Source organism: Ulvibacter sp. 2210JD10-4 (assembly GCF_058148525.1).
This window is the reverse complement of sequence record NZ_JBYVJZ010000003.1, coordinates 1-57,671: the sequence shown is the minus strand read 5'-3', so window position 1 is coordinate 57,671 and position 57,671 is coordinate 1. Positions and strand designations below refer to the sequence as shown.

Here is a 57,671-nt window from a genome sequence, read left to right as displayed (position 1 = left end):
TCTTTATTTGTTGAGGAGATAATTGGCCTGGAGTAGGCTGCTGCTGTTGAGGCTTCTCTTTTTCACCCTCGCCGTCTTTCTCCTCATCTGGTTTTCCTTTATCTTCTTTATTCTCTCCTTCTTTATTTTCATCTTTTTCGTCTCCCTTATCTTCGTTTTCTTTTTCGTCACCTTCATCGCCTTCTTGATCTTCTCCTTTATCGTCTTTATTTTGTTGGTCTTCTTTATCCTTGTTGTCCTGATTCTCATCTTCATTTTCATTATCACCTCCACCATTTTTTTGTTCTTCTTCGAGCATCTTTTTAGCAAGTGCTAAATTGTAACGTGTTTCATCATCGGTAGGGTTATTTCGCAAAGCATTCTTATAGGCCTCAACAGCTTCTTTATATTGCTTGGAATTCATAAAAGTGTTTCCCAAATTATGAAAAGCCTTGTGTTTTTCGGGCTTATTTTTTGCTATGGAAGCTGCTTGTTTATAGCGACGCATTGCCTCAGTATTTAATTCTTTATTATAGTATGCATTACCTAAATTATATTTTCCTGTTTCATCTACCGGATTTAAGGCAATGGCCTTACGATAATCTGCTTCGGCAATAGGAAAATCATTCTCCTGCAATCTTTCTGATGCTTCATTCAGATATTCGTTTGATTCTTTAAGTAGTTTTCGTTGTTCTCTATTTTGCTGTGCCATTCCATTAAAGGAAGTAAGTAAGATGAACAATAAAAAAGTGCCCCTGCGAATTGCGAAAATCTCAGAAAATAAATTCATTGTTAAGAATACTATGTTATGCTGTCCTTTCATTAAATAGATTTAATTTTTTCAACCACGCGGTTCTTCTTTCCAGTAGTAATACATCAAGAATAAGCAAAAATAGTGCCCCTCCCAAAAACCATTGAAATTGGTCTTTGAAATCTGTAAACTGTTTTGAATCAAATTCTTTTTTATCCATTCCATTTAAAATGGCAGTTACAGTTTCAACTACTTCTTTGGTATTACTTCCATCAATATATTCTCCGTCAGCTTCAGCAGCAATTTCTTTTAAAGTTCCCTCACCTAAACGTGTAATTACTTGTTGGTTATTCTCATCGCGTTTATAGTATTGAAGCGTTCCGTTGCGTTTTATTGGAATAGGTCCTCCTTCCACTGTTCCAACGCCTATTGTAAAAATACGAATCCCTTCTTCTGCTGCTGCTTCGGCAATTTCAGTTACGTTACCTTCATGGTCCTCTCCATCACTAATAATAAACAGAACACGATTAGTTTGCTCTTCATCATTGTAATAGGTCTGTGCCATTTGTATTGCTTCGTTAATAGCAGTCCCCTGAGATGAAACCATATCGGTATTCATCCCAGATAAAAACAATTTAGCCGAAGAAAAATCGGTAGTGATAGGCACCTGCGGAAAAGAACTTCCGGCATAACCAATAATTCCAATGCGGTCCCCCGCCAGACTATTGATAATTTGTGTTACCAATTGTTTAGATTTTTCTAATCGGTTGGGAGCAATATCTTCTGCCAACATACTTTTTGAAACATCTAAAGCAAATACTACATCTACTCCTTCGCGCTTCACTGTTTCGAGCTTGGTCCCTATTTTTGGATTCACTAATGCAAAACTTAAACAGCCCATAGCCAAACAAACAACCAATATTTTTAAAATGGGTTTGAAAAGTGATTTATCCGGGCTTAATTTTTTGAGTAATTGAGCATCTGCAAACCTCCCCTGTACTTTCTTTTTCCAAAGTAATACTAATAGAAAAAGTACCACTACCAGCGGTATAGCTGCCAGCAAATAAAAATATATCGGTTCTTCTAATTGATACATATCTGTTTCCCTTTTAACAGGAATCTCATTACTTATTATTATTTATACAAAACTTCTAAAAAGAGTATACCTCAATAGTATTTCCAGCCCCAGTAATCCTAACGCAAAAAGTACCAAAGGGCGGAATTTTTCATCGTAATTTCGATACTTGAACTCTTCTATATCTGTTTTTTCCAGTTTGTTTATTTCATCATAGATCTCTCCTAATTTCGAAGTACTTGTTGCCCTAAAATATTGCCCTCCGGTTGTTTTGGCAATTTCCCTTAATAAAGCTTCATCGATCTCAACTTGTACACTTCCGTATTGAAAGCTTCCATCCGGACGAATACCAATAGGAGACTGTGCCATCCCATTAGTCCCCAATCCAATAGTATATACTTTGATTCCAAATTCCACAGCCAATTCACTGGCGATCTTTGGGTCAATAAAACCACTGTTGTTTACCCCGTCCGTTAACAAAATTATTATTTTACTCTTTGCCCGGCTCTCTTTTAATCGATTCACCGAAGTAGCCAATCCCATTCCTATGGCTGTTCCCCCTTCAATAATTGTATTGTACTTTATACTATTTAGAGACGAGAGCACGATACTTTTATCACTTGTCAAAGGAGTTTTTGTAAAACTTTCTCCCGCATATTCCACCAATCCAATTCTATCGTTAGGCCGTGCGTTAATAAATCTTGCTGCTACCGTCTTTAAAGCTTCCAGTCTGTTAGGACGTAAATCCCTCGCTAACATACTTGCCGATACATCTATTGCAATCACAATGTCTATCCCTTTTGTAGTTTTAATACGGGTGGACTCATCTACGGTACGTGGGCGAGCCATAGCAATAATAATTGCAGCTAATGCAAATAACCTAAATGCAAAGAGCAACGGTCTTAATTTTGCCAACCAATTCTTCTTTGTTTTAAATCCTTTTGTACTCGAAATTTTCAATGCTGCTGTCTGTTGCTTTCGCTTCAATAAATACCATAGAATAAGCACCGGAAGTGCTAATAACAACCAGAAAAATTGCGGATTTACAAATTCAAAATTTTCAAACATTATTTTTCTGAAACTTCAAGTTCTACTGAATTAATGATTCTTTCTTTTATTTGAAATGCATATGCATCATCTTTTTTATAATAGGTCGCTAATATTTGAAGTGATTGCCCTTTTTTAAACAATAAGATTTCATATTCCAACTTATCACTTTTTTTGGCATTGGGCGAGCCGGAGTAATCAAATTCTCCATATACTTTCTCTCCTTCAATTCCTTCTTTAGTAGAAAAAGATTCTCTTTTAACGATCATATTTAATGCTCCTTCGGCCTCTAAAGACTGCAAGAGTCTTTCAGAAACCACCTCAAAATCTAACTCGACCCCTTCTACATATGTTGACACATTTAAGAGTATATAAAATTGCCCTGAAAGGCTTCCATACTGAAACATCTCATTAGAAACTGTGGTTTGTTTGGCTTCTTCAGGTAAACTTACCTGCTTGCGCACCAGAACTTTTGGAGTTTCCAAAATAATTGCCGGAATTCCATATTCACTGCGTACCCACCTTCCATCCAGTAATTCCTTAGTTGGATGCCCTATTAAACTGTCTTTTACATAGGACCAGCCATAGGTAGCTGTTAAAACTCCTCCGGAAATAAGTAAAGCAGAAACACCTGTGATTACTCCTATTATAATTCGTTTCTTACGTTTTTTTCTTCTCTGTTGCAAAAGGTATTCTTCATTTTGAAGCAGTTCTTCTTCGGAAGGTTCTGGAATAACCTCGTGAGTCTCATTGATGATTTCTTCAATAGTGTTTCTGTCTGCTTCGGTTTGTCCTACTTCCTGCCTCATTTTTGCAAATTTTACCAAATCAGCTCGTTTCAAAATTTGGTCAAGGTGCTTAATGGTTTCAACATCAAAATCGAAATGTCCGGCATCTTTATGTAATTGCAATCGTGCGATCAACTCGTCACTTGTACTTTCCAAAGCGGCGGCATCTACCTCACGGTCCAGATAGCGCTTTACAATTTCGGTAAGTGTCGAATAATATTCTTTGGATTTATTTTCTTTCAGCAGGTCTGAATCATCCAATTCTTTTAAAGCTATGATAGCTTCTTCATAAGGAGGTAATTGCTTCTCTTCGGCTTCTTTTCTTTTTTTTCTGCGAAATAAAATATATCCCAAAACTCCCAGAATCAAAAGAATGGGCACCACCCAATATAGAAGTTTTAAAAAATCAAAAGGCGGGCTTTTTACTTCAAGTGCCGTTTTGATATCAAACATTTTCTGCTTTGTAGTATCTACCGGAACATCTCGCACTTCAATCTCAACAGAGTCTGTTACGAAAGGTTTCTCATTAATAAATACCCTCTGTGTCGGAATTGTATATGAGCCGGAATCAAATTGCGTTAAACCGTATTTTTTTATAAGACGATACTTAGCCTGTTCATAGGTTGTGTCCACTTTATACGACTCGATCACTTCCATTGGGAGAAAGGTTTGCCCTTCGGGGAACACCACCAGGTCTGTGGTATCTGCCTGTACCTGGATCGTAAACCTTAGTTCTTCTCCAATAAGAATTTGGGTTGAATCAATACCAGATGTGACTTGCGAAAAGACAAAAGACGTAAAAAAGAAAGCCCCCAGAAATATAAATCCCCGGCCTCTCTTTACTAACGATTTAGTAATTTTAAAAGATTTCTTAATATTATTTTTTCTGAATCCTGTCATTTAAAGTCTAACGTCTTTTAAAATATCCCAACAACTTTTTAACATAACTCTCATCTACACGACAGCTTAATGCTCCTGCTCCACTCTTTAAAAAGGCATCTTCAAAATAGTCAACACGCTCCCGATAGTATTTATGGTACTCATTTCTAACTCCTTTTGAAGCTGTATTTACCAAAAGTAATTCTCCTGTTTCCTCATCTTCCATTTCTACCATTCCCAAATTTGGGATCTTTTCTTCATGTTTATCATAGATACGAATCCCTGTTACATCGTGTTTTTTTGAGACAATCTTCAAGGTCTCTTTGTAATCTTCTGTAATGAAGTCTGAAAGCACAAAAACAATAGCTTTTTTCTTGATTACATTCGTTAAATATTTCAAAGCTTGAGCAACATTGGTCCTTTTACTTCTGGGTTCATATTCTATTAATTCACGAATAATCCGAAGTACGTGTGACTTTCCTTTTTTAGGTGGAATAAACAGCTCTATTTCATCTGAAAATAAGATAAGTCCTATTTTATCATTGTTCTGCATTGCAGAAAAAGCCAATGTGGCAGCAATTTCTGTTACTATTTCATTTTTGAACTGTGTATCAGTTCCGAAGAATTCTGAACCACTAATATCTGCCATTAGCATCATGGTAAGTTCTCTTTCTTCTTCAAAAACTTTTACAAAAGGCTCATTATAACGGGCAGTTACATTCCAGTCGATATTTCTAACATCATCTCCAAACTGATATTGACGTACTTCACTAAAAGTCATCCCTCGTCCTTTAAAAGTACTATGGTACTCGCCACCAAACACGTGATCGCTTAAGCGCCGTGTTTTGATCTCTATTTTTCGTACTTTTTTAAGAAGTTCTTTTGTATCCATTTCTTTAATATGCAATGGTTAGTGTTCAGCAAGCAGGAGTTATTATCATATTAGTTGGAGTTAAATTATTTAAAAAGGCTAACTACCTAACTAAATCCTGCTAACCAATTAAGGGACTTCTATCTCGTTTACAATTTTATTGATGATATCTTCGGAAGTGATATTCTCGGCTTCGGCTTCATAGGTAATACCAATTCGATGGCGCAATACATCATGTACTACAGCCCGAACATCTTCAGGAATTACATATCCACGCCTTTTAATGAATGCATAGCATTTTGATGCCATTGCTAAATTGATACTTCCACGTGGAGAAGCACCGAAACTAATTAATGGTTTAAGATCTGCAAGGCGATAATTTTCCGGGGTTCGTGTAGCGAAGATGATATCGAGAATGTATTTTTCAATTTTTTCGTCCATATACACTTCCCGAACTGTAGCTTGTGCTCTTTTTATCTGATCTAAAGTAACTACAGGATTTATGGTTTCAAATCCCTCCTTTAAATTTTGACGAATAATAAGCTGTTCCTCGTTAATTTGCGGATATTTAATAACTGTTTTAAGCATAAAACGGTCTACCTGTGCTTCAGGTAATGGATAAGTTCCTTCCTGTTCTATTGGATTTTGAGTGGCCATGACCAAAAAGGGTTTATCCAAAGTGAAGGTAGTTTCTCCAATGGTTACTTGTTTTTCCTGCATTGCTTCCAGTAGTGCCGATTGTACTTTAGCAGGAGCACGGTTGATCTCATCGGCCAATACAAAGTTAGCAAAGATGGGGCCCTTTTTAATACTGAAATCGTTCAGCTTCATATTATAAATAAGCGTTCCCACAACATCTGCCGGTAATAGGTCCGGAGTAAATTGAATCCGGCTAAAATCTCCGTGAACTGCTTTAGACAATGAATTAATAGCTAATGTTTTTGCCAAACCGGGAACTCCTTCCAACAAAATATGGCCTTGTCCAAGAAGCCCAATTAGCAATCGCTCCACCATGTGTTTTTGTCCAACAATTACTTTATTAATTTCTAATGAAAGAATGTCGACAAAAGCACTTTCTTTTTCAATTTTTTCATTTAATTCACCAATATCCAAGGTGATTTTTGTTTCTTCCATGTTTTAGATTCTTTACAAGTAAACGTTTTGTTAGTAACGACGACGCAAATTGGAGATTTATACTGAAAACTCCTGTTAACAATTGGTTAAAAATTATACAAAAATAAGGACGTCTAAGATGTTTTAATGTCGCTTGTTTTTCTATTTTTAAAGAGGAGGTAAATTTATTTTATTTCAGAAAAAAAACAATAAAAATGATTCAAAAAACTGCATTAATTACCGGAGCAACTTCGGGAATAGGCAGATCAACTGCACGGCTTTTTGCTAAAAATGGAATTCGGCTCATTCTTTGCGGAAGAAGACAGGAAAGGTTAGACGATATTAGATTGGAATTACAAAGCTTTACAGAAATCCACACCCTAAATTTTGATGTACGCGACAAGGCTATGGTCTTTGAATTACTTCAAAACGTACCTGAAGAATTTTCTAAAATTGATATCCTTATCAATAACGCAGGTAATGCACATGGTCTTGACACCATACAGGATGGGAGTATCGAAGATTGGGATACTATGCTTGACATCAATGTAAAAGGGCTATTGTATGTTAGCAAAGCAATTCTCCCGAATATGATAAAAAGAAAAGCCGGACACATCATCAATATAGGTTCCACTGCCGGAAAAGAAGTTTATCCTAAAGGAAATGTATACTGTGCCAGTAAGCATGCAGTCGATGCTATTAATCAAGGCATGCGTCTTGACCTCAACGGTAAAGGAATTAAAGTAAGTGCCATAAATCCTGGATTGGTCGAAACTGAATTCAGTGATGTCCGATTTAAAGGAGATAGTGAACGTGCTGCTAAAGTATACCAAGGCTTTACTCCGCTAAAACCTGAAGATATTGCAGACATTATTTGGTTTGCAGTAACCCGCCCACCACACGTTACAATAGCAGATCTAACGGTAATGTGCTTGGATCAGGCAAGCAGTACAATTGTCAATAGGCATTAATAAATAGTATATTTTGATTAACAAGCGCCTTCTTATTAAAAACCTCTTAGCTCATAATGATGAGAGTAGTTTTTATGATAAAAAGCGAAGAATCGATCTTGGCCACAAAGAAGGAAAAGCAAAATTTCTAAAACATGTTTGCGCACTAAGTAATAGTAATCCAAATAACAACTCTTACATTGTGATTGGAGTCGAAGATGAAACCAATGAGATTCGGGGGGTGGATTTTTTTGACGATAGCAAGATTCAAAACCTTATGAATGCTTATCTCACCTATCCTCCTTTGATCATGTATGAAAATGTAGCATTTCCACATTTGCCGGAGGATAAAGTAGTAGGTTTAGTGACCATTCGCCCCAATGGAAAAATTACATCACTACGAAAGAATATTTGGAAATACTGGGGCGGTTCCATTTTTTTACGAGATGGCAGTATCTCTATGCCTAAGGACTTCGATATCGTGATCGAGGATGTGAATTCAGAAATTGTTCAGGCCATTGAAAACAAAGCAAAAAACAATATTGAACTTACATTGGATGGGGTCATTGATTTTATTAATAACCGGCACAACGACCTGGAAGCTGATTATAAAGTCTTTAAAGAATTGTTTGTGGTATGTTGGGCCGGACATACAAAAAATGTAAAAGGAGAAACTTATTATTCTCGTGTGGATATTGAACTTATTAATGAACAGGTTCGTTTGTTTTACTCTGCTCTGGACGAAGTAAGTATTTCTTATTCTGAAGACGAGTTCAAAATTATTGAATATGTTCATTTAGGGTTAAATAATCAATTTAAATACTACCCGCTGGAAGAACTTACCATTACCTTTCGGGAAAACGGGTCACATCAGATTGATTCCAAACTAATTTTTGAGCCTCCAAAATTCAATAAAAAAACATTACACCATATTTACAACGCCAATAATGCTTTAATTGAAAAGCTGAAGAAAAAAGTTCCCCTAACTCCAGCTGAAGAAAAGGACCTCATCAATTTACCGGCTACCTATCTTGTTTGTTACCTGAATGATTTTAGCAATGCAAGAGAAAAATTGTACGAGGCAAAAGATTTTTTGAAACAAACTAACGGAAATGTATACCAATCGTTTAAAGAATCTGTAAGGATTCTTCGGAAAGTGAAGTACAATTAATTGCTTCTCAAAGAATTTTTATAACTTTAAACTTCAACACTTTTAAACCTGAAACCTATGGGCATCTTTGATCAAATAAAAGAAAAATTAAGTCACGAATTTATAGATATTATTGAGTGGCTGGACTATACAGACGATACTATATGTCATCGATTTGAACGTTACCAAAATGAAATTAAAAACAATGCCAAGCTCATAGTTCGAGAAGGACAAACAGCCGTCTTTATAAATGAAGGGCAGCTGGCAGATGTCTTTGAACCTGGAACTTATACATTAAACACACAAAATCTTCCAATACTTACTACTCTAAAAGGGTGGAAGTATGGTTTTAACAGCCCTTTTAAAGCAGAGGTCTACTTTGTAAACACACATTTATTCACCGATGAAAAATGGGGTACTAAAAACCCAATTACATTAAACGATGAGCGTTTTGGGTTAGTAGAGATCCGTGCCTTTGGAACCTATGCTTTTAAAATCAATGATGCAGGAAAATTTATTATAGATATTGTAGGAACCGATAATAATTTTACCAATTTTGAGATCAACGAACACCTTAAAAGTTTGATTGCCACTCGTTTTACAGATACGGTTGGGGAAGCCAATCTACCTATTGAACTATACGCTGCAAATACTACCGAACTTTCGGAAACATGCCGGGAAGTGATGCAACCGGAATTTGGAAGTGTAGGTATTTCTCTTGAAAAATTCTTTATTGAAAATGTTTCCATGCCGGAAGATCTTAAAAAAGAGATCTTTGAATACAGCCGTATTGACAAATTAGACCTGGACAAGTTAACAAAATTCAAAACTGCAAAAGCCATTGAAGCTGCGGCTACTAACGAAGGTGGAACTGCCGGTGCCGGAATGGGAATGGGAATGGGTTTTGTTCTTGCTCAACAAATGGGTGGAATGATGCAACCACAAATGGGAGGGCAACAACAGACCCCCATGCAACAAACTGGTGCAATGCCTCCTCCTATGCCTGTTGCGGTACAATACTTTTATGCGGCAAACGGACAACAAGCCGGTCCCGTAACTTTTGAGCAGCTTAAGGCCCTGTTTGCTAACCGAACAGTAAATAAAGATACCCTTGTCTGGAAACAGGGAATGCAAAATTGGATGGCCTTAAACGAAATAGAAGAGTTAAAAGCTTTTTTAGGAGGTAGTACCCCACCACCCTTACCAGGGCAGTAATGAATTTCCATCTCAAAAAAAGGACGCCTCTTTTCTTTTAAAGAAACTATGCAAGAGACCACTCCACAAGAATCTGAACTTAAAAAACCCTGCATTAATTGTGGTGCAGAGTTATTGTATGCTCCTGGCACTACCGAATTGAAGTGCGAATACTGTAGTTACACCCAGGAAATTACTCCTTCAGAAAATGGTTTTGAAGAGTTAGAGCTAAAGCCCTATTTAGATGAATTAGGTTCGCAGTCACATAGTGAAGAGATTACCATGTTGCACTGTAAAAACTGTGGTGCTCATCAACATATTGAGGAACATTACAAATCTTTACACTGCGTCTATTGCAGTATGCCGCTTATTGTGGAAGATATGTATAAAGAGGACTGGATATTTCCGGGTGCTGTGTTACCCTTTCAGCTAGATCAAAAAAAAGCACATGAAATTTTTCAGAAGTGGGTTAGCGGACTATGGTTTGCTCCAAATAACTTAAAAAAAGCGGCTATAGACCCACAAAACACAAAAGGATTGTATTTACCTTTTTGGACATTCGATGCTCAGTTATTTGCAGCCTATACGGGCCAGCGTGGAGATTACTATTATGTGAGTGTACCTTATACCACAACCGTTAACGGCAAGACGGTTACTCGCACCCGACAAGAACGTCGTACCCGTTGGTCCCCTGCATCAGGCACAATTAATGGTTTTGTAGACGATACCCTGATCAAAGCATCTAAACAGCGATCTGGAGTGATCCCATCTAAAATTGCCCGGTGGGACCTAAAAAAATTACAGCCTTTTGATAGCAGCTATCTCGCAGGTTTTGTAACCGAAAAATACACGATTCCTCTTAAAGAAGGTCATTTGAAATCTAACAAAGAAGCTCGAAAAATAGCAGACCGTTGGGCACGAAGAGATATTGGAGGAGATACACAAAGGATTACTTCAATTACTATGAACCTAAGTAACGAAACCTTTAAGCACATTTTACTTCCGGTGTATGTAAGTGCTTATCGTTTTAAAGGAAAGCGCTATAATTTTTTTGTAAATGGGCAGTCAGGAGCACTCTCCGGGCAACGACCCTATTCATTCTGGAAAATATTTTTCCTTGTGGTATTTATTATTGCAATACTTAGTACTATAGTTTTACTTTTACAATAATGAGCGCATTTGTTATAGGAGACATTCACGGCGGCCTTCGCGCTTTAGAGCAAGTATTAGGATATTTGAAAATTACTTCGGGGGATCGCTTTATTTTTGTTGGTGATTATGTAGATGGCTGGAGTGAGTCTGCTGAAACAATTTCATTTTTAATTCATTTTTCTGAAAAATATGACTGCGTCTTTTTGCGTGGGAATCACGATGAACTACTCTATAATTTTCTGAAGTATGATGACAATAACCCCATGTGGTTACAACATGGAGGGGAATCCAGCAAAGTAAGTTATTCAAAACTTTCTGAACAAGAGAAGAAATCGCATATTTTGTTTCTGGAGAGTCTTCATAATTATTACATCGATGATGAAAATCGCTTGTTCTTGCATGCAGGTTTTACTAATATGCACGGTCCTCAATATGAATATTATCCTAACTTGGTGTATTGGGATCGTACGCTATGGGAAATGGTGTGTACTATGGATCATACGGTATCTAAAGAAGGCGATAAATATCCTAAGCGCCTCAAGCTATTTAACGAAATTTATATTGGACATACGCCCGTTACCCGAATTGGGCATACAAAACCTGTGAATTTTGCAAATGTCTGGAATATAGATACCGGTGCTGCATTTAAAGGCCCTCTTTCTGTTATGGACATTGATACAAAACAGGTTTGGCAAAGCGATGAAGTCTGGCAGTTATATCCTGATGAAAAAGGGAGAAACTAATTTGTTTGCAAAAAGAGGACATAAAAAAACCGCTTCAGTTGAAGCGGTTTTTAAGATTTATTTTAATACTATAGATCAAATTTAATTCCTTGTGCCAGAGGCAACTCTGTTGTATAATTGATCGTGTTAGTCTGGCGGCGCATATACACTTTCCATGCATCACTTCCACTCTCTCGGCCACCTCCGGTATCTTTCTCACCACCAAAAGCACCACCAATTTCTGCTCCGGAAGTTCCAATATTTACATTAGCAATCCCACAGTCACTACCTGCAACAGATAAAAATCGTTCTGCTTCACGTAAATTATTGGTCATAATAGCTGATGATAATCCTTGTGTAACTCCGTTTTGAATGTCCAAAGCATTTTCTACACCTCCACTGTATTTCAACAAATACAATACAGGTGCAAAGGTTTCATGCTGAACTATTTCAAAGTTATTGTTTGCTTCAGCTATTGCAGGTTTTACATAACATCCGCTTTCATATCCTTCTCCTTCTAAAACACCACCTTCAACAATTATGTTTCCTCCTTCTTCCACTACTTTTTCCAAAGCATTTTGATACATTCTTACGGCATCTTTGTCAATAAGAGGTCCTACATGATTGTTCTCATCTAAAGGATTTCCTATTCGTAATTGTTCATAAGCAGCAACTACGGCATCTTTTACTTTATCGTAAATGCTTTCATGGATAATAAGACGTCGTGTTGATGTACATCGTTGTCCGGCTGTCCCTACGGCACCAAATACGGCCCCTATCACAGTCATTTTAATATCGGCGTCCGGAGTTACAATGATAGCATTGTTTCCTCCTAATTCCAGTAAAGATTTTCCAAGGCGTTCTCCAACGGTTCTACCAACAATTTTTCCCATTCGGGTGGATCCTGTGGCAGAAATCAAAGGAATCCGTTTATCTGTGGTCATGTATTCTCCTACTTTATAATCTCCATTTACCAAACAAGAGATTCCTTCCGGTAAATTGTTTTCAGCAAATACTTTTGCAGCGATTTTTTGACAAGCCACTCCGCATAAAGGGGCTTTTTCAGAAGGTTTCCAAACACATACATCTCCACAAATCCAGGCTAAAGCTGTGTTCCATGCCCAAACAGCTACCGGAAAGTTAAAAGCAGAAATTATTCCAACAATCCCCAGTGGGTGGTATTGCTCATACATGCGGTGTCCGGGGCGTTCAGAATGCATGGTAAGTCCGTGTAATTGTCTTGAAAGTCCTACGGCAAAATCACATATGTCTATCATTTCCTGGACTTCACCCAGTCCTTCCTGATAACTTTTCCCCATTTCATAGGAAACTAATTTTCCAAGAGGTTCTTTTAACCTTCTAAGTTCTTCTCCAAATTGGCGCACTACTTCCCCACGCTGTGGAGCAGGTATTACACGCCAGCTCTTAAAAGCTTCGGCGGCTTTCTCTATTACTTTTTCGTAATCTTCTTTAGTAGTAGTGGTTACTTTTCCAATTAATTTTCCGTCTACGGGAGAATATGAAGCTATTTCTTCTCCATTGGAAAACCAGTTGCTTCCTGTGGATGTACCTTTATTGGTTTCTTTGATCCCAAGTTGTTCCAGTGCTTCTTCTATCCCAAAAGATGTTGCTACAGTTGACATAAATATAATGAGTTTTTATTCGCAAATTATTGAGGTGCGAAGGTACACAATAGTAAGAAGATTTTGAAATGAATATGAAGGTCTTTCAGAATAAAAATCAATCTGCTGTAAATCGGGGGTCTGTCTCCATAACTGTCCCGCAATTACTACAGGTACGAAGTTCTTCACTCCCGTAAAATTTTTCAAAATGTTTAAAGAAATCTGTCTCTACATCTTGCAATGTAAAATAAACTTCATGTAATTTTGTATTGCAGTTATCACAAAACCATAAAAGGCCGTCTTTACCTTCCAGATCATTTCTTTTACGTTCTACCACTAATCCAATGGAATTCTCTCCCCTGGCCGGTGAATGAGGAACCTTGGCCGGGTGCAGATACATATCACCGGGACCTAACTTCATAGTGCGTTTTTGCCCTTCATCTTGTACATGAACTTCTATTTCACCTTCAAGTTGGTAGAATAATTCTTCTGTTTCATTATAATGATAGTCCTTACGGGCATTAGGGCCCCCAACAATCATCACAATATAATCGCCTGCTTCTTTGTAGAGGTTCTTGTTTCCTACCGGGGGTTTAAGCAGTTCCCGGTTTTCATCAACCCATTTATTTAAATTGAAAGGTTCTTGAATAGCCATTACCGTATTTTTATTGTTTGCATAAAAATACGGTAAAAGCTTTAAAAGAAAAAGAGATGAGTAATTTTACTTTCTATAGAAAAGTTGTGTAAAATAATATTTTCCTTCAGAAGATTTCATAATTCCAAAACCGGAATGTGTGTAATCGCCTTCAATGATTTCTCTGTGGCCTTCACTATTTAACCAAGCCGTAACAACTGCTTCGGAAGTAGTATAACCAAATGCAACATTTTCACCAACAACTTTTGCTCCTCTTTGTTTTAAGGCTTTAGAGCGAATACTAAAATTATCATGGTTGATCTTTTCAATGTCGATCATATATTGGGTATGATCAACTGCATAAGCAGATGCGTATTGCTGATCTTTAATAATTTCTGAAAGACCCATTGACACTCGGTGTTCATTAATAAGAACAAGTATCTCATCAGCTATTTTCCAGTCGGTTTCCTGAGCAAGGTTAAGATCTATAGAATAATTAACTTCTTCTGAAGCAACACCTTCGTCTTTTTGACAAGATGTAACAAGGCACATAAATACCATAGCCAGTAGGCTAGTTTTTAGTAGGTTCATAATACGGGGGGCATCAAATTTGGGGCATGATGCTGAGTCAAATATAATAAATATTCTTACAAAAAATGCTTTTAATCGAATATTTATTGCTTTTAATCGATTATATAGCAAGTATTAGTCTTAATTTCCTACAATAAAAACCTTGATAACCTATAGAAAAACAGGAGATTTTGGGCTATATTAGTATGCTAATAAAAAAATATGAATAAAATTAAATTTTTAACGCTTTTCATCGGATTTTTTGTGCTTTTTAGCTGTAAAAATGATTCTAAATCATCGGAAAAGACTTACAAAAAAGACAATATTGTTAAAAACAAAGGTGAAAATTTTGGTATTGTCATTCATGGTGGGGCTGGCACTATCTTAAAAGAAAATATGAGTGATTCTTTAGAAATTGCATACAAAGCAAAATTAGAAGAAGCCATAAGAGTAGGTCATGAAATTTTAAAAAATGGGGGCACTGCTATGGAAGCAGTTACAAGAACCATTAATATAATGGAAGACTCGCCGCTATTTAATGCCGGCAAAGGCGCTGTATTTACTCATGAAGAGACAAATGAACTGGATGCTTCTGTAATGGACGGCGCTACTTTAAATGCAGGTGCTGTAGCAGGAGTGACTCGTGTTAAAAATCCTATCGACCTTGCTTTAGCAGTAATGAATGATTCGCCTCATGTGATGTTAAGTGGTAAAGGAGCCGAAACCTTTGCCGAAGAAAAAGGTTTTCAATTGATCGACCCTTCTTATTTCTATACTGAAAATCGTTTTAGATCATTACAACGTATAAAAGAAAAAGAAAAAACAGAATTGGATCACAATGGCAAAACAGCATTTGCAGATCCTTTTATTAAGGCATCGAAATTTGGAACTGTAGGTTGTGCCGCTCTTGACAAAAACGGAAACCTGGCAGCAGGAACATCTACAGGGGGAATGACCAATAAACGTTGGAATCGTATTGGTGACTCGCCAATTATTGGTGCAGGAACCTATGCAAATAATGCAACCTGTGCCGTATCTTCTACAGGTTGGGGCGAATATTTTATTCGGGCTATGGTCGCTCACGATATTTCTGCATTAATGGAATACAAAGGACTTTCTTTGCAAGAAGCAGCCAGTGAAGTGATCCAGAAAAAAGTTCCTGCATTAGGAGGTGACGGAGGCGTTGTTTCCATAGACAAAGACGGAAATGTTGCTATGGAATTCAATACTGCAGGGATGTATCGTGCACATATGAATGCAGAAGGGAAACTATTCATTGGAATTTATAAATAAAGAATACTATTGAAAACACCTTATTACGCCGTTATTTTTACCAATATGCAAACCGAAGATACCAACGGTTATGCAGAAATGGCTGAACGTATGGAACAGCTTGCAAAACAGCAACCTGGATACTTGGGGTTTGAACATGCCAGAAGCGACCTTGCAATTACTATTAGTTATTGGGAAAGCCTGGAGGCAATAAAGAACTGGAAAGCAAATCTGGATCATTTAGAAGCCCAAAAATTGGGAAAAGAACGTTGGTATCAATGGTATAAGACCCGTATTTGTAAAGTAGAACGCGAGTATGAATTTTCAAAAGAATAGTTTTTAGTAAAATACTTTTAACTTCAGCCTTTTTGTTAAACTCTTCATAAATGTTAAAATTTAATATACGAAGCAGATTCCATTCCCGTTGAAAGAAAACCACTTCCCCCTAAAAGACAGAAAAGTTACTCTTTTATTGCCTCTTTGTTGAGGTTTTAATCCTGACTTTGCTATTGCTTTACAATACTTTTACTGTACTTTTAATAATGTTTTAAAACCATCATTCATGAAAAATCTGCATCGCTTATTCGCTTTTGCCATAGTAATAATTCTTTCCTCTTGTGGCGGCAAAAATGATCCTTCAGAAACCGATAATCTTTTTAAGTTTAAGGAATATATAAGTTACAATACCTACGGAAATCAATCTATTGCAAGTCCCATTCGTATTGAGCTTTCACAGTATTTAGATGAATTTGACATCACTCAGGAACTTCCTTCAGAATATTTAAAAATAAATCCAAAAACGAAAGGAAAACTTATAATAGAAAACGGAAGCACCTTACTATTTCAACCTACAGAGTATCTAAAGCCTGATACCGAATATACTGTTACTGTCAGGTTGAGTGAGCTGTATGAGGATATTGAAAAAGAGTTTAAAAATTACACTTTCAGTTTCAAGACCATTACGCCAAACTTTAAAATAGATCTGGACAATTTACAGTCCTACAGCAAAAAATGGCAATATGTAAATGGAACATTGGAAGCTTCAGATCTAATTTCATTGGAAAAAGCAAAACAGTTGGTTTCAGTAAAACAAAACAAGGAAAAGCTAAAAGTTAAATGGGCTGCAGAAGGCGGTTATGCCCGTTTTTTTAATTTCACAATTGACAGTATTCAAAGAAAAACAGACGATTCGGAAATCGAAATAAGTTGGGATGGAAAAGCTATTAACAGTGATACAAAAGGAACTAATAATTTTGCTATTCCCGGACAGAACAATTTTACAGTTGTAGACGTAAAAAGCTCCCTTTCCCCTCAAGCTTCTCTTTCCGTTAATTTTTCTGATCCAATAAAAGAAAATCAGAATTTTGCAGGATTGGTGGCTATCGAAAATACTGCCAATCTCCGTTTTGAAGTAGATGGAAATGTCTTGCATGTTTACCCTCCTAATCGTGTCACAGGAAATGTTCGTGTCACCATTTTTAATGGAATTAAAAACACCGAAAATTTTGGGTTGAAAAAGGAGTTTTCCGAACTTGTATCTTTTGAACAGCTGAAACCAGCCATAAAGCTTATCTCCAGTGGGACTATTTTACCTAATGCAACTTCCACACCTCTTTACTTTGAAGCAGTAAATCTTTCAGCCGTAGATATTCGGGTCGTAAAGATCTTTGAAGACAATATGCTTCAGTTTTTACAATCTTCAAACCTCAACAACCCCAATTATTATGATATTCGGAAAGTAGGGCGAAGAGTTGTCAAGAAAACCATTGACCTCCAGGGAAATAGCATTGGTGATAATGGATTGTGGAAAGCATACGCGATTAATCTTTCAGAATTTTTCAATGCAGACCCCGGAGCATTATACCGGATTGAGATTAGTTTCAAAAAAGAATACAGTAATTATGATTGTGATGTTGTAAATACAGAAGTTTCACAAGATGGCGATGAATATTACGAAGACGAATACTATTATGAGGAAGATTACGGTGATATCGAAATGGGAGATGAAGATGAAAAAGAAGAGCGTTATTGGGATAATGAATTATACCGCTGGCGAAATTATACGTATAATTGGCAGCAACGGGATAATCCATGCCATGAAGCATACTATAATGAAGATCGTGTTATTAGCACAAATATTTTAGGAAGCGATCTGGGGCTAATTTTAAAAAAGGGAAGCAATCGCACCTATCATTTTGCCGCAAATAACCTACTCACCACTGAACCTGAAAACGGTGTAAAAATTAAACTTTTCAATTATCAGCAACAACTCATAGGAACGATAACAACAGAGGTTGACGGACTCACTATTTATGATAGTGACAAAACTGCTGCTTTTGCTATAGCACAAAAAGGAAACAACTATGCCTATGCAAAACTGGAAGATGGGAATGCGTTATCACTTAGTAATTTTGACGTTTCAGGGCAACAATTACAAAAAGGATTAAAAGGATTTTTGTATACGGAAAGAGGTGTACATCGCCCCGGAGACCCTATTCATTTAACTTTTGTACTTAATGACCTGGCGAATCCGTTGCCAAAAAACCACCCTGTAAAACTGGAAGTAACAGATGCCAGAGGGAAATTAGTCCTGCGAAATGTTGTAAATACCGGAGTGAATGGATTTTATTATTTCCCTGTTAAAACAGAAGCTTCTGCACCCACCGGAAATTGGAATGCAACAGTAACTGTAGGGGGGGTGCAATTCAATAAAAGTTTAAAAGTTGCTACCATTAAGCCCAACCGCCTTAAAATAAAACTTGATTTTGAAGATGAAACGCTTGATGCCAGTAAACCCGTAAAAGGTACAGTTACCGGTCTTTGGCTCCACGGAGCTCCTGCCCGTAATCTAAAAGTTGAAATGAGTGCCACGTTAAGAGCGACAAGCACTGCATTCGACAAGTTTAAAAAATACAATTTCAATGACCCTATTAGAACTTTCGATGAAGTTGAAATTCCTGTAGCAGACACAAAATTATCTGCAGAAGGAATCGCTTCTTTTTCTGAAAATTTTGAGATCAGTAATAAAGCTCCAGGGATGTTAAAAGCCACTTTTTTAACTAAAATGTTTGAAGGTGGGGGTGATTTTTCAATAGATGTTTTTTCAAAAAATTTAGCCCCTTATAGTCATTTTGTAGGCTTACGATCTCCCGAAGCACATCGGTACGGCTCTTATTTTACAGATGAAAATACTGTTTTTGATATTGCTTCTGTAGATGCCCAGGGAAAGGCTAGTGGACATAGAGAAATTGAAGTAAAGGTCTTTAGAATAGAATGGCGTTGGTGGTGGAACAGAAGCCGAGACAATCTTTCTCGCTACGAAAGCTCCAGTATACATCGCCCGGTAAAAGAATTTAAACTTACAACCAATGGCAATGGAAAGGCAAACTTCACACTCAACATTCCTGAAGATGATGGTGGTCGTTACCTCATTAGGGTGATCGATACACAATCAGGTCATGCTACCGGGCGCATCACTTATTTTTATAGAAATTGGTGGAAAGCACCTGTGGATGGCGATTCTGAAAGCTCAAAAATGTTAGTCTTCTCAGCAAACAAAGAGAAGTATACTGTAGGAGAAGAAGCGACAATTACATTTCCTTCCGGTAGTAAAGGACGTGCATTACTGAGCGTTGAAAATGGTACTGAAGTATTATCCACATATTGGATTGAAACCAATAAAGGAGAGACAAAAACAACGGTAAAGATTACAAAAGAAATGGCGCCCAATGTGTACGTAAACATTTCGCTGTTACAACCTCACGAACAAACTAAAAATGACCTTCCTATCAGATTGTATGGAGTAATTCCAATTTTAGTTGAAGACCCTGCAACAGTATTACATCCAAAATTAGAGATGCCGGAAGTTTTAAAGCCAGAAGAAAGGTTTGTCGTAAAAGTTTCAGAAAAGGACAACAAACCAATGACCTATACTATTGCAATGGTAGATGAAGGCTTGCTTGACCTTACGCGTTTCGTTACACCAAAAATTCACGAAGCATTTTATACCCGTGAAGCTTTAGGAGTTAAGACATTCGATGTTTACGATTATGTTATTGGTGCTTACTCCGGAAGTGTAAATAATATTTATGCCATTGGTGGTGGCGATGAAGCTGCAGGAGCTAAAAACCGAAAAGCGGATCGTTTTAAGCCTGTAGTAAAGTATTTAGGCCCTTTTGAATTGAAAAATGGTGAAAAAGCATCTCATGAGATTACCATGCCTAATTATATTGGTTCCGTTCGTACTATGGTGATTGCCGGAGAAAACCCTAAAGGCTCTTATGGAAAAACAGAAAAAACAACTCCGGTTCGGAAACCATTAATGGTGTTGGCCTCTCTGCCGCGTAAATTGTCTCCAGGCGAAAAAGTTACACTTCCCGTGACTGTATTTGCAATGGAGCAAAAAGTGAAAAACGCAGTTGTTTCTGTAAAGGTAAGTAATGCTCTGAGGCCTGTTAATGGAGTAACAAAAAATATTTCTTTTTCCGAGCCCGGTGAACAAATTGTCAATTTTGAATTTGAAGTGCTTCCGGCTAAAACATTGCAGACTATTGAAGTGGTTGCTTCCGGAAGTGGTGAAACTGCAAGTTACAAAGTAGAAATTGATGTGGAAAACCCAAATCCGATTTCTCAAAAAACTGTTCAGTATACGCTTTCAGAAAATGGAAAAGAGACAATCGATTTTGAAACGTTTGGTGTATCCGGAAGTAACGGTGCCCTATTAGAATTTTCCACCTTACCTCCTATGAATTTTGGAAAACGTCTGGAATATTTAATACGGTATCCACATGGTTGTGTAGAACAAACTACTTCTGCAGCATTTCCACAGTTATTTCTAGCCGATGTATTCGACATTACATTCGATAAGAAAAAAGAAATGCAAAAGAACATTGAAGCTGCAATTAAAAAACTAGGATCATTTCAGAATGGCAGTGGTGGTTTAAGCTATTGGCCGGGCGAAAGCGAATCTAACCAATGGAGTACTAACTACGTTGGGCATTTTATGTTAGAAGCCAAGCAAAAAGGGTATGCTTTACCAATTACTTTTATGAGCAATTGGTTAAGGTATCAACAAAATGCGGCACGCCAATGGAGAAATAGTAATACACGATACAATTCTAGCCTAATACAGGCGTACCGATTGTATACCTTAGCGTTATCCGGACAACCGGAACTTGCGGCAATGAATCGTCTGCGTGAATCCAAACATATGAGTAATGATGCCAAATGGCGTTTGGCAGCTGCTTATGCGCTTGCCGGTAAAAAGAATGTTGCAATGCAGATTGTACAAACAGCAAATATCGATTTTCAACCTCAGCGATATGATTATTATACCTATGGATCTCCTTTTAGAAATAAAGCTATGGCGCTGGAAACCATGGTGGCATTAGAAGATCCTAAACAACGTGAAGTAGCTATTTCTTTAGCAAAAGCACTATCATCGCAGCGATGGTATAGCACACAAGAAACCGCGTATGGATTAATGGCCATGGCAAAGATGGTCAACAAGAATGGTGGAAAAGCGATGGAGCTTTCGTTTACTCAAAACGGAAAAGTAACAACGGTGAAAACAGATCGTGCTATTGCACAGCGTGAAATTGGAATTTCGATGGGGAAAAATGCTGTGACGGTAACCAATAGTAAAGGAAATGTGGTATATGTTACTTTGGTTCAAAAAGGAAAATTACCATTAGGTAAGGAACTTACCGAGCAACGTAATATTACTGTAAAGTCACAATATTTAGATGGAGAAGGCAATCCGTTAGCTATTTCAAAATTGCGCCAGGGTACTGAAATTACTACCAAAGTAGTAGTTACAAATACTTCCGGTGATTATATTGATAATGTGGCCCTATCACAAATCTTTCCGAGTGGGTGGGAGATTGTAAATACCAGTTTTACTGAATTAAGTGGAGGTGCAAAAGGCAATGCGCGCTATACTGACATTCGTGATGACAGAGTAAATTTCTATTTTGATCTTAGTTCAAAAAAATCAAAAACCTTTACGGTAAAATTAAATGCTTCTTATTTAGGCAATTATTATTTGCCGGGTGCTCAAGTTGAAGCAATGTATGATAATGCATATTATGCCCGTAATAAAGGACAATGGATCGAGGTAGAACAATAATAACTGTCATTCAGAGCGAAGCGAAGAATCTTTTTAACAAATTGACATCTTTCGGTTTATTCTGAATGACAAAACAAGTAGCTTTTGAATAATAGCAGGCAACATATCATTTCCAAAATCAGGAAGCACAAGGTTAAGCTAATTTTGTTTTCTTTGGTATTTGTTCTATGGCTATTTTCTCTTCCCTCACCATTATTTGACGCTCCTACAGCTACTGTAGTAGAAAGTCGCGAAGGGTTTATGTTAGGTGCCCGTATAGCAGATGACGGTCAATGGCGTTTCCCAAAAATGGATTCGGTCCCAATGCGGTTTGAACAGTCCATTCTATTGTTTGAAGACGAATACTTTTACAGGCATCCGGGGTTTAATCCGGTTTCAATCGGTAAAGCCCTTTGGCAAAACCTTACAACAAATAAACGCCGTGGAGGCAGTACACTTACCCAGCAGGTAATTCGTCTTTCCAGAAAAAACAAACAACGAAGCTATGTAGAAAAGTTGGTTGAAATTTTTCAGGCTACACGTTTAGAAGCAACATATTCAAAAAAAGAGATACTAAACCTGTATGCATCTTATGCTCCATTTGGTGGAAATGTAGTAGGCCTTGAAACTGCTTCATGGCGATACTTTGGGATTCCTTCTGAAGATTTAAGCTGGGGACAATCAGCCGCTCTTGCAGTATTGCCTAATGCCCCTTCATTAATATTTCCGGGGAAAAATGAAGCCATTTTAAAAGAAAAGCGTGACCGTTTGTTGTTAAAATTGTTTCAGAAAGAAATCATTGACCAAACTACATACCAATTGGCTTTGGACGAAAAGCTTCCCGGCAAACCATTTGCACTTCCGGAAATTGCACCACATTTAACAGAAAAGGTCCGAAAAGAACATCGTGGAAAACGAATACAGTCTACAGTGGATTATTCTCTTCAACAGAAAATAAATCGAATTACAGGAGAGCATCATTACAAATTAGCTCAAAATCAAATAAATAATCTTGCTGTTCTTATTTTAGATGTCAATACCCGTGAAGTATTGGCATATGTGGGCAACGCTCCTACAACAAATGAGAATAACAATTATGTAGACATCATTGATAAATCCAGAAGTACCGGAAGTGTTCTAAAACCTTTTTTATATGCTTCAATGCTAGACAGTGGTGAGTTGCTCCCCAATACATTAGTGGCTGATGTCCCTACTACAGTTAACGGATATAGCCCGGAAAACTTTGATAAGAAATTCAACGGAGCAATTTCTGCCAGTGTCGCATTATCCCGGTCATTAAATGTTCCTGCTGTGAGAATGCTACGAAAATATGGCTTACAACGGTTTCATAAAAGATTAGAAGAATTAAACTTTAGAGGAATTGATCATCCGGCAGATTATTACGGGTTGTCACTTATTCTGGGAGGTGCTGAAAGTTCTCTTTGGGATATTACCAACGCTTATGCAGGGATGGCTTCCACTTTAAATTATTTTAATCGTTCTTCAAGTGAATATCAAAGCCACGAATTTGTAAATCCTGTTTATTTAAAAAACACATATGTTGACTTCGGAAAAAAACAAGCCAATGCACCAATATTTAACGCCGGGGCTATTTATCACACGCTTAATTCACTTCAAAAAGTGAATCGGCCGGAAGGGGAAGTAAACTGGAGTTTTTTTAGTAATTCACAACCCATTGCCTGGAAAACCGGAACGAGTTTTGGTTTTAAGGATGCCTGGGCCGTAGGTGTAACCACCAAATATGCTATTGGTGTTTGGGTTGGTAATGCCGATGGTGAAGGGCGTCCGGGATTGACAGGTGTTCAGGCTGCTGCCCCTGTTCTTTTTGATGTATTGGATGTACTGCCTAAAAATGAATGGTTTGCTGCTCCATATGATGAGTTAATTGAAACTGAAATATGTCAAAACAGTGGTCATCTGGCAAGTGTTTTTTGTGAAAAGACAAACTTAGAGTGGATTCCAAAAGAAGGGGTAAGAAGTAATTCCTGCCCTTATCATCAAAAGGTTTTTTTGAATTCTACTGAAACTCTGCAAGTAAATTCCAGTTGTTACCCTTTGGCAAATATGAAACAAAAAAGCTGGTTTGTACTGCCCCCTTTTCTGGAATATTATTATGCCCCACTACATCCCGAATATAAAACGTTACCTGCCTTTGCCAATGGTTGCCTTAAAGAGGGGGAACGAAAGATGGATTTTATTTTTCCTAAGAAAAATGAAACAATTCTATTGCCAAAGGATTTTGATGAAAATATAAATGAAGTGGTTTTCAAACTTGCACACCGAACACCAGAAACCACAGTATACTGGTATTTAGATTCGGAATATATTGGAACAACCGAGACCTTTCATGAATTGGCATTGGCTCCAAAGCCGGGGACCTATATTTTAACAGCTACAGACCAGGAGGGGAATGAGTTGAAACAGCAAGTTGAGATTAGTAAAGTGTCTCTTTAAAATGTCTATTTTAGGGGTTTAAAAAAGCTGAATGATAGTAGAAATATGTGCCAACAGTTTTAAAAGTGCTGAAGTTGCCCAAGATAGTGGCGCTGACCGAATAGAACTATGTACCGAACTCTCAGTAGGGGGATTAACCCCCAGTCACGGTATGATCGAAAAAGTGATCACTGAGTTAAACATTCCTGTTCATGTCTTGATAAGGCCCCGAAGTGGAAATTTTACGTATTCTGAAGCAGAGATCGATGTGATGCTAAAAGATATTGCTTTTTGTAAAAAGATAGGTTGTTCGGGAGTTGTAAGTGGTGCTTTGACTTTGAAAAATACCATCGATATTGAAACTACAAAATATTTAGTTGATGCTTCGGAAGAAATGGAATTTACCTTTCATCGTGCTTTTGATTGGTGTAACAACCCCTTGCAGGAAGTTAGCTCACTCATACATTTAGGGGTAGCACGTTTACTAAGCTCGGGGCAACAATCTAAAGCAATTGATGGAATCGAATTGTTAAAAAAATTGAAAGCCCTTTCCAAAGGACAACTTGAAATCATGCCTGGAAGTGGAATTAACAAAGAGAATGTACTAACTTTTAAAGAAACAGGTTTTGCCAGTGTACATCTTTCAGCAACGAAGAAAAGACAAATATTACTTCAAAAACCGACTATTTCTATGCACGATCCCTCATTTTTTGAAGAAGGAGTTGTAGCTACTTCAGATAAAGAAACTATTGGGAAAATAATTACCCTATTATCTTAACGCAAAGCCTTTAGCGGCCCACCAAGGGTGAATTTCAATCTCCAAACGGCCTGCTTGCACCATAGGGTCAATATTGGCAAGACTATCTGCTATTTGTAATGTTGGGACATTATAAATAGTTATTCCCCGGATATCACCATCATCTCCAAAAGGCCCTGAAATATCTGCATATCCCTCTTCGTACATTCGACCAAGATGTGCCATATGCAGTTCCTGAAGACTATCGGTTTCGATTTTAGACTGGGAACGGTTAGGGCCTCGTTTTAAAAAAGCAATGAAATATTGTTGCATCACAAAAGTATCTCCGGTTTTTTCATCTACATAGTCAAATATTTTAAACCCTTCTTCTGTAAGTTTCTTTTTAAGTTGAGAAATAGATTCTTTTTTAGCTTCTGAATCATTTTCAACTTTCATTTGATCATGACTATGATCCTCGTGAGATTTGTGTTCGTTTTTACAACTTATAACTACGATCAATAAAAGAAGTGAAAAAAAGCTGTTTTTAGTTTTCATATGCTCCAGGTTTTATAAGGTTGTTTGCTCAATTGTGAATTATAATATTTGACCTGCCCGGTCACTTCTTTACCAAGCCAGGCTGGTTTTTTGTAAGTTTCATTTTCTGAAGAGAGTTCCACTTCTGCAATAGTCAAGCCTGCATTATCCCCTAAAAATTCGTCTACTTCAAAAGTATGGATTTCTACTTTTACCTCATATCTATTTTTTTCAATCACGCTTTTTTCACATAATTTCAGAAGTATTTCGGCATCGGCAACAGAAATCTCTTTTTCCCATTCGGTACGAATAGTTCCGGCCTTATTAGATTTTCCTTTTATAGTTAAGAATCCTTGCTCTCCTTTTATTCGCACACGAACAGTTCTTTCAGGATGGGTATTTAGAAACCCCTGAACGATTCGTGATATTTTAAAAGCTTCCGATTGATACTCTTCGGAGGTAACTAAAAATTTTCTTTCTATTTCAAGCACTTATTTTAATCTTTAATTCTCCAGGGAGGATTTTTTCTTTTATCCCCGGCATGAAAAATTATGATTTGATTTCCGTCAGGGTCCTTCAATCTGGCTTCTTCCCAAAGCCAGGATTTCATCGAAGGCATTTCTTCAAAATGAACACCTTTATCTGTGAGTTCTTTTACTTTTTGTGAAACATTTTCCACTTCAAAATATACATATGCCCCATTTCCATTTGGCAAAGTATCTACATGATGGATTGAAAAAGTGGCATCCCCTGTAGGGCATTCAAACCTTGCATATCCGGAATGTGTCATTACAATTAATTCTAATCCTAACATTTTATAAAATTGTACTGCCTTTTCGACATCTATTGATGGTACCGTAACCTGATTTAAATTCATATCTGTTAGAATTGTAACTAAGATATTATAATTTTATGGGATGGAGATCCAATTACCCATCCGAAAAATAATTCACGTAGATATGGACGCTTTTTATGCCAGTGTAGAACAGCTGGACAATCCGGATTTACGTGGAAAGCCAATTGCTGTGGGTGGGAGTTCTAAAAGAGGTGTGGTAAGTGCGGCAAGCTATGAAGCACGAAAATTTGGTGTAAGAAGTGCTATGAGCAGCGTCCTGGCAAAAAAGCTTTGTCCGGACCTTATTTTTGTAAAATCTCATTTTGATCGCTATCATGAAGTTTCAAAAAAAATACGCGAGATCTTTTTTGAGTATACAGATCTGGTGGAGCCATTATCCCTTGATGAAGCGTATCTGGATGTTACTCAAAATAAAAAAGGAAACCCAAGTGCTACCCTTATTGCACAAGAAATACGACACAAAATAAAAGAAAAGACCGGGTTGAATGCTTCGGCCGGTATCTCTATTAATAAATTTATCGCAAAAGTAGCTAGTGATATAAATAAGCCCAATGGGCAAAAAACAATTCCTCCGGAAGAAGTGATCCAATTTTTAGAGGAATTAGATGTAAAAAAGTTCTATGGGGTGGGAAAAGTAACAAAAGAAAAGCTATATCGCTTAGGGATTTTTACCGGAAAAGACCTTAAAGCCAGATCATTAGAGTTTTTAGAAACACATTTTGGCAAAAGCGGAAGTTATTATTATAATGTTTCCAGGGGAATGCACTACAGTCAAGTAAAATCTCAACATACCCGAAAATCATTAGCTGCAGAGCGTACTTTTAGTGAAAATATCTCTTCAGAACTATATATGATAGAGCGCCTCGAAGATATTGCAGATGAAGTGGAGCGCCGGCTATCCAAAAGTAAAGTTGCGGGAAAAACCATTACTTTAAAAATTAAATACAGTGATTTTACGTTACAAACTAGAAGTAAGACATTACCGTTATATGTTGCCAGTAAGGCACTTATTATGGAAACTGTTAAAGATTTGTTATTTCAGGAAAAAATGAAGGATTCGGTACGTTTGTTGGGAATCTCTTTGTCTAACCTTAATAATGAGGATAAAAAAAAGGTGAAACCTCCTCCTGAAAAAACAATAGACGTACAACTTAAATTCGATTTCTAATGCTATAAAAACTACTTGAATTGATTATTAACTAAAACCTTTACGTTATGAAAAAAGTAGTTTTTTCCATCCTTACAGTTGCTTTAGTAACTTTATTTGTTTCGTGTAAAAACGAAACTAAAGACCTTCAAACTGATACAACAGTTAACAACCTTGCTATTGCTGATACTTCTACCGAAGAACCTTCACAGGAATATTTGTACGTAACCGCACACAGTGGTTTAAGTCTTAGAGAATTCAATAATTTAAATAGTGAAAAACTAGCTGTGATGCCTTACGGAACAAAATTAAGAGTGATCTCTACTGAAGAAAAGCCCACAATGACTGTTGGAGGAATTAAAGGTGGAATGGATGAAGTAGAGTTCAACCATAAAAAGGGATTTGCTTTTAACGGTTATCTTTCCAAATTTTTCCCACCGGAACAGGACATATCTGCAAAAGCTTATGCCGAAGAACTTCAAAAACTATTTCCAAAAGTGAGCTACTTCGAAGCTACCGGAGGCACGGCAAGTAAGCCTTCTAATACAGAAACCATTATGATTCCCACTACACTATGGCATGAAGGCTTTTTTGTAGCACAGCGATTGTTTGATTTCCCTAAAGAGTTTTCTTTTCCAAATCCAAAGGGGAAAGACAAACAAGTTATTAAGGACAAAATGCCTAAAAAAAATGTGTGGATAAGTGAACTACATATAGACCGCACAAATGATGAGCTACAAAAGATTGAATATACTTATAAAGCTAAAAAAATTGGCAGCACGGTAAGCATCACACAAGAAGGAGATTTTATGAAAATAGAAAAGACAGAGGTTGTGGAATAACCTATTTCACTTGTGAAATACGTAAGGTATTTACCATTCCTTTGTCTGCAATAGGCATTGCTGCCAAATTAATTAAATAGTCGCCTTTGGACACAAATCCACGTTCAAAGGCGATTCTATTTATGTCTTCAACCGTTTCGTCTGTACTTACAAATTTATCATAGAAAAAAGCCTTAACTCCCCACAATAAATTTAAACGTGAAAGTATCCTTTGATTAGAAGTATACACTAAAATATGTGCCGAAGGACGCCAGGCAGAGATTTGAAAAGCTGTATATCCGCTATTGGTTAAGGTGCAGATCGCCTGTGCTTCGATCTCATTGGCCATAATAGCTGCATGATAACAGATCGATTTTGTAATATAGCGGTTGGTACGAACATGTGGAGGCTCCTGCGGTACAGTAATTAAAGAAGAATTTTCAACGCTTTGCACTATTTTCGACATGGTTTTAATTACATCTATTGGAAATTTCCCGATAGACGTTTCACCACTAAGCATAACAGCATCTGCTCCATCCATCACTGAATTTGCGACATCATTTACTTCTGCACGTGTAGGAGTTAAAGAAGTGATCATTGTTTCCATCATTTGTGTAGCAATGATTACCGGTATTCTTGCTCGTTTTGCCGTAAGGACCAATTCCTTTTGAATGAGCGGGACCTCTTCTGCCGGTACTTCAACTCCCAAGTCACCTCGAGCAACCATCAAGCCATCACAGTATGCAATGATCTTATCAATATTTGCAACAGCTTCCGGCTTTTCAATTTTTGCGATAATAGGTATTTTATATTCGCTGTGTGCTTCAATAAGTGCCTGTAGTTCTTTAAGATCTTCAGCATTTTTAACAAACGACAAAGCAATCCAATCTACTTCTTGTTCTACAGCAAAAATGGCATCTTGTTTATCTTTTGCCGTTAAAGCCGGCAAGGATAACTTTGTATTTGGAAGGTTTACTCCCTTTTTGGATTGCAAAGGCCCTCCCTGAAGTACTCTTGCTCTTACCTTATTGGTATTATTAGTTTCGAGTATTTCAAAAATGAGCTTTCCATCGTCTAATAAAACCTGCTCTCCCGGATTTACATCTTTAGGAAAGTTATCATAGTTCATATAAACTTTTTCACGTGTACCTTCAAACTCATCTCCAGTGCAAAAAAATATTTCGTCGCCAGGTTCTACTATTACCTCTTCTCCCATAATTCCCACACGTAATTTTGGCCCTTGCAAATCTCCCAATATTGCTGTTGAAGTCCCTAATTCTATTCCAAGCTCTCTTATAGTGGTAATGGTCTTTTTTACTTTGTTATAATCTGCATGTGAAAAGTTAATCCGAAAAACATTAACGCCCTCCAAGATCATTTCTTTAATTACTTCTCTTGTAGATGAGGAAGGACCTAATGTAGCTACAATTTTGGTTTTTTTCTCTTTTGGCATTAGTCGAAAATTAGATTGCTTTTAGATTTTACGGTTTCGGGGTCTACACTATATGCTGAAATAACTTGTTTTATTTCGTTTATATCTGAAACAAGTTTCCGAAGCGGGATTAATTCGAAATCTGAAAATATTTTCAGAAAAAAATCTACTTTCTTATATTCCGGAAGTAGATAGGTTATCACTGTTTCCGATACATCATGGCTAAACAAACCAGTGGAACTCTGCATATTTGCAATTAATGAATTACATTTATTTGCTACCAAATTATAGGTAGTGTATTGCATTGCGTTTTCATATTCAAATAAAGAAAAAGTAATTTCTAATCCATCATTGGAATATGCTAAATCTACTTCTTTCCTTTGTAAATGTAGCCCAAGCTGTTTATTAAGTAAAAATGCCATTTTATAGGCTTCTTCACTACAATGTATGGCAACTAAGGAATATGTTTCCTTAATATCATCATCCAATACTAATTTGTGATGTGCCATCTTTGATTTTAACCATAAATGTAGGTTTTCCTTTTCGTAATTTAAAAAAGATTACTCTCTTTCGCCATCTATTTTTTTCTGAAGTTTAAAATAGGCTCTTTTTGCAGCCCGTTCTTCAGCTTTCTTTTTTGACGTGGCTCTCGCTTTGGCAACAGTGATGTTTTCTAATTGAAGTTTTATAGCAAAATGTTTTAGAGTATCTTGGCCCGTATCTTCATAAACTGCAAATTTAAATTGCTTTTTATTCTTTTGGCACCACTCAATAAAAAGACTCTTATAGCTTATAACTTTTCCTTCCAGTTTCTGTATATCTACATACGGCCGAATTACCCTTTTATAGATAAATTTTTCACAATATCTATACCCTCTATCCAAATAAATGGCACCTATTAATGCTTCAAAAACATTTCCGTGAATATTCCCTCCAAACTGTTGTGTTGGGATGGTCGTTTTTACAAACTTAATAAGGTTTAGGTCTCTTCCCAATTCATTAAGATGCTCTCTACTTACTACTTTAGAGCGCATTTTTGTTAGATATCCTTCATTTCCTCCAGGAACTTTCTTAAATAAATGGGATGCAATAACTGCACTAAGCATTGCATCTCCCAAAAATTCCATCCGTTCATAATTTTGGGAATGGCCTTCACTATTTTTTTCATTGGTAGAACGATGCGTGAATGCTTCTTCATATATTGAAATATCTTTTGGTTTAAAGCCTAAGATCTTTTTAATTGCATAAAAAAAATCCCCGTGCTTTTCAGCACGAGAATTAAATATGTTCTTAATTGAAGTCATTTACATTTTTAGGCATCAATTCTTTTAAAGAGTACGCAAGCGTTGTGGCCACCAAACCCAAAGGTATTACTCATAACCACTTTAATATCTCTTTGTTGCGCCTTATTTAAAGTAAGGTTTAATGAAGGGTCAATTTCTTCATCAACAGTTGTATGATTAATTGTTGGAGGTACCAGACTATTTTTCATTGCCAAAATTGAAGCTATGGCTTCAATAGCCCCTGCAGCTCCCAGCAAATGTCCTGTCATAGACTTGGTAGAATTGATGTTAATGCTTTTAGTATGTTCTCCAAATACTTTAGAAATAGCTATAAGTTCAGCTACATCTCCTAATGGTGTTGAAGTCCCATGGGTATTAATGGCATCCACCTCTTCGGGTTTAATTCCTGCATCGTTTAAACAGTTAAGCATTACTCGCTCTACACCAATCCCGTCGGGATGTGGAGCTGTCATATGATAAGCATCACTTGACATTCCGCCTCCGGTTACTTCAGCATATATTTTTGCACCGCGCTTTTTTGCATGTTCATATTCCTCTAATATCAATGCCCCGGCTCCTTCACCTAAAACAAAACCATCTCGTGTAGCATCAAAAGGCCTTGATGCCGTTTCTGGACTTTCATTTCTGGTAGAAAGGGCATGCATGGCATTAAAACCTCCCATTCCGGCAGGAGTTACTGCAGCTTCACTTCCTCCGGTCACAATAATATCACAATGCCCTAAACGAATATAGTTTAATGCGTCGATCATTGCATTCGCCGAAGAAGCACATGCGGAAACTGTAGTATAGTTAGGCCCCATAAACCCATGTTTGATCGAGATATTCCCGGGGGCTATGTCTGCAATCATTTTGGGAATGAAGAAGGGGTTGAAACGAGGTGTTCCATCCCCTTGTGCAAAATTTATTACTTCATCCTGAAAAGTCTTTAAGCCTCCAATACCGGCTCCCCAAATAACACCAACGCGAAACTTATCCACCTCATCAAGGTTAAAACCTGCGTCTTTTATTGCTTCATCACTTGAAACTAATGCATATTGAGCAAAGCGATCCAGCTTTCGAGCTTCTTTCCTGTCAAAATGATCCTCTGGATTGTAATTTTTAACTTCACAAGCGAATTTAGTTTTGAACTTTTCTGTATCAAAATAAGTAATAGGCGCACAGCCACTTCTCCCATTTTTTAAACCGTCCCAATATTCTTCAATATTGTTACCAATTGGGGTAAGTGCTCCAAGGCCTGTAACTACAACTCGCTTTAATTCCATAAAGAAGTAGTTTATTTAGCTTCTTCTATATAGGAAATTGCTTGACCTACTGTAGCAATGTTCTCAGCTTGATCGTCCGGAATTTGAATATCAAATTCTTTTTCAAATTCCATAATAAGCTCTACCGTGTCCAGAGAGTCGGCGCCTAAGTCATTTGTGAAGCTAGCTTCGTTAACAACTTCGTTTTCGTCAACACCTAATTTGTCTACGATAATCGCTTTAACTCTTGATGCAATGTCTGACATAATTCTAGTTTTTTAAATTTAATTATAAGTGGCAAAAATAAAATATTTTAATTTAAAACACCATTTTAACTGTAAAATGTGGTAGCAAATTAAACAATTTTGGGCGAAGTAAAACTCTATTGCCGTACTTTTGTTATTTATTTATATGATAACTTCTAAACTCCCAAAGAAACTCTAATGAAGAAGCGCATTGTTATTTTTGCTTCGGGTAGCGGTACCAATACTCAAAACTTAATTCAATACTTTCAGCAAGTAGACTTTGCTGAGGTTGTCCTTGTGCTCACAAACAAGAAGGATGCCAAAGTTTTGAAACGTTCTAAAAAACTAAAAATCAAATCATTACATTTTGAAAGAAAAGAACTAGATGTTGAAAACGGTGTCTTAAAAATTTTGAAGAAGGTAAAACCTGACCTTATTGTACTTGCAGGATTTCTTTTGAAGTTCCCTGAAATTATCTTGAAAGAGTTTCCAAATAAAGTGATCAACTTGCATCCCGCACTCCTTCCAAAATATGGAGGAAAAGGAATGTACGGCCATTATGTACATGAAGCCGTAATTGCAAATAAAGAGTCTGAAACCGGTATCACTATACATTATGTAAACGAAAATTATGATGAAGGGGCCATTATTTTTCAGAAAAGTATGAAGGTTTCAGAAAGTGACACTCCGGAAACCGTTGCTGAAAGAATACACGAGCTGGAGTATAAATACTTCCCTAAAGTAGTAGAAGGCCTTTTGCTTTCAGAAAAGAAATCAAGATACTCAGACAATAAGAATGACTAAAAAGGAAAAGTTTTATGTAGTTTGGTATGGCAATCCTGCAGGTATCTTTACCTCTTGGGAAGAATGCAAGCGGTCCATTGCCGGGGTAAAAGGAGCTCAATACAAGTCCTTTTCCTCTTTTGCTGAAGCTAAAGTTGCTTACAACAAAGAGTATATAGATTATAAAGGTAAAAACACTAAAAAGAAAGTGCTCACCAAAGAAGAACTTGCCAAGATCGGTGATCCTAATTTATATTCTATCTCTGTAGATGCTGCCTCTAGCGGTAACCCAGGGAAAATGGAATATAGAGGTGTAGATACCCAAACACACAAACAATTATTTCATCAAGGCCCCTTTTTACAGGGCACAAATAATGTTGGTGAATTTTTAGCAATTGTCCATGGCCTGGCTTTTTTACAACAACAAAATAGTGATAGACTTATTTACACAGATTCGCGTATTGCGATGGGCTGGGTTAAAAAGAAAAAGTGCAATACTAAATTAAAACAAACTTCTAAAAACAAAAAGCTCTTCGAATTAATTGCGCGAGCTGAAGTCTGGTTAAAAAATAATAGTTATACAACCAAAATAGTGAAATGGGAGACCAAGGCTTGGGGTGAAATCCCTGCAGACTTTGGAAGGAAATAGCTTAACTTAAGTAGTACTCAGGGTTTTTTCTAGATATTTATTTTAGCAATCCAGATTTTTTTAAAATATTCCTTTTCTTTTAATTTTTTCTTTTTAAGATATACAAAAGACGGATCTGCACTATGAAATATGTAAACATAGTGCCAATTATTTTCCGGATTTATATAAGCTAAAGGTGTATATCCTCTTTCTTTTAAAAACTGAGCCCATTTTTTTGCATTGTCTTCTATAGAAAATACATTGGTAATGAGATAGTATCCTCTTGTTAAGGAAGGGATTGAGATAGATTCTTTGCTTTCAACCTCTTCTATTAAAGCACTGTTAAAATTTAAATCTGTTTCTTCCAGGCTAACTACTGCTTTTTCTTCTTTAATTACCAGATCATCTTGAATGGGCTTTGCGATAATTACTTCAGGTTTTTCTTTTATTATGGGTTCTTCTTCTTTTGCTATGGGCTTCTCTTCTACTTTTATCTCTTCTTCTTTTTTAATTTCTTCTTTTGCTGTAGGTTTCTCTTCTGCTACTTTAGGAGTTTTATTAATTGTTGAAATTGCAGCATCTATGACTGGAACTTCCTTAGCATCTGTGTCTATTACCTCTGTGACTGCGGGCGCACTCTCCACTATTTCGTTTAACGGTTCCAGGCCTCTTTTTTCCCTATAAAAAGCATTGTTTATTTCGGTTTCAAAGGCGGCAAAAAATAAAAAGAAACGATCTGCTTTTGTTTGAAACTTCAGTGTGGCTTGAGTGGTATTACTATCTATTATTTGGTTCTCGGAATTTGGAACTTCAATTTTTAAGAGATCAAAACCGAGTGTATTAATATTATTTGGATTTCTATCATTAAATATTTCAGAATATGTAGTGATCGAGCTATTAAAGAAATTTTTAGAGTCCCTTAAAGGGTTGCTAAGATTTTCATAACTGTCTGTTTTAGAATTATAAATAGCACATTGATCTGTTTTTAACTTTCTATCTCCCTCAAGCGATCCTATAGCTATCGTTGTATTTATATCACCCGTTTCTTTCGTTTTAAAATCTCTAAACGTTATTTCTACTGCCTCTTTATTTACCTCAACAAGTCCATTATAGGTCGTGAAGTATTTTGGAGTCTCTAATTGGTTTTCGTAAACAATATATAAGAGCCACCCGGCCGAACTACCCCCAGAGATATTTCCTTCTGTTGCCCTAATGTCTGCTACCGTATATGTGCCACTAAAACTTGACAGTTTTTGTAATTGCTTGGTTACATCTGCATAACATACATAGGGAGAACTCCCTGAAAAGAGCCCCTTTTCAAAACTATCAAATATTATTTCTCCCTTTATCATTTTATACTCATCATTGGGCGCTTTAAATAAAACCAGATCTACATGCGGATCTCTGCTCCCTTGTCCTCTGTGTACCATTTTATCTCCGGATTTTCTCAATACTCCGGACTCATATGGGTAAAGTGCACTCCAATATAGAGCAGCATAGGCTATTTTAGAGTCATCATTTGGAATATTTATTGTTGCCTGACTCGAACTGAAGGTCCTTTTGTCATTATCAACATCAATATATTTCATTTTAGTAGCATCATTAGGAATGCTTACATCATTCAAAGGTTTTGATGCATGATCGCTTAGAATATTATTACCTATAAGAATGGAATTTCCCCGGAGATATAGCTTATTATTTTCCCGGAATGACATTCCTTCTTGGGAATACCCTATCTGAATTATTAAAAACGTAACAATTGTAAGACATAAATTTCTCATAAATAAGCCTTTAAAGAGTGCTTGAAATTACTATATTTTATTTGAATTCATTTGCTCTTTTTTCGAAAAATAACATACAAATAACCGTTTCACTCAGGCCCTTTAAAAAAGAACGCTAATACTGTAGAAGGATTTATGGTTATGGTTTGCAATTTAGCTTTTTTTGAAACAGAAAAAAAACGAACCGGATATTAAGATCAGATAGAAAATTTAAGGAGATTTCAGCAGAAAATAATCGAAAAGCAGGTGTTAGTATTTATCTATACAAAAACGTATCTTTGCACCTTCATTTAAAACCCTCTTATGAGTAAGCTTGTTATTGTTGGTACCGTTGCTTTTGATGCAATTGAAACGCCTTTCGGAAAGACAGAAAAAATTCTAGGCGGTGCCGCCACATATATTGGCTTAGCTGCTGCTAAATTTAATGTAGATGGTGTTATAGTTTCTATTGTGGGGGGTGATTTCCCGGAAGAATATATCAAGATGCTCGCAGATAAGGGAATGAATATCGATGGGTTGGAAATTGTAGAAAACGGAAAGACCTTTTTCTGGAGCGGAAAATACCATAACGATATGAATTCGCGGGACACACTTGCAACCGAATTAAATGTATTAGCAGATTTTAACCCAAAAGTACCTTCAGTATATCAAGATGCCGAAGTTGTGATGTTGGGGAATTTACATCCATTAGTTCAATTAAGTGTTATTGATCAAATGAAGAATAGTAAATTAATCGTATTGGATACTATGAATTTTTGGATGAATAATACTTTAGATGAACTAATGCAGGTTGTAGCTAAAGTAGATGTTATTACTATCAACGATGAAGAAGCCCGTCAATTAACCGGCGAATATTCTTTAGTTGTTGCTGCTCAAAAAATCATGACAATGGGTCCTGATTATGTAGTTATCAAAAAAGGAGAGCATGGTGCACTATTGTTTCACAATGATGATATTTTTTACGCCCCTGCTCTTCCATTGGAAGAAGTATTCGACCCAACAGGAGCAGGAGATACATTTGCCGGTGGATTTTGTGGTTATCTGGCAATGACCGGAGATTACAGTTACGAAAATATGAAAAACGCAATTATATATGGCGCTGCTTTAGCATCATTCACAGTTGAAAAATTTGGAACGGAACGATTGCTTGAACTTTCAAAAAAAGAGATGCATCGGCGCTTACAGCAATTTAAGAATCTAACACAATTTGATATTGAACTAACATAAAGACACGCCCTGAAAATTCAGGGCTTTTTTTGTAGCTTTAAATAATAATTTATAGAAAAAATGAGTGACGCTTTAAAACACGAATGTGGAATTGCAGTAGTACGATTACTCAAACCCCTGGAGTATTACAAAGAAAAGTATGGAACGGCTTTCTATGGTGTCAACAAGATGTATTTAATGATGGAAAAGCAGCACAATCGCGGGCAGGATGGTGCAGGTTTTGCAAGCATTAAATTAGATGTAAGCCCAGGGGAGCGTTATATTAGCAGGGTGCGATCAAATGCAGCTCAACCTATACAGGATATCTTTGCTCAGATCAATGAAAGAATTAATCTTGAATTTGAAACACACCCCGAATATAAAAACGATGTTACCGCTCAAAAAAAGAACATTCCATACATTGGAGAATTGCTTTTAGGACATGTACGTTATGGAACCTTTGGAATTAATAGTGTAGAAAACGTACATCCTTTTTTGCGTCAGAATAATTGGATGCACCGTAATCTAATTATAGCAGGGAACTTCAATATGACCAATACAACAGAGCTTTTCGATAATCTCATTAAATTGGGAATGCATCCAAAAGAAAAAGCAGATACTGTTACTGTGATGGAAAAAATTGGTCACTTTCTGGATGACGCAGTACGTAAATTATACAAAAAGGCCAAATCAAAAGGAATGACCAAAATCGAAGCATCACCTTATATTGCTCAAAATTTAGATGTAGCTAAGATTTTACGTAAATCAGCCAAACTTTGGGATGGTGGTTATGTAATGGCCGGTTTACTTGGACATGGTGATTCTTTTGTATTACGTGACCCTGCCGGTATAAGGCCTGCTTACTATTATAAAGATGATGAAGTGGTCGTTATTGCTTCAGAAAGACCTGCCATACAAACGGTGTTTAATGTCCCTTTTGAAGAAGTAAGTGAAATAGAGCCGGGTCAGGCTATAATTATAAAAAAAGACGGAAGTTTTTCAGCTTCCCAAATATTAGAACCTTTGGAGCGCAAATCTTGCTCTTTTGAACGTATTTATTTCTCACGTGGAAGTGATGCCAAAATATATCAGGAACGTAAAGAGTTAGGTCGCTTGGTCATGCCAAAAGTTTTAGAAGAAATTGAATATGATACAGAAAATACCGTCTTTTCATTCATTCCTAATACAGCAGAAACTTCCTTTTACGGAATGTTGGACGCTGCACAAAACGAACTTAATAAACAAAAGAATGAGGCCATCTTAAAAGAAGAGGGTAATTTAACCAATGCCAAATTAGAGAAAATTCAAGCGCTTAAGATACGTACCGAGAAAATTGCAATCAAGGACGTGAAGCTTCGCACATTTATAACGGACGATAGTAGTCGTGACGATCTGGTAGCACACGTTTATGATGTAACCTACGGAGTTGTAAGGCCCAGTGATAATCTGGTGATCATTGATGATAGTATTGTTCGTGGAACGACCTTAAAAAAGAGTATATTAAAAATGCTTGATCGCCTGAATCCCAAACAAATAGTTGTGGTTTCATCTGCACCACAGATTAGATACCCGGATTGCTACGGGATTGATATGGCTCGTTTAGAACATTTGGTGGCTTTCAATGCTGCGCTAGCATTGCATAAAGACCGAGGAACTTATGCAATTGTTGAAGAAATATATCATAAATGTAAAGAGCAGCAAAAGCTTAAAGACAATGAAGTGATTAATCATGTTAAGGAATTGTATGCTCCTTTTACAGATGAAGAAATCTCAGATAAAATTGCTGAAATCATCAGCGACACCACTGTTAAGGCTAAGGTTAAATTAATTTTTCAATCGGTTGCAGATCTTCACAAAGCCTGTCCTAAAAATTTAGGAGATTGGTACTTCACCGGTGAATATCCAACTCCGGGAGGAAACCGCGTAGTCAATAAAGCGTATATAAATTTTTACGAAGGTAATCCGGAAAGGGCTTATTAAAGGGTTAAATTATAACCATAAAGTGGCTAAAAAGTGCATTTAATCGGGATAAAAAATCACTTTATCCAAAAGTAGGAAAAGTCTGTAGTCGGTTTATAAATTTGACTTATATTTGATCCATACCATAGCATAAGTAGGTTAAGTTCATGGTAAGATTTGGGGCAAAAAAGGTAAACACTTGTTTACCTTTTTTTTATTTATAGTAGTATGCTTGAGTTACTTACTAAAAAATCAAAAGAATTTTAGGAATTATTTACTATCCTATCAATTTAATAGGCATTTCTAATAAAATACTTGCTTTTTAACGAAAAAAACAGTTATTGGTCTAAAAGTTTATTTTATCCTATAATTTATAACATATATTTGATCCATACCATAGCATAAGTAGGTTAAGTTCATGGTAGATTTGGGGCAAAAAAAGGTAAACACTTGTTTACCTTTTTTTATGCGTTATTATGAAAATACCTCTTTTTTAAAACAGAAGACCCCTTCGCCTGATTAGGCGAAGGGGTCTTCTGTTTACATTATATTGTTTAGATGTTATTTATTCTTTTGGTAACGAGCCGATACTTCATCCCAGTTTATAACATTAAAAAAGGCATTTACATAATCCGGCCTACGATTTTGGTAATTTAAATAATAGGCATGTTCCCAAACATCCAATCCCAATATTGGTGTACCTTCACAAGTAACACCCGGCATTAACGGATTATCCTGGTTTGGTGTGGAACAAACCTCTACTTTACCGCCTTTATGAACACAAAGCCAGGCCCATCCAGAACCAAATTGTGTTTTTGCAGCAGTAGAAAATTCTTCTTTAAATGCATCAAAATTTCCAAAAGCACTATTAATGGCTTCAGCCAGCTCTCCTGAAGGTTCTCCGCCTCCATTAGGTGACATAACCTTCCAAAATAAACTATGGTTATAATAACCACCACCATTATTTCTAACGGCTTTGTTATTCATATCTAAGTTCATTAGAATATTTTCAATAGACTTTCCTTCCATATCAGAACCAGATACAGCATTATTTAAATTGTTAGTATAGCCCTGATGGTGTTTTCCATGATGGATTTCCATTGTTCTGGTATCAATATGTGGCTCCAATGCATCATGAGCGTATGGTAATTGTGGTAATTCAAAAGACATAATTTTTAAAATTTTCTGGTTATTGCATTATTATAATTACTTCAAAAATACGTATTAATACGATCAAAAACTGTTATAAGTTTTATAAGATTTCTATACGGCAATAGATTATCTTTATAAAACATTCTTAATAGTTGCGCTTTTAATATCTTAGTAAAAAAGTCTTTTGCAAAAAACAAACGTATTTACTATTTACAATGCATCTGCCGGAAGCGGTAAAACATTTACGCTTGTAAAAGAATATCTTAAATTAATACTACAAACTAAAAAAGAGGGGTATTATAAATATTTGCTGGCCATTACTTTTACCAATAAAGCAGTTGCCGAAATGAAGCAACGCATTATAGACAATCTGGTTTCATTTTCTTCTCCCAAAACTATTTTGACTCCCGGTGAAATGTTTTCTCAAATTGCCGAAGAAACCAATCTTACAATTGAAGAGCTTCACCTTCAGTCTCAGAAAATACTGAAACATTTATTGCACCATTATGCCAGTTTCAATATAGAGACTATCGACAGGTTTAATCATCAACTTATTCGCACTTTTGCTAGAGATTTAAAATTACCTCAGAACTTTGAGGTGAGCCTTGATGTACCTCAATTAATAGCAGAAGCGGTAGATCAACTCATCAATAAAGCCGGCGAAGATGCAGAAATTACAAAACTATTGCTGGAATTTGCCATAGAGAAAACAGACGATGATAAATCCTGGGATATTGCTAGAGATATTACACAGGCTGCCCAAATATTACTAAATGAAAATGATGCCCCTCATGTTGCAAAACTAAAAGATAAAACGTTAAAAGATTTTTCAGATTTTAAAGCAAAGCTCATTGCTAAGAAAAAGGACAGTGTAGCCTCGGTTAAAAAAACAGCTTCAGAAACATTGCAATTAATTGATGAAAGTGGTTTGCAATTTGATGACTTTAGCGGTTCATATCTGCCTAAGCATTTTCAAAACCTGACCTTAGAAAATTTCAACATAAATTTTAAGGCTAAGTGGCAGGAAACTATGGGAGAAAAGCCATTATATCCTAAGCGTGTAGACATAGGAATTGCTTCTGTTATTGATGAGTTAACACCTGTATTTATTACAAATTTTGAAACAACAAAACAACAAATACATCAAGTATTACTTATAAATTCTATACTTAAAAACATCACGCCTCTTTCTGTAATAAATCTTGTAAATCAAGAATTGGGAAAAATAAAGGAAGAACGAAGATTGTTGCCCATTTCAGAGTTTAATGCACTTATCAATAATGAAATTAAAAACCAACCCGCCCCATTTATCTATGAGCGTTTAGGCGAAAAATACCGTCACTTTTTTATTGATGAATTTCAAGATACTTCACTGCTACAGTGGCAAAATTTAATTCCGTTGATCGATAACGCATTGGCTCAACAAACTGTAGACGGCGAGCAAGGCAGCCTTCTGTTGGTAGGTGACGCCAAACAATCTATATATCGATGGAGAGGTGGGCTTCCGGAACAATTCATGGGTTTATATGAAACAAGAAGCCCTTTTTCTATCACAGAAAAAAAAGTATTGAATTTAGAAACCAATTACCGTAGTTGCAAAAATATTATTGAATTCAACAATGCTTTTTTCAGTTTTGTGGCGACACATTTTGGAAATAAAGCACATAAAAACCTATATGAAATTGGAAACCGGCAACACAGTACCAAAAAAGAGGGTGGTTATATTAAATTTGAATTTATAGATCCTGAAAATAAAGTCGAAGCGCACAAACTTTATGCCTCTGGGGTACATGAAACTATTTTGCGCGTCCTGCAATCCGGATTTAAAGAAAAAGACATTTGTATTTTAACACGAACAAAGAAAGAAGGAATCTTATTAGGGGCATATCTCATGGAACAGGGCCTTCCAATTATTTCTTCGGAAACATTATTACTTCAATATTCGCAAGCCGTGCAGTGTATTATTGATACAATGACTCTTCAGTTATATCCTGAAAATGAAGCTGCAAAAATTAACCTTTTAAGCTTTTTATATGATCATTTTCAGATTAAAGAAGCAAAACACACATTTTTCAGTTATTTTTTAAATAGCTCTTCCGAAGCATTTGAAAAAAAACTAAAGGACTTCTATATCGATTTCAGTTTTAGTGAACTGCAATCTATTTCATTGTATGAAAGCTGTGAGTATATCGTCAAGCAATTTCAACTAAACCGAAACCCGGATGGCTATTTGTTTGGATTTATGGATCTGGTGTTTGAATTTCAGCAACAGCCTCAAGCCGGAAAATTGTCCTTTTTAAGCTACTGGGAAACAAAAAAAGAAAATGCAGCTATTCTCGCCAGTGAAAATGCAAATGCTGTACAATTAATGACCATACATAAATCCAAAGGGCTAGAATTTCCAGTGGTGCTTTTCCCTTATGCAGATGTAGAGATTTATGGTGAAAGAAATGCGAAAGCCTGGTATCCATTGGAGCATGAAACAAGTGGTTTTGATGAGGTTCTTATCAATTACAACAATAAAGTGGCAGCGTATGGAGAAATTGGAGCAATGATGTATCAGGAACGTAGAAATACTCTGGAGTTGGATACTATTAATTTGTTATATGTAACACTCACACGTGCTATTGAGCAATTATATGTTTTTGCCTATATGCCAAAAGAAATAGCAAACGGTGCACCTAACAACTTTAATCAATTATTTGGAACGTTTCTGAAAAGTATCGGGAAATGGAATGAGACTACATTGATTGCCGAATTTGGCACTTCTGAAAGATCATTCAAAAATGAAAAAAAAGAAACCGTAAATCAAATGGCCCCAAGTTATATAGCAAGTTTTCCGCGAGAGCATCATCTAAAAATTGTATCTACGGATGCCCTTTTATGGGGCACTGAAGCCGAAGAGGCAATCGCCATAGGTAATTTATTACACAATACCATGGCACTTATTAAAAATGAAGACGATGTAAATTCTGTTTTTGATGAAATGGAGGACCATGCAGCTATTTCTGTCAACGAATTGGAATTATTACGAAAGACTGTACACACTATTGTAATGCATCCTGAATTACACCATTTATTTAAAAACAGTAAAGAAACAGTAGAGAACGAACGTGAGATTATCACAAGTAAGGGAGAACTTTTACGTCCGGACCGCTTAAATTTTCACACAGATAATTCGGTTAGTATTATAGATTACAAAACCGGAGCTCCAAGATCTTCACACAATAGCCAGATTAACAGTTATGCCACGGCATTAGAGGAAATGAATTTTAGTATTTTAGAAAAAATACTGGTTTATGTTTCCGAAAAAGAAATAATGATAAATAAAGTATAAATTTGAAGTCTCAAAAATTGACTTACCATGTACGGAAAAATAAAAGAACATCTTCAAAAAGAACTACAAGACATAAAAGACCAGGGTCTTTATAAAAAAGAGCGCATAATTACTTCTCCACAGGACGCTGTAATCAAAATTTCTACTGGAGAAGAAGTGATTAATTTTTGTGCAAATAACTACTTAGGGCTTTCCTCTAATAAAGAAGTTATACAAGCAGCTAAAGATACTATGGACACTCATGGTTTTGGGATGTCTTCTGTACGTTTTATCTGTGGAACACAAGATATTCACAAAGAACTTGAGCAAAAAATTGCCGACTATTATCAAACCGAAGATACCATTTTATACGCCGCTGCCTTTGATGCCAATGGAGGGGTTTTTGAACCTTTATTAGGCCCGGGAGATGCCATTATTTCAGACTCATTAAATCACGCTTCCATAATTGACGGGGTTAGGTTGTGTAAAGCTGCGCGCTATCGTTATGAAAATAGTAATATGGAAGACCTGGAAAGGCAATTGATCACCGCGAATGAAAATGGTGCCCGATTTAAAATTATAGTTACAGATGGTGTTTTCTCTATGGACGGATTGGTCGCACCTTTAGACAAAATCTGTGACCTTGCAGAAAAATATGATGCTTTAGTGATGATAGACGAGTGCCATGCCACAGGATTTATTGGAGAAACCGGCCGTGGAACGCTAGAAGAAAAGAATGTAATGGGGAGAATTGACATCATCACGGGAACCTTAGGAAAAGCATTGGGAGGTGCAATGGGAGGCTATACTACAGGGAAAAAGGAAATAATTGAGATTTTAAGGCAACGTTCACGGCCTTATTTATTTTCAAATTCGTTGGCACCGGCTATTGTCGGGGCATCCATTAAAGTTTTTGATATGCTTTCCAATGACACTACATTAAGAGATCAATTGGAGAAGAACACTTCATATTTTAAAAACGGGTTAAAAGAAGCCGGTTTTGACATTATTGACGGGGATTCGGCTATTGTTCCTGTAATGCTATATGACGCGCAACTTTCTCAAAATATGGCAGATATGCTCTTAAAAGAAGGAATCTATGTGATAGGATTCTTTTATCCCGTAGTACCAAAGGGAAAAGCGAGAATTAGGGTACAATTATCTGCTGCTCACACAAAAGAACATTTAAACAAAGCAATAGCAGCATTTAAAAAAGTTGGGGCAAAACTGAAAATAATTCATCCCTAATACGTTTTATTTCTATATTATTCCCTTTGTGTTTACAAAAAATTTAATAGATTTGCTTTTGTTTATAAGTTTTAACAACTTACTTTTGCTCTAATTAACACTTAAAAATTAAACAATTTAATATGAAACATCTTAACACTTTTTTAGTTGCTACACTTTTACTTTTAGGGGTTGGAGTAGCTAACGCACAAGACGCAAACAATCCTTGGGCCATCGAGGTTGGTGTGAACGCTGTTGACACTTTCCCTGTAGGTCTAAGAGACGGGCAAAACGATTCTGATGATTTAAATGGAGATCTTTTCGAAGAATTCTACAACGTTAATGATCACTGGAACATTGTCCCTTCAGTTTCAAAAGTATCTATTGGTAGATATATAGGTGATGGATTTACATTTGCTGCTGTAGGTACTGTCAATAGAATTGAAAAAACTGGTGACGTAGAAGTAGATGATTTATCTTACATCGCGGCAGACGGTGAAATCAAATACAGCTTTAAAGACCTAATTGGTTCAAGTTGGCTTGATCCTTCTATCGGTATTGGTGGAGGTTACACTTGGGTTGATGATATAGGATTTGGTACAGCCAATGGTCTTGCATCTGTTCGTTTCTGGTTAGCTGAAAACATTGCTTTAAACTTTCAGTCTACTTATAAGCATGCTTTTGAAGATGAATATGGTATTAAGCACTTCCAACATTCTGTAGGTGTAGCATTTAAATTTGGTGGAAAAGATACAGACGGTGACGGAATCTTTGATAAAGATGATGAATGTCCTGAAACTCCTGGTTTACCAGAATTCAACGGATGTCCTGACACTGATGGTGACGGAATTGAAGATAGAAATGATGCTTGTCCTAACACTCCTGGTTTAGCAGAATTTAACGGATGCCCAGATACAGACGGTGACGGAATTGCTGATCCTCAGGATGCTTGTCCTACGGTTCCTGGCCTTGCTTCACTTAACGGATGTCCTGATGCTGACGGTGATGGTATCACTGATGCTGAAGATGGTTGTCCAAATGAAGCTGGTCCAAGATCTAATAACGGATGTCCTTACCAAGATAGAGATGGTGACGGTGTATTAGACAAAGATGATCAATGTCCGGATGTACCTGGTACTGTGGCTAACAATGGTTGTCCAGAAGTAACTGTTGAAATTATCCAGCAATTAAACGACTATTCTAAAACGATCTTGTTTGATACTGGAAAATCAACAATTCGTCAAGAGTCTTATGCTGTTCTTCAAAATATCGCAGATATTATGAAAGAATATCCTAATGCTAGTTTCGTAATTGAAGGACATACAGACAGCGTAGGTAGAGAGTCTTCTAACCAAACTCTTTCTGATAACAGAGCTGCTTCTGTTAGAGATTATCTTACAACCATTGGAATGAGTAGTTCAAGATTAACTTCTGTAGGATACGGTGAATCAAGACCTATTGCTACTAATGCTACTAAAGCAGGAAGACAACAAAACAGACGTGTTGAAATTTCTTTGAAGAAATAAGAAAACACATTATAAATAATTAAGAAACGCCTCCTTTTTACGGAGGCGTTTTTTATTTTAGTAGTATGCAAACATTTCTAGAAGATACGTTACATGCTATTCACAAAAAACATCCGGATACTGCTGATCTTATACTTATCCTTCCCAGCAAACGTGCAGGCGGGTTCTTAAAAAATTATCTTCGGAAATTAGTTTCACAAACATCTTTCGCCCCAAAAATTATTAGTATTGAAGAATTCATCGAAGTACTTTCTGACCTAAAAATCATTGATACTACTGAGCTTTTTTTTAAAAGCTATGAAGCATATCTTAATACTCAGGGTATTTCAAAAAAAGAAGACTTTGAAAGTTATACAAACTGGGCAACTACACTGCTAAATGATTTTAATGAAATTGACAGGCATTTAGTAGAGCCAAAAGCTTTTTTCAGCTATTTAGGAAGCATTAAAACATTAGAGAAATGGAATGTTCAGGAAGGAGAAAAAACTGAGCTAATTGAAGCTTATATCAAGTTCTGGAATCAACTCCCCGAATTTTATGAAATCCTAAAACAATTACTTTTAAATGACGCATGTGGCTATCAAGGCTTGGTATATCGCAAAGCAGCCGAAGATATTGAGCATTATATAAACACCCATGGAAATAAAAAGCACATTTTTATTGGGTTCAATGCATTAAACAATGCTGAGCAAAGTATCATTCAGGAATTACTGGAAACAGGTAATTCCGAGATCTATTGGGATGCAGATTCCTTCTTCTATAAAGACACCAGGCACAGTGCTTCCTTCTTTTTAAGAAAGTATGTAAAAGAATGGAAATACTTTGAAAATACTGCCCCTCAACATATTTCCGACAATTTTGAGAATGAAAAGAGGTTTCATCTGGTTGAAGTTCAAAAAAATATTGGGCAAGCAAAATTCTTAGGAGACCTATTATCCGGCTATTCACAGAAAGAGCTCGACAATACTGCCATCGTACTGGCCGATGAAGCATTATTGACCCCGGTCTTAAACTCTTTGCCATCTAATGTCTTAAGTGTGAATATTACCATGGGGGTAGCCATAAAAACATTTCCAGGGACTATTTTTTTTGAGACTCTTTTAAACATACATCAAAAAGAAACAAGCTCAATTTACTATAAGGATTTACTCTCCATTTTAAATCATCCTCTAGCAGCATTTTTAGTAAATAATCCTCAGGAAATTACACTGAAAATTGCACAACAAAACAGCACGCATCTTTCATTTAAAGAGCTTGAAAGGTTGGCCGGCACATTAAATAAAGAAGTAATTACCTTGTTATTTGATGATTGGAAAGATGACAGTGGTATTGTTCTACAGTCCTGTATTTTGCTTCTTTTAAAAGCAAAAGAAAAATTTGAGCCACATAGCATTGACCGTATTGTGCTTTTCAATCTATATACGATCTTTAAAAAAATAGAAGTGTTAAATACACGATTTTCGTATGTAAGGAGCATAAAACCTATCCACAACCTGTTTTTAGAATTAATTACAACAACATCTCTCGATTTTGAAGGAGATGCTTACAACGGGCTTCAGCTAATGGGTGTGTTGGAAACCCGTGTGTTGGATTTTGAAAATGTAATTATGCTTTCTGTAAATGAGGGAATCTTACCATCAGGAAAATCTAATGCGTCATTTATAACCTACGATTTAAAGCAACAGTTTGGCCTTCCGTTATATACTGAAAAAGATGCGATCTATACCTACCACTTCTACCGCTTGTTACATCGTGCCAAAAACGTAACGCTGTTATATAATGCCCATTCCGAAGGATTGAACTCAGGAGAAAAAAGCCGCTTTTTATTACAGTTAGAAATTGAAAAATGTGCTAAACATCATATTGAAAAAACAATTGTGAGTCCTCCGGTATTTATGAAGCCAAAGGCGTTAAAAACCATTACAAAGACAGAGGCAATCATGAAACGGCTTAGTGAGATTGGCCAAAAAGGATTTTCTCCTTCTGCTTTAACCAATTACATTCGGAACCCATTGGATTTTTATCATCAAAAAATCCTGAAAATAAGCGAGTTTCAGGAAGTAGAAGAAACGGTCGCTTATAATACACTAGGGACCATTGTTCATGATACGCTTCAGGAGTTTTACCAGCCTTTAGAGGGTACTTTTTTAACTCTTGATATACTTCAGAAAATGAAACAACAAATAGATACTGAAGTAACACATCAATTCAGAAAAACATTTAAGGATGGGGACTATTCTAAAGGAAAGAACCTTATTATTTTTGAAGTGGCCAAACGGTATATTTCCAACTTTATTGATTATGAGGTCTCTGAAATAAAAGCAGAAAACCAAATAAAGATCCTGAAAATTGAAAGTGACCTACAAGTTGAAATTCCTATAGATAAAATTAATTTCCCTTTGCGAATTGGCGGAAAAGTAGACCGCGTAGATGAATTTAACGGAAAGCTTAGGATCATCGATTACAAAACCGGGTTAGTACAACAAGGCGATCTCGAATTGGCAGATTGGAGTTCAATTACAGAAGATTATAAATACAGTAAAGCATTTCAGGTATTAACATACGCGCTTATGATCCATAAAGGAATGCCGCTTACAAATGCAGAAGCTGGAATTATTTCCTTTAAAAACCTTAACAGCGGATTTTTAAGATTTGCTACAAAACCAACTCCCAGAAGCCAAAAAAAGGACCATGATATAAGTATCCAAACATTAGAATTATTTACCGAAGAACTTAAAAAACTAATTTTGGAAATTTGTAATCCACATATTCCTTTTACAGAAAAAGAAATTGAATAATATGATTATAGAGCAAAACAGGGTTTTGCTTTCAGAAAGTAAAAAACCCATCCTTTATGATATTTATCACAACGGTTCTTTACCTGCTAAGCCAGTTATACTATTTTGTCATGGTTATAAAGGTTTTAAGGATTGGGGTGCCTGGCATTTGGCAGCAAAAGCCTTTGCAAATGCAGGGTTCTTTTTTTTAAAATTTAATTTCTCATACAATGGAGGTACGGTAGAACAACCTATTGACTTTCCCGACCTGGATGCATTTGCACAAAATAATTTCAGCAAAGAACTGGACGACCTGCACAGGGTATTACATTTTATAACTACTGAAAAAAAATACGCTTCATTAATAGATGTAAAAAAGATAAGTTTGATTGGCCATAGTCGTGGTGGCGGAATTGTTTTGATCAAAGCCGAAGAAGACCCCCAAATTCATAAAGTAGTTACCTGGGCCGGTGTAAGTGATTTTAAAGTTCGGTTTCAGGAAGGAAGCGAAACATTCCGGCAATGGAAGGAGACCGGACGCACCTATGTTGAAAACGGAAGAACTAAACAACAAATGCCTCATGATTGGCAATTCTATGAAGATTTTAAGGCGAATGAAGAACGGCTTACCATTCATAGAGCTGTTAAAAATTTAAAGAAGCCACAATTGATCATTCACGGAAGTCTGGACCCAACGGTCCCTTTAAAAGAAGCACAGTTACTACACAGTTGGAATCCTGAAAGTCAATTAGAGGTTATTGGGGATGCTGACCATGTTTTTGGCGCCGGGCATCCATGGGTTCACGATATTTTACCAGATGATTTAGGTAGTGCAGTAAATTATAGCATTGCTTTCTTAACATAAAAATACTTTTACCCAATTACGCTGCTTAGCTTAAACATGGGCAAGTACATTGCTATAAGGATTATACCAACAATAACTCCTACAAAAAGAGTAAGCATAAAATTAAAAACCGTGGTAATAATTTGTCCTTTGTATTTTATTTCGGTGCTATATTGATTGTATAATTTTTGAAAAATGTATTCGGTTTGATTGGTCTCTTCTGCTACTTTTAAAAGAGCTATCATTTTTTTATCATATAAAGAATGCTTCGCAAAACTATCGTTCAATTTCTCTCCTTGAATGATATCCTTCTCAATTGTCTCAAGTGTACTCTCCAATGGATAAAAATGAATCATGTCTCTAACAAGGTGTATTCCCATAACAACCGGAATTTTAGCATTAGTAAGCAGTGCCATGGCCTGCGTAAACTGAATGAGGTAAATCTTTTTTAAATAATTCCCCAATACAGGGATCTTAAGCTGTAATCTTCCTATCAATTTATAGTACCACTGGGTTCCGGAGGCCCATTTTAATCCAATGATCAAAGCAATAATACCAAAAAATATAACGAGCCCATTCCCGGTAACAAGATTAGAGAGTTTTACAATTTGTTGTGTAAGCCAAGGTAGTTCTACACGGTTTTGTTCAAAAATATCAACAAACATAGGAACTACGTAACGAAGCATAAAAAACACCACAAATACAGCCAGAATTAAAACTATGATCGGATAAGATAAGGAAGATATAAGTTGCCGTTTTAATTCATTTTTTCGGTTGAAGTATTCTCTGAGGTCTTCGGTAATTTTATGAAGTTGCCCTGTTTGTTCTCCAATTTTAATTGCCTGATATTCGTAAGAAGTAAAGTTTTTGTTTTTTTTCAGAGCTTCCGAAAGTGAGCTTCCACCTACTATTTCTACAGATAGTGCATCTATCAGTTTTTTGTCTTTTTCCTTTCTTTGCATCTCTGCTATGAGGTCCAAAGATCTTTTTAAATTAACTCCGGAATTTAACAACACACTTAGTTCTGCATAAAATTGTTCTTTTGATTTGTTGGAAAATGAATTTCCAAAAAGGGTTATTTCTTTGTTTAAAAAACTGGTTTTTAACTCTTTTTTTTGAGTATTGTTAGGCGTAGATATGTTTTCAAACTTAATCCCCATTCTCTGTCATGTATTGAAAGGCATCCTTTTCTTTGTAAAAGAACAAAAAGGATTGCTTTTCTCCTTTATTAAATTCAACTTTTAATGCATCTATACTCCCTTGGCCTGTTTCACTTCCCTTATAAAAAAAGGTTTTGGAAAACTTTTCTGTTACTAAAGTATCTAAATTTCTAAGAATGGCCTCTTCAGAAAATGAATAGACAATAGAATCTACACGTGTTTTCATTTCTAAAGTCGCATTCCCCAAATTGTAATTTATATCATGAAATTTGTTGAAATCAATGGTGAGTTGTTGTTCCAGTAAATTAAGCTGAGCACTTTGGTTATAATTATTTTGAATTAACCCTATATTTCTCCCAAATAATGTAATAATAGTAAAAGCCAAACCTGCTACAATGGTAGTAATGGCAAGAACTATCAACATTTCTGTTAACGTAAAAGCTGCTATTTTCTTAGCGCTTATCATCAATTATTTTTCTCTTTTTGTTACCGGAAGGTTTATGCAATGCTTCCATGGTTATAACTCCCTCCCGTGTTTCAATACTAATATCCCACCGTTCTGTTTCCTCATAGAAAGGGAGAGCTTTTTTATCATTTTTGGTAAAGTATGTAAGTTCTTTTATTCTGTTTTGAAACTGTGTATCGTTATTTTTTACCACTCCTTTAAAAACATTATTCAAGCTAAGGCTGGCAATTAAGAACACGACCATAATTATCGCTGAAGCTACTAAGGTTTCGACCAAAGTAGCGGACCGTATTTTCTTCATTATAATCATTATACAGTTTCTTCTTTTGAATTCAGGTTTGAATATTGATTAGCTATAGTACTCTGAAAAAGTTCAAACAGTAAATTTCGTAATAGAGGTATTTAATTTGTCAAAATTACAATATTGAGAACTCTATGGTCTCCCCTTGATATCGAAGCTTTACCTTTTCTTTAGACCCTTTTATAAGCTCAATTTCTTCAATAATATCCCCTTTTTTGAGTAAGTGTTGTTGTCCATTGATCTCAATGATAAACACACTGGATTTTGAATTCTTATCCGATACAATTCCAAAATAACTAATTTTAGGCCATACTATATCTTCTTTTGGCTTTGATGTCCTATTGACAGCACTTTTGCTTCTTGATCCTGAATACATTGTTCCTAAAAACGGGTCCTTGTCAACCGGCAGTAATAAAAATGTATCCTTTTTCTGAACTTTAGGAGTAGCGAAATTTGTAGCTATTGTTTGTGGAATTGCAGAATCATCCGGGTTAAAAGCTTCATAAATCTTGTACAGTAACACCCCCCATATAATAATAACTATAGGAACAAGAATCCTTATGTTCTTTTTGTTTTTCACTTTTATTCATTTACTGTAAAACTAAAAACCGAACTGTCCGGACTTTCATTTCCGGCTTCATCAAACGCTTTTGTGAACCAGTAGTAAGTATCATTTACCAGTGTAGTATCAAAGGGGGAAGTGGTTTGATCTTTCACCACCAGGTCTGTTAGATTTATATCCCGGTATACATAGATACTATCAAACTCTACACTTCCTTGTATAGCCACCCTCGTCCATTCAAAAGATACTTGCCCAGAAGTTAAAACAACTTCATCCTCCGGGTTTGTAAGTGTAGGTCCATTAGGTGAAGTGAGGTCCACTAAAATTTCCCTTGAAGAATAAAGTGTATTTTCTGAGCCATTTTCTGCTCTTACTTGCCAGGTAAGACTTCCCTCGGGGAAAGTAACATCAAGGTTTGTCCCTCCGGTGGTTTGTTCATCGGCAACTGTTCCGTTTTCGAGTATCTGAATACGGTATAAGGTAGCTCCGTCAATGCTCTGCCATTGTAAGTTTTGACCCGCAACATTAGTCACAAGGTTATTTGCAGGAGCAGAAAGGACAACGATATTATCAGAAAAATTCACAGCCTGTATTACTTTAAAAGAAGCAGTAGTATACGCAGTCTCATAATTACTGTTCCTGGCACGTACACGCCACTCATAGTTCCCAATATTCAATTGCTGCTCATAAGAAGTGATCGTGTCAGTTACATTTACAATCAGCTGTTGCGGGTTATCAAAATCCGGAGTAGTTACCTGTATTTCGTATGTGGTTGCATCCTCAAGTGTCTCCCAGTCGAAAAAAACGACATTGGATGCTACCTCAACACTATCTCCCGGAGCAAGTAATACTACCGTTTTATCACTTATATCTGTTTCTATAAGAAGGCCCCCTTCTTCACAGGCCCACAAAGAAAGGATAGATAGTACTGTTATTATTTTCGCAATTTTCATTTAAAATTTTATCTCATTTTTGCGTTCTGCTCTTCTTGCCGAACTATAAGTCTCACTACCACAAACAGCGTCTACAGCAACCAAATCCAGTATTTCAATTTTATATCCCGCACTACCCCAACAAAATTGAGAGGCCTTGAAATCAACTATATTTCCATCTGTAAATTCTATCACTTGAAACACCTTTCCCTTCTTTCTAAGTTCAACAGAAAGTGTTCTTTCTTTGTTTTGAATGAGGTATAATTCATCTGCAGTATTAATTTCAGATAATATCTCTTCCGGATAATTGACAGTAACCGAAGTGACAATGCGTAAATTCTCTCCTTTTTTTAAGTATTTGAAGAGTTCTTTATTTTTATTGATCTGCCCGATCAAAGATATTTTATCTAATATTTCTAACGATACCAATATACTGTCCTTTTTTGGTTTAGAAATGGAATCTCTCTTTACGAAGATCCTTCGTTTGGAAACATTGATTGTTGTTGTATTTAAACGCAAGGCAGACGTTAAATTACATACCGTTTTAGCACTTGTTTTGTTTTGAAGAGCATAGGCTTCAAAAACACCTATGGTCCCTAACTCGGGTAATTTCTTCTGCACGGTATTTTTATACTGTAGGCTGTTACAAGAAGAAAAGAGGATGACAACTACTAAAATTAAAGCTTTCAAATTCTAAGAAATTAAGTTTTTAAAGATAGGCGAAGGATTATTAATTTACAAGGTTTTCATCTTCCTTTCCCTGAAATATTTCTTCTGTTTACTATAGTGTTTTTACAAAGCCAAATGTTGTATATACTGCTGTATAAAGAAGTCTGTTAGCAGTCTATAGTTCTTGTCCGGGCCTTACACTATTACTAAACCCTTTGTGTAGAAAACCGTAAAAGTCTTTTCATAGGGGCCTTTGTATTCATTCCAATATTTTATAACATCATCCATTACTTTGAAAAAGGAGGCTCTATATTCATTTGGTTCGTCATCTAAAAAGGCACTAACTCCATTTATGATCAAAATAATTTCGTCAAATAAGATCCAGGACAGGTCTGTTAAGTAATCAAAAAGAGCATCTAAGTTCTTTTCAAAAGAATCGGTAACGGCTAAAAGCTTTGCAAATTCATTCATTACATCTTCCCTGCTTGTGCAATTAACGCCATTAATCGTTACTACAAATGCATTCTCTTTAATTAAAATTTCTTTTTCCATTAGTTAAAGTCTACTCCTTTTTTGCTGTTAGGAGATTTAAAAAATTATTGGGGGAGCAACCAAAACTATGTATCTTTTTTGATATAGAATGTGGTAGGGTACCACATCTTGGGATGCGTTTTCGATGAAGTGTCTATACTTTGGCTAATTTGCAGTGCTGAGATATATAGGTATTTTATTTAGTAAAAGGAGATCACTTTTTTACTGAAAAACTAGAGTTTGGTGAATTTAATTAATTGAAATATCTTTACTTCACTTCTCCTCTTAACTCCCTGATATTTTTAATTGATATCCACGACAGAAGAATTTTATCTGGCTGAGGATTTAAATACTGTATTATGGGAAAAGACAATAAGAATAGTTTTTCTAAAAATTTTGGAATACTGGTAGGTTTTGCAGGAGCGATCTTAGGTTACAGTGCCTCTATAAATGATACTGAATTCAGTAGTATTGTAATAGGAGTAATAGTGGGATTTGTCATGGGTTATGTTATTGGTTGGGTAGTTGGTGAATTTCTTCAAGGCATATTTAGAATTATTTTGGGCCTGATAAGTGTTCTGATTATAGCAATAAGGGTTTATAATATTTTATCTAACCTTTTTGGGTAATCATAGTTAATATAAGTGATCACCCCGCTACCTGCATCATAGCTTTTTACAGATTTTGTAAGGTCTTATTCTATCCCCAAAAATAAATCCTTAAATGAGCTTCAAGATACTTTTTGTCTCTCGAAAAGCATATTGTTTTTCTACTCAATCTCTTGATATGAGTTCGAAGTGTCAAATTCATACGCTCAATTTTCTTTGTACAATATTGAAAACGTTTGTGAATTTCTTTTGGGATCAAGCTTGGATAGATATTCAATCTATCTGTATAAATTTTACTAGGTTGAAGTAGGAGTACTTTATTTATTAATGGTCTAATCGTTTCTTTGGATTTACTGCCAACAAAGAAATCAATCACACTTTTTGTTTCTCCTTCTATTGCATAGGTAGAGTTATAGGTATAATCCTCTGCCAAAGGATCTATTTGTAAAAACCTACTCAGATCCGGATAACTCATTCTATATTTCCATTCATGAATACCCAAACTTAAGTCTTCAGTAAATTCTAGCCCTTGATAGGTCTTATACTTTTGAGCAAGACTATTCCCATTCGGTGAAACCACGTTATTATACCCATTTTGTTTTAAGCCAAATGGGTAGTAATTAGATTCTTCAATGATCTCATCATTTGGGTCGATAGAGCCATTTAGGTCATCATCACTATAACTTAACCTTACATTACCCAAATGGTCCTTATACTGGAACACATATTTAAAGGCGCTATAGGTAGTTTGTCCTGTACCTTTATCATAGCGTTTTACAGATTTTGTAACATTGTTGATCACGGGTTCTATATAGCCCTCCGGGTGATTAAAGAATTGTAATTGTAGCGACCCTGTCGTTTCCATATCTGAATATATAAAGCTTCATACCAGGTAAAAACCACTAGGCAAGAGCCTAGCGGTAGCGGGGGGCAGAAATTAAGACTTTATAAATTTTTTGGTAAAGTTTTTACCTTGAATAGTTACTTGTACAAAGTATAATCCTGTATGTAAACCAGATACATTTATGCTGGAATTTGAAGTCTGCTTAATAAGTTTGCCGTCTAAAGTATAGATTTTTACATTTTCTATTAATTCTTGAGTATTGATGTTTAAAATATCTTGAGTTGGATTAGGATATAGAGTAAGTTTTATAGCATTGTAATCTACTACCCCCAATGAACAGTTTTCACTATAACTTGCCCAATCATCTTTGCACCAACCTGTAAAGTTGGATTGGTCACAAACAGGATATGTAGCAGTTTCATTATCGACTTGGATACAGATAAGATTTGGATTGTTATAAGCCCACATATAAATTATTTTATAATTGCTTCCATTTTTAATATTTAAACTCTCTAGTAGGCTATTATCAGTACAACCAAGAAATTCAAGATTAGAGTTTTGTGTTACATCTAAACTAGTCAATTCATTAAATTCACAAAATAAATGTGTGAGATTTAGATTTTGTGTTACATCTAAATTTGTTAATTGATTATTCCAGCAACCTAACCTTACAAGATTTAGGTTTTGTGTTACATTTAAACTTATTAAATCATTACCATAGCACTCTAACCAGTCAAGATTAGGGTTTTGTGTTACATTTAGACTAGTCAGTTGGTTATTGCTACAATACAACAATTTAAGATTGGGGTTTTGTGTTACATCTAAACTGGTCAATTGATTATTCCAGCAAATTAAGCTTTCAAGATTCAGATTTTGTGTCATATCTAAACTTGCCAGTTGATTATATCCACAGTCTAAAAATTCAAGATTAATAAAACTCCTAATTCCTTCTAAAGAAGATATATTTTCAGAATCAATATATAGCCCCAATACAATTTCAGCTTCACTTATTTGAATTTCTCCATCATTATTTAAATCGGCATCACTATCTCCATTTCCATTTCCATTAGTATCAACACAACTAGTATTAACTAAAGCATTTTTAAAATTAGTATCTGGAATGTTAACTATTTGAGCTTGTAAAATCAAGCCAGTAAATAATAAAAAAATCGTAGTATATATATTTTTCATTTTGTTATATTTTAAAAAGAGTGTCCAAATTTTGTCCAAAAAAATCATCAAAAACAAAGGTCTTGGCAAATTTATTCGTAGCATATTCTTTTTTAGTACAGTTAAGTTCATTGAACGATACTACAAATGCATTTTCTTTACTTAAAATTTCTTTTTCCATTAGTTAAAGCCGTCCCATTTTACTATTGGGGTTCAAAAATGGAGTTACTACATTTACTCGGACAGAAATTTTAAGACTATTTAACTAAAAACAAATATCTTAGAATAATGAAAAAACGAGTTTACAGTACTGAATTTAAATCAGAAGCGGTACGATTAAGTTATCAGCGAGAAAATATTAAAGAATTAGCAGATGAACTAGGTATTCCGGTGCAACGTATTTATAAATGGAGAGCGGGTCAAAAAACAAGAACTACTCCAAAGGTTACTATAAAACAAGAAGCTGATTCTATAGAAGTAAAACGATTACGAAAAGCCCTTAAAGAAAAAGAATTAGAACTTGAAATATTAAAAAAAGCCGTTCACATCTTTTCCAAGAGCGATGGGAAATCTATCAATTTATA

51 protein-coding genes and 1 pseudogene (1 of these 52 running past the window's edge) are annotated in these 57,671 nt (G+C 36.0%); 23 read left to right on the top strand and 29 right to left on the bottom strand.

All coding sequences use genetic code 11. The features are described from left to right. From ACY2RT_RS08330 to ACY2RT_RS08305, 6 genes are all read right to left on the bottom strand, one after another. A protein-coding gene (locus ACY2RT_RS08330; RefSeq protein ID WP_490155449.1) for a tetratricopeptide repeat protein crosses the window boundary here: on the bottom strand, positions 1-769 show its 5' portion. 101 nt of this gene lie to the left of the window's left edge; only the first 769 of its 870 coding nucleotides appear in the window; it begins with the start codon at positions 767-769; the stop codon falls past the left edge of the window. A 16-nt stretch (positions 770-785) separates the two neighbouring features. After that, positions 786-1,826, bottom strand: coding sequence for a VWA domain-containing protein (locus ACY2RT_RS08325; protein WP_490155448.1), 1,041 nt, complete (start codon positions 1,824-1,826; stop codon positions 786-788). 42 nt (positions 1,827-1,868) lie between these two features. Next, entirely contained in the window at positions 1,869-2,873 is a 1,005-nt protein-coding gene (locus ACY2RT_RS08320; protein WP_490155447.1) for a vWA domain-containing protein, read from the bottom strand. Then, positions 2,873-4,540, bottom strand: a complete 1,668-nt coding sequence (locus ACY2RT_RS08315) for a DUF4381 family protein (RefSeq protein WP_490155446.1) — start codon at positions 4,538-4,540, stop codon at positions 2,873-2,875. The genes ACY2RT_RS08320 and ACY2RT_RS08315 overlap by 1 nt, the downstream gene beginning before the upstream one ends. A 7-nt stretch (positions 4,541-4,547) precedes the next feature. After that, on the bottom strand, positions 4,548-5,411 hold the full coding sequence (locus tag ACY2RT_RS08310; protein WP_490155445.1) for a DUF58 domain-containing protein: 864 nt from the start codon (positions 5,409-5,411) through the stop codon (positions 4,548-4,550). Between the two features lie 108 nt (positions 5,412-5,519). Beyond that, entirely contained in the window at positions 5,520-6,524 is a 1,005-nt protein-coding gene (locus ACY2RT_RS08305) for an AAA family ATPase (protein WP_490155444.1), read from the bottom strand. A 194-nt stretch (positions 6,525-6,718) separates the two neighbouring features. On the opposite strand from ACY2RT_RS08305, the gene ACY2RT_RS08300 reads away from it, so the two are divergent. From ACY2RT_RS08300 to ACY2RT_RS08280, 5 genes are read left to right on the top strand one after another with little or no spacing between them, the layout of a single operon-like run. Continuing rightward, positions 6,719-7,474: an SDR family NAD(P)-dependent oxidoreductase gene (locus ACY2RT_RS08300; RefSeq protein WP_490155443.1), complete on the top strand. Its 756-nt coding sequence runs from the start codon at positions 6,719-6,721 to the stop codon at positions 7,472-7,474. A 13-nt stretch (positions 7,475-7,487) separates the two neighbouring features. After that, positions 7,488-8,624: a DUF5929 domain-containing protein gene (locus tag ACY2RT_RS08295; protein ID WP_490155442.1), complete on the top strand. Its 1,137-nt coding sequence runs from the start codon at positions 7,488-7,490 to the stop codon at positions 8,622-8,624. A gap of 57 nt (positions 8,625-8,681) precedes the next feature. After that, positions 8,682-9,818, top strand: coding sequence for an SPFH domain-containing protein (locus ACY2RT_RS08290; protein ID WP_490155441.1), 1,137 nt, complete (start codon positions 8,682-8,684; stop codon positions 9,816-9,818). 48 nt (positions 9,819-9,866) lie between these two features. Further along, positions 9,867-10,967, top strand: coding sequence for a TFIIB-type zinc ribbon-containing protein (locus ACY2RT_RS08285; RefSeq protein WP_490155440.1), 1,101 nt, complete (start codon positions 9,867-9,869; stop codon positions 10,965-10,967). Beyond that, the gene (locus ACY2RT_RS08280) at positions 10,967-11,692 is read left to right on the top strand and encodes a metallophosphoesterase family protein (protein WP_490155439.1); all 726 of its coding nucleotides are present in this window, start codon (positions 10,967-10,969) and stop codon (positions 11,690-11,692) included. The genes ACY2RT_RS08285 and ACY2RT_RS08280 overlap by 1 nt, the downstream gene beginning before the upstream one ends. Before the next feature lie 68 nt (positions 11,693-11,760). On the opposite strand, the gene amaB is transcribed toward ACY2RT_RS08280, so the two are convergent. The 3 genes from amaB to ACY2RT_RS08265 form a co-directional block, all read right to left on the bottom strand. Continuing rightward, a complete protein-coding gene (gene amaB / locus ACY2RT_RS08275; RefSeq protein ID WP_490155438.1) occupies positions 11,761-13,314 on the bottom strand; it encodes an L-piperidine-6-carboxylate dehydrogenase in 1,554 nt (517 codons plus the stop codon). Positions 13,315-13,411: 97 nt separating this feature from the next. Beyond that, positions 13,412-13,948, bottom strand: coding sequence for a 3-hydroxyanthranilate 3,4-dioxygenase (locus ACY2RT_RS08270; RefSeq protein WP_490155437.1), 537 nt, complete (start codon positions 13,946-13,948; stop codon positions 13,412-13,414). A 66-nt stretch (positions 13,949-14,014) separates the two neighbouring features. Next, positions 14,015-14,518: a CAP domain-containing protein gene (locus tag ACY2RT_RS08265; RefSeq protein ID WP_490155436.1), complete on the bottom strand. Its 504-nt coding sequence runs from the start codon at positions 14,516-14,518 to the stop codon at positions 14,015-14,017. A gap of 201 nt (positions 14,519-14,719) precedes the next feature. On the opposite strand from ACY2RT_RS08265, the gene ACY2RT_RS08260 reads away from it, so the two are divergent. The 5 genes from ACY2RT_RS08260 (at position 14,720) to ACY2RT_RS08240 (ending at position 25,107) form a co-directional block, all read left to right on the top strand. Beyond that, complete coding sequence (locus ACY2RT_RS08260) at positions 14,720-15,790, top strand: isoaspartyl peptidase/L-asparaginase family protein (protein ID WP_490155435.1); 1,071 nt, start codon at positions 14,720-14,722, stop codon at positions 15,788-15,790. Between the two features lie 3 nt (positions 15,791-15,793). Continuing rightward, a complete protein-coding gene (locus ACY2RT_RS08255) occupies positions 15,794-16,105 on the top strand; it encodes an antibiotic biosynthesis monooxygenase family protein (RefSeq protein WP_490155773.1) in 312 nt (103 codons plus the stop codon). 226 nt (positions 16,106-16,331) lie between these two features. Beyond that, positions 16,332-21,896 (top strand): alpha-2-macroglobulin family protein, encoded by a 5,565-nt coding sequence (locus tag ACY2RT_RS08250; RefSeq protein ID WP_490155434.1) that lies wholly within the window; start codon positions 16,332-16,334, stop codon positions 21,894-21,896. Between the two features lie 144 nt (positions 21,897-22,040). Further along, on the top strand, positions 22,041-24,350 hold the full coding sequence (gene pbpC, locus ACY2RT_RS08245) for a penicillin-binding protein 1C (RefSeq protein ID WP_490155433.1): 2,310 nt from the start codon (positions 22,041-22,043) through the stop codon (positions 24,348-24,350). A gap of 31 nt (positions 24,351-24,381) precedes the next feature. Then, entirely contained in the window at positions 24,382-25,107 is a 726-nt protein-coding gene (locus tag ACY2RT_RS08240; RefSeq protein WP_490155432.1) for a copper homeostasis protein CutC, read from the top strand. Here the strand turns inward: ACY2RT_RS08240 and ACY2RT_RS08235 are convergent. From ACY2RT_RS08235 to ACY2RT_RS08225, 3 genes are read right to left on the bottom strand one after another with little or no spacing between them, the layout of a single operon-like run. After that, on the bottom strand, positions 25,099-25,620 hold the full coding sequence (locus ACY2RT_RS08235; RefSeq protein WP_490155431.1) for a YciI family protein: 522 nt from the start codon (positions 25,618-25,620) through the stop codon (positions 25,099-25,101). The genes ACY2RT_RS08240 and ACY2RT_RS08235 overlap by 9 nt on opposite strands. Continuing rightward, the gene (locus tag ACY2RT_RS08230; RefSeq protein ID WP_490155430.1) at positions 25,617-26,090 is read right to left on the bottom strand and encodes a CYTH domain-containing protein; all 474 of its coding nucleotides are present in this window, start codon (positions 26,088-26,090) and stop codon (positions 25,617-25,619) included. The genes ACY2RT_RS08235 and ACY2RT_RS08230 overlap by 4 nt, the downstream gene beginning before the upstream one ends. 5 nt (positions 26,091-26,095) lie before the next feature. After that, positions 26,096-26,476 carry a VOC family protein gene (locus tag ACY2RT_RS08225; protein WP_490155429.1) on the bottom strand — a complete coding sequence of 127 codons (381 nt, stop codon included), beginning with the start codon at positions 26,474-26,476 and terminating at the stop codon, positions 26,096-26,098. A gap of 40 nt (positions 26,477-26,516) precedes the next feature. Here ACY2RT_RS08225 and dinB point away from each other — a divergent pair, with 40 nt between their 5' ends. Both dinB and ACY2RT_RS08215 read left to right on the top strand, forming a co-directional pair. Further along, on the top strand, positions 26,517-27,623 hold the full coding sequence (gene dinB / locus ACY2RT_RS08220; RefSeq protein ID WP_490155428.1) for a DNA polymerase IV: 1,107 nt from the start codon (positions 26,517-26,519) through the stop codon (positions 27,621-27,623). 47 nt (positions 27,624-27,670) lie between these two features. Then, entirely contained in the window at positions 27,671-28,444 is a 774-nt protein-coding gene (locus ACY2RT_RS08215) for an SH3 domain-containing protein (protein ID WP_490155427.1), read from the top strand. Between the two features lies 1 nt (position 28,445). Here ACY2RT_RS08215 and pyk read toward each other — a convergent pair whose 3' ends face one another. Genes pyk through ACY2RT_RS08190 form a run of 5 tightly spaced genes read right to left on the bottom strand, consistent with a single transcriptional unit; the run spans position 28,446 to position 32,666 of the window. Continuing rightward, the gene (gene pyk, locus ACY2RT_RS08210; RefSeq protein ID WP_490155426.1) at positions 28,446-29,876 is read right to left on the bottom strand and encodes a pyruvate kinase; all 1,431 of its coding nucleotides are present in this window, start codon (positions 29,874-29,876) and stop codon (positions 28,446-28,448) included. Next, positions 29,876-30,364, bottom strand: coding sequence for an IPExxxVDY family protein (locus ACY2RT_RS08205; protein ID WP_490155425.1), 489 nt, complete (start codon positions 30,362-30,364; stop codon positions 29,876-29,878). The genes pyk and ACY2RT_RS08205 overlap by 1 nt, the downstream gene beginning before the upstream one ends. A 51-nt stretch (positions 30,365-30,415) precedes the next feature. After that, positions 30,416-31,159, bottom strand: coding sequence for a ribonuclease III (gene rnc / locus ACY2RT_RS08200; RefSeq protein ID WP_490155424.1), 744 nt, complete (start codon positions 31,157-31,159; stop codon positions 30,416-30,418). An 8-nt stretch (positions 31,160-31,167) separates the two neighbouring features. After that, positions 31,168-32,421, bottom strand: coding sequence for a beta-ketoacyl-ACP synthase II (gene fabF, locus ACY2RT_RS08195; protein ID WP_490155423.1), 1,254 nt, complete (start codon positions 32,419-32,421; stop codon positions 31,168-31,170). Between the two features lie 11 nt (positions 32,422-32,432). Further along, positions 32,433-32,666: an acyl carrier protein gene (locus tag ACY2RT_RS08190; RefSeq protein ID WP_034259990.1), complete on the bottom strand. Its 234-nt coding sequence runs from the start codon at positions 32,664-32,666 to the stop codon at positions 32,433-32,435. A gap of 177 nt (positions 32,667-32,843) precedes the next feature. Between ACY2RT_RS08190 and purN the strand changes: the two genes are divergently transcribed. Together purN and ACY2RT_RS08180 are read left to right on the top strand one after the other, a co-directional pair. After that, entirely contained in the window at positions 32,844-33,449 is a 606-nt protein-coding gene (gene purN / locus ACY2RT_RS08185) for a phosphoribosylglycinamide formyltransferase (protein WP_490155422.1), read from the top strand. Then, complete coding sequence (locus ACY2RT_RS08180; RefSeq protein WP_490155421.1) at positions 33,442-34,077, top strand: ribonuclease H1 domain-containing protein; 636 nt, start codon at positions 33,442-33,444, stop codon at positions 34,075-34,077. The genes purN and ACY2RT_RS08180 overlap by 8 nt, the downstream gene beginning before the upstream one ends. Positions 34,078-34,106: 29 nt before the next feature. On the opposite strand, the gene ACY2RT_RS08175 is transcribed toward ACY2RT_RS08180, so the two are convergent. After that, positions 34,107-35,837 (bottom strand): hypothetical protein, encoded by a 1,731-nt coding sequence (locus ACY2RT_RS08175; protein ID WP_490155420.1) that lies wholly within the window; start codon positions 35,835-35,837, stop codon positions 34,107-34,109. A gap of 303 nt (positions 35,838-36,140) precedes the next feature. Between ACY2RT_RS08175 and ACY2RT_RS08170 the strand changes: the two genes are divergently transcribed. Together ACY2RT_RS08170 and ACY2RT_RS08165 are read left to right on the top strand one after the other, a co-directional pair. Beyond that, positions 36,141-37,064 carry a PfkB family carbohydrate kinase gene (locus ACY2RT_RS08170; protein WP_490155419.1) on the top strand — a complete coding sequence of 308 codons (924 nt, stop codon included), beginning with the start codon at positions 36,141-36,143 and terminating at the stop codon, positions 37,062-37,064. 60 nt (positions 37,065-37,124) lie between these two features. Next, positions 37,125-39,023: an amidophosphoribosyltransferase gene (locus ACY2RT_RS08165; protein ID WP_490155418.1), complete on the top strand. Its 1,899-nt coding sequence runs from the start codon at positions 37,125-37,127 to the stop codon at positions 39,021-39,023. Between the two features lie 540 nt (positions 39,024-39,563). Here ACY2RT_RS08165 and ACY2RT_RS08160 read toward each other — a convergent pair. Beyond that, on the bottom strand, positions 39,564-40,172 hold the full coding sequence (locus ACY2RT_RS08160) for a superoxide dismutase (RefSeq protein WP_490155417.1): 609 nt from the start codon (positions 40,170-40,172) through the stop codon (positions 39,564-39,566). Between the two features lie 166 nt (positions 40,173-40,338). Between ACY2RT_RS08160 and ACY2RT_RS08155 the strand changes: the two genes are divergently transcribed. The 5 genes from ACY2RT_RS08155 (at position 40,339) to ACY2RT_RS08135 (ending at position 49,865) form a co-directional block, all read left to right on the top strand. Further along, entirely contained in the window at positions 40,339-43,491 is a 3,153-nt protein-coding gene (locus ACY2RT_RS08155; RefSeq protein ID WP_490155416.1) for a UvrD-helicase domain-containing protein, read from the top strand. A 27-nt stretch (positions 43,492-43,518) separates the two neighbouring features. Next, positions 43,519-44,718 (top strand): glycine C-acetyltransferase, encoded by a 1,200-nt coding sequence (gene kbl, locus ACY2RT_RS08150; RefSeq protein WP_490155415.1) that lies wholly within the window; start codon positions 43,519-43,521, stop codon positions 44,716-44,718. 122 nt (positions 44,719-44,840) lie between these two features. Then, complete coding sequence (locus ACY2RT_RS08145) at positions 44,841-46,223, top strand: OmpA family protein (RefSeq protein WP_490155414.1); 1,383 nt, start codon at positions 44,841-44,843, stop codon at positions 46,221-46,223. A 65-nt stretch (positions 46,224-46,288) separates the two neighbouring features. Beyond that, positions 46,289-49,021, top strand: coding sequence for a PD-(D/E)XK nuclease family protein (locus ACY2RT_RS08140; protein WP_490155413.1), 2,733 nt, complete (start codon positions 46,289-46,291; stop codon positions 49,019-49,021). Between the two features lies 1 nt (position 49,022). Then, a complete protein-coding gene (locus ACY2RT_RS08135) occupies positions 49,023-49,865 on the top strand; it encodes an alpha/beta hydrolase family protein (protein WP_490155412.1) in 843 nt (280 codons plus the stop codon). An 8-nt stretch (positions 49,866-49,873) separates the two neighbouring features. Here ACY2RT_RS08135 and ACY2RT_RS08130 read toward each other — a convergent pair whose 3' ends face one another. From ACY2RT_RS08130 to ACY2RT_RS08100, 7 genes are all read right to left on the bottom strand, one after another. Then, on the bottom strand, positions 49,874-51,004 hold the full coding sequence (locus tag ACY2RT_RS08130) for a type II secretion system F family protein (RefSeq protein ID WP_490155411.1): 1,131 nt from the start codon (positions 51,002-51,004) through the stop codon (positions 49,874-49,876). Beyond that, positions 50,994-51,470: a PulJ/GspJ family protein gene (locus ACY2RT_RS08125; protein ID WP_490155410.1), complete on the bottom strand. Its 477-nt coding sequence runs from the start codon at positions 51,468-51,470 to the stop codon at positions 50,994-50,996. The genes ACY2RT_RS08130 and ACY2RT_RS08125 overlap by 11 nt, the downstream gene beginning before the upstream one ends. Beyond that, complete coding sequence (locus tag ACY2RT_RS08120) at positions 51,457-51,771, bottom strand: hypothetical protein (protein ID WP_490155409.1); 315 nt, start codon at positions 51,769-51,771, stop codon at positions 51,457-51,459. The genes ACY2RT_RS08125 and ACY2RT_RS08120 overlap by 14 nt, the downstream gene beginning before the upstream one ends. A 115-nt stretch (positions 51,772-51,886) precedes the next feature. Further along, the gene (locus tag ACY2RT_RS08115) at positions 51,887-52,351 is read right to left on the bottom strand and encodes a hypothetical protein (protein WP_490155408.1); all 465 of its coding nucleotides are present in this window, start codon (positions 52,349-52,351) and stop codon (positions 51,887-51,889) included. A 2-nt stretch (positions 52,352-52,353) separates the two neighbouring features. Then, the gene (locus tag ACY2RT_RS08110) at positions 52,354-53,286 is read right to left on the bottom strand and encodes a hypothetical protein (RefSeq protein WP_490155407.1); all 933 of its coding nucleotides are present in this window, start codon (positions 53,284-53,286) and stop codon (positions 52,354-52,356) included. Then, positions 53,287-53,886: a hypothetical protein gene (locus ACY2RT_RS08105; RefSeq protein ID WP_490155406.1), complete on the bottom strand. Its 600-nt coding sequence runs from the start codon at positions 53,884-53,886 to the stop codon at positions 53,287-53,289. 243 nt (positions 53,887-54,129) lie between these two features. Further along, on the bottom strand, positions 54,130-54,486 hold the full coding sequence (locus ACY2RT_RS08100; protein ID WP_490155405.1) for a barstar family protein: 357 nt from the start codon (positions 54,484-54,486) through the stop codon (positions 54,130-54,132). 338 nt (positions 54,487-54,824) lie between these two features. On the opposite strand from ACY2RT_RS08100, the gene ACY2RT_RS08095 reads away from it, so the two are divergent. Then, entirely contained in the window at positions 54,825-55,094 is a 270-nt protein-coding gene (locus ACY2RT_RS08095; protein ID WP_490155404.1) for a hypothetical protein, read from the top strand. Between the two features lie 70 nt (positions 55,095-55,164). Here ACY2RT_RS08095 and ACY2RT_RS08090 read toward each other — a convergent pair. The 3 genes and pseudogenes from ACY2RT_RS08090 to ACY2RT_RS08080 form a co-directional block, all read right to left on the bottom strand. Next, positions 55,165-55,479 (bottom strand): annotated as a pseudogene (locus ACY2RT_RS08090) (IS1 family transposase); the annotation flags it as partial. A gap of 531 nt (positions 55,480-56,010) precedes the next feature. After that, the gene (locus tag ACY2RT_RS08085; RefSeq protein WP_490155403.1) at positions 56,011-57,108 is read right to left on the bottom strand and encodes a T9SS type A sorting domain-containing protein; all 1,098 of its coding nucleotides are present in this window, start codon (positions 57,106-57,108) and stop codon (positions 56,011-56,013) included. A 4-nt stretch (positions 57,109-57,112) separates the two neighbouring features. Further along, on the bottom strand, positions 57,113-57,268 hold the full coding sequence (locus ACY2RT_RS08080; RefSeq protein ID WP_490155402.1) for a hypothetical protein: 156 nt from the start codon (positions 57,266-57,268) through the stop codon (positions 57,113-57,115). A 107-nt stretch (positions 57,269-57,375) separates the two neighbouring features. Between ACY2RT_RS08080 and ACY2RT_RS08075 the strand changes: the two genes are divergently transcribed. Further along, the coding region (locus ACY2RT_RS08075; protein ID WP_490155401.1) for a transposase at positions 57,376-57,671 on the top strand (296 nt) is incomplete at its 3' end.

Bases quoted from the DNA above. Each gene is read 5' to 3' on its own strand.
- ACY2RT_RS08325 (WP_490155448.1), bottom strand. From the start codon at position 1,826: ATGTATCAATTAGAAGAACCGATATATTTTTATTTGCTGGCAGCTATA.
- ACY2RT_RS08320 (WP_490155447.1), bottom strand. From the start codon at position 2,873: ATGTTTGAAAATTTTGAATTTGTAAATCCGCAATTTTTCTGGTTGTTA.
- ACY2RT_RS08315 (WP_490155446.1), bottom strand. From the start codon at position 4,540: ATGACAGGATTCAGAAAAAATAATATTAAGAAATCTTTTAAAATTACT.
- ACY2RT_RS08310 (WP_490155445.1), bottom strand. From the start codon at position 5,411: ATGGATACAAAAGAACTTCTTAAAAAAGTACGAAAAATAGAGATCAAA.
- ACY2RT_RS08305 (WP_490155444.1), bottom strand. From the start codon at position 6,524: ATGGAAGAAACAAAAATCACCTTGGATATTGGTGAATTAAATGAAAAA.
- ACY2RT_RS08300 (WP_490155443.1), top strand. From the start codon at position 6,719: ATGATTCAAAAAACTGCATTAATTACCGGAGCAACTTCGGGAATAGGC.
- ACY2RT_RS08290 (WP_490155441.1), top strand. From the start codon at position 8,682: ATGGGCATCTTTGATCAAATAAAAGAAAAATTAAGTCACGAATTTATA.
- ACY2RT_RS08285 (WP_490155440.1), top strand. From the start codon at position 9,867: ATGCAAGAGACCACTCCACAAGAATCTGAACTTAAAAAACCCTGCATT.
- ACY2RT_RS08280 (WP_490155439.1), top strand. From the start codon at position 10,967: ATGAGCGCATTTGTTATAGGAGACATTCACGGCGGCCTTCGCGCTTTA.
- amaB (WP_490155438.1), bottom strand. From the start codon at position 13,314: ATGTCAACTGTAGCAACATCTTTTGGGATAGAAGAAGCACTGGAACAA.
- ACY2RT_RS08270 (WP_490155437.1), bottom strand. From the start codon at position 13,948: ATGGCTATTCAAGAACCTTTCAATTTAAATAAATGGGTTGATGAAAAC.
- ACY2RT_RS08265 (WP_490155436.1), bottom strand. From the start codon at position 14,518: ATGAACCTACTAAAAACTAGCCTACTGGCTATGGTATTTATGTGCCTT.
- ACY2RT_RS08260 (WP_490155435.1), top strand. From the start codon at position 14,720: ATGAATAAAATTAAATTTTTAACGCTTTTCATCGGATTTTTTGTGCTT.
- ACY2RT_RS08250 (WP_490155434.1), top strand. From the start codon at position 16,332: ATGAAAAATCTGCATCGCTTATTCGCTTTTGCCATAGTAATAATTCTT.
- ACY2RT_RS08240 (WP_490155432.1), top strand. From the start codon at position 24,382: ATGATAGTAGAAATATGTGCCAACAGTTTTAAAAGTGCTGAAGTTGCC.
- ACY2RT_RS08235 (WP_490155431.1), bottom strand. From the start codon at position 25,620: ATGAAAACTAAAAACAGCTTTTTTTCACTTCTTTTATTGATCGTAGTT.
- ACY2RT_RS08225 (WP_490155429.1), bottom strand. From the start codon at position 26,476: ATGAATTTAAATCAGGTTACGGTACCATCAATAGATGTCGAAAAGGCA.
- dinB (WP_490155428.1), top strand. From the start codon at position 26,517: ATGGAGATCCAATTACCCATCCGAAAAATAATTCACGTAGATATGGAC.
- ACY2RT_RS08215 (WP_490155427.1), top strand. From the start codon at position 27,671: ATGAAAAAAGTAGTTTTTTCCATCCTTACAGTTGCTTTAGTAACTTTA.
- pyk (WP_490155426.1), bottom strand. From the start codon at position 29,876: ATGCCAAAAGAGAAAAAAACCAAAATTGTAGCTACATTAGGTCCTTCC.
- ACY2RT_RS08205 (WP_490155425.1), bottom strand. From the start codon at position 30,364: ATGGCACATCACAAATTAGTATTGGATGATGATATTAAGGAAACATAT.
- rnc (WP_490155424.1), bottom strand. From the start codon at position 31,159: ATGACTTCAATTAAGAACATATTTAATTCTCGTGCTGAAAAGCACGGG.
- fabF (WP_490155423.1), bottom strand. From the start codon at position 32,421: ATGGAATTAAAGCGAGTTGTAGTTACAGGCCTTGGAGCACTTACCCCA.
- ACY2RT_RS08190 (WP_034259990.1), bottom strand. From the start codon at position 32,666: ATGTCAGACATTGCATCAAGAGTTAAAGCGATTATCGTAGACAAATTA.
- purN (WP_490155422.1), top strand. From the start codon at position 32,844: ATGAAGAAGCGCATTGTTATTTTTGCTTCGGGTAGCGGTACCAATACT.
- ACY2RT_RS08180 (WP_490155421.1), top strand. From the start codon at position 33,442: ATGACTAAAAAGGAAAAGTTTTATGTAGTTTGGTATGGCAATCCTGCA.
- ACY2RT_RS08175 (WP_490155420.1), bottom strand. From the start codon at position 35,837: ATGAGAAATTTATGTCTTACAATTGTTACGTTTTTAATAATTCAGATA.
- ACY2RT_RS08170 (WP_490155419.1), top strand. From the start codon at position 36,141: ATGAGTAAGCTTGTTATTGTTGGTACCGTTGCTTTTGATGCAATTGAA.
- ACY2RT_RS08165 (WP_490155418.1), top strand. From the start codon at position 37,125: ATGAGTGACGCTTTAAAACACGAATGTGGAATTGCAGTAGTACGATTA.
- ACY2RT_RS08160 (WP_490155417.1), bottom strand. From the start codon at position 40,172: ATGTCTTTTGAATTACCACAATTACCATACGCTCATGATGCATTGGAG.
- kbl (WP_490155415.1), top strand. From the start codon at position 43,519: ATGTACGGAAAAATAAAAGAACATCTTCAAAAAGAACTACAAGACATA.
- ACY2RT_RS08145 (WP_490155414.1), top strand. From the start codon at position 44,841: ATGAAACATCTTAACACTTTTTTAGTTGCTACACTTTTACTTTTAGGG.
- ACY2RT_RS08140 (WP_490155413.1), top strand. From the start codon at position 46,289: ATGCAAACATTTCTAGAAGATACGTTACATGCTATTCACAAAAAACAT.
- ACY2RT_RS08135 (WP_490155412.1), top strand. From the start codon at position 49,023: ATGATTATAGAGCAAAACAGGGTTTTGCTTTCAGAAAGTAAAAAACCC.
- ACY2RT_RS08130 (WP_490155411.1), bottom strand. From the start codon at position 51,004: ATGGGGATTAAGTTTGAAAACATATCTACGCCTAACAATACTCAAAAA.
- ACY2RT_RS08125 (WP_490155410.1), bottom strand. From the start codon at position 51,470: ATGATAAGCGCTAAGAAAATAGCAGCTTTTACGTTAACAGAAATGTTG.
- ACY2RT_RS08120 (WP_490155409.1), bottom strand. From the start codon at position 51,771: ATGAAGAAAATACGGTCCGCTACTTTGGTCGAAACCTTAGTAGCTTCA.
- ACY2RT_RS08110 (WP_490155407.1), bottom strand. From the start codon at position 53,286: ATGAAAATTGCGAAAATAATAACAGTACTATCTATCCTTTCTTTGTGG.
- ACY2RT_RS08100 (WP_490155405.1), bottom strand. From the start codon at position 54,486: ATGGAAAAAGAAATTTTAATTAAAGAGAATGCATTTGTAGTAACGATT.
- ACY2RT_RS08095 (WP_490155404.1), top strand. From the start codon at position 54,825: ATGGGAAAAGACAATAAGAATAGTTTTTCTAAAAATTTTGGAATACTG.
- ACY2RT_RS08085 (WP_490155403.1), bottom strand. From the start codon at position 57,108: ATGAAAAATATATATACTACGATTTTTTTATTATTTACTGGCTTGATT.
- ACY2RT_RS08080 (WP_490155402.1), bottom strand. From the start codon at position 57,268: ATGGAAAAAGAAATTTTAAGTAAAGAAAATGCATTTGTAGTATCGTTC.